Annotated in this window: 61 protein-coding genes and 1 tRNA gene (1 of these 62 running past the window's edge); 11 read left to right on the forward strand and 51 right to left on the reverse strand. The window is 68.9% G+C overall.

What is annotated here, in order from left to right:
• Window positions 1-226: 226 nt before the first annotated feature.
• Complete coding sequence (locus tag ACIBNE_RS22050; protein ID WP_399274276.1) at window positions 227-598, reverse strand: holo-ACP synthase; 372 nt, start codon at window positions 596-598, stop codon at window positions 227-229.
• 179 nt (window positions 599-777) lie between these two features.
• Window positions 778-2,625 (reverse strand): glutamine--fructose-6-phosphate transaminase (isomerizing), encoded by a 1,848-nt coding sequence (glmS, locus tag ACIBNE_RS22055; RefSeq protein ID WP_399273996.1) that lies wholly within the window; start codon window positions 2,623-2,625, stop codon window positions 778-780.
• A 207-nt stretch (window positions 2,626-2,832) separates the two neighbouring features.
• Here glmS and coaA point away from each other — a divergent pair, with 207 nt between their 5' ends.
• Window positions 2,833-3,837 carry a type I pantothenate kinase gene (coaA, locus tag ACIBNE_RS22060; RefSeq protein WP_399273998.1) on the forward strand — a complete coding sequence of 335 codons (1,005 nt, stop codon included), beginning with the start codon at window positions 2,833-2,835 and terminating at the stop codon, window positions 3,835-3,837.
• A gap of 11 nt (window positions 3,838-3,848) precedes the next feature.
• Complete coding sequence (locus ACIBNE_RS22065; protein WP_399274000.1) at window positions 3,849-4,811, forward strand: DUF389 domain-containing protein; 963 nt, start codon at window positions 3,849-3,851, stop codon at window positions 4,809-4,811.
• A gap of 13 nt (window positions 4,812-4,824) precedes the next feature.
• On the opposite strand, the gene glmM is transcribed toward ACIBNE_RS22065, so the two are convergent.
• The 4 genes from glmM to ACIBNE_RS22085 all read right to left on the reverse strand — a co-directional run bounded on the left by glmM (window position 4,825) and on the right by ACIBNE_RS22085 (window position 9,160).
• Entirely contained in the window at window positions 4,825-6,183 is a 1,359-nt protein-coding gene (gene glmM, locus ACIBNE_RS22070; RefSeq protein ID WP_399274002.1) for a phosphoglucosamine mutase, read from the reverse strand.
• 100 nt (window positions 6,184-6,283) lie between these two features.
• Complete coding sequence (gene rpsI / locus ACIBNE_RS22075) at window positions 6,284-6,811, reverse strand: 30S ribosomal protein S9 (RefSeq protein WP_399274004.1); 528 nt, start codon at window positions 6,809-6,811, stop codon at window positions 6,284-6,286.
• A gap of 46 nt (window positions 6,812-6,857) precedes the next feature.
• The gene (rplM, locus tag ACIBNE_RS22080; RefSeq protein ID WP_399274006.1) at window positions 6,858-7,301 is read right to left on the reverse strand and encodes a 50S ribosomal protein L13; all 444 of its coding nucleotides are present in this window, start codon (window positions 7,299-7,301) and stop codon (window positions 6,858-6,860) included.
• Window positions 7,302-7,540: 239 nt separating this feature from the next.
• Window positions 7,541-9,160 (reverse strand): ATP-binding cassette domain-containing protein, encoded by a 1,620-nt coding sequence (locus tag ACIBNE_RS22085; RefSeq protein ID WP_399274008.1) that lies wholly within the window; start codon window positions 9,158-9,160, stop codon window positions 7,541-7,543.
• A 69-nt stretch (window positions 9,161-9,229) separates the two neighbouring features.
• Between ACIBNE_RS22085 and ACIBNE_RS22090 the strand changes: the two genes are divergently transcribed.
• Window positions 9,230-10,117, forward strand: coding sequence for a hypothetical protein (locus ACIBNE_RS22090; RefSeq protein ID WP_399274010.1), 888 nt, complete (start codon window positions 9,230-9,232; stop codon window positions 10,115-10,117).
• Here ACIBNE_RS22090 and truA read toward each other — a convergent pair.
• The 31 genes from truA to rpsJ all read right to left on the reverse strand — a co-directional run bounded on the left by truA (window position 10,082) and on the right by rpsJ (window position 27,439).
• On the reverse strand, window positions 10,082-10,948 hold the full coding sequence (gene truA, locus ACIBNE_RS22095) for a tRNA pseudouridine(38-40) synthase TruA (RefSeq protein ID WP_399274011.1): 867 nt from the start codon (window positions 10,946-10,948) through the stop codon (window positions 10,082-10,084). The two genes, ACIBNE_RS22090 and truA, sit on opposite strands and share 36 nt — an antisense overlap.
• 73 nt (window positions 10,949-11,021) lie before the next feature.
• Window positions 11,022-11,507 (reverse strand): 50S ribosomal protein L17, encoded by a 486-nt coding sequence (gene rplQ / locus ACIBNE_RS22100; protein WP_399274013.1) that lies wholly within the window; start codon window positions 11,505-11,507, stop codon window positions 11,022-11,024.
• Window positions 11,508-11,587: 80 nt separating this feature from the next.
• Complete coding sequence (locus ACIBNE_RS22105; protein WP_003956430.1) at window positions 11,588-12,610, reverse strand: DNA-directed RNA polymerase subunit alpha; 1,023 nt, start codon at window positions 12,608-12,610, stop codon at window positions 11,588-11,590.
• A gap of 122 nt (window positions 12,611-12,732) precedes the next feature.
• Window positions 12,733-13,137 carry a 30S ribosomal protein S11 gene (gene rpsK / locus ACIBNE_RS22110; RefSeq protein ID WP_003948617.1) on the reverse strand — a complete coding sequence of 135 codons (405 nt, stop codon included), beginning with the start codon at window positions 13,135-13,137 and terminating at the stop codon, window positions 12,733-12,735.
• Window positions 13,138-13,203: 66 nt separating this feature from the next.
• On the reverse strand, window positions 13,204-13,584 hold the full coding sequence (rpsM, locus tag ACIBNE_RS22115; RefSeq protein WP_399274015.1) for a 30S ribosomal protein S13: 381 nt from the start codon (window positions 13,582-13,584) through the stop codon (window positions 13,204-13,206).
• A 181-nt stretch (window positions 13,585-13,765) separates the two neighbouring features.
• On the reverse strand, window positions 13,766-13,879 hold the full coding sequence (gene rpmJ, locus ACIBNE_RS22120) for a 50S ribosomal protein L36 (RefSeq protein WP_003956441.1): 114 nt from the start codon (window positions 13,877-13,879) through the stop codon (window positions 13,766-13,768).
• Between the two features lie 59 nt (window positions 13,880-13,938).
• Complete coding sequence (gene infA, locus ACIBNE_RS22125; RefSeq protein WP_003956442.1) at window positions 13,939-14,160, reverse strand: translation initiation factor IF-1; 222 nt, start codon at window positions 14,158-14,160, stop codon at window positions 13,939-13,941.
• Between the two features lie 410 nt (window positions 14,161-14,570).
• Window positions 14,571-15,407: a type I methionyl aminopeptidase gene (map, locus tag ACIBNE_RS22130; protein ID WP_399274017.1), complete on the reverse strand. Its 837-nt coding sequence runs from the start codon at window positions 15,405-15,407 to the stop codon at window positions 14,571-14,573.
• Between the two features lie 161 nt (window positions 15,408-15,568).
• Window positions 15,569-16,228 carry an adenylate kinase gene (locus ACIBNE_RS22135; protein WP_399274019.1) on the reverse strand — a complete coding sequence of 220 codons (660 nt, stop codon included), beginning with the start codon at window positions 16,226-16,228 and terminating at the stop codon, window positions 15,569-15,571.
• Window positions 16,228-17,547, reverse strand: a complete 1,320-nt coding sequence (secY, locus tag ACIBNE_RS22140) for a preprotein translocase subunit SecY (protein ID WP_399274020.1) — start codon at window positions 17,545-17,547, stop codon at window positions 16,228-16,230. The genes ACIBNE_RS22135 and secY overlap by 1 nt, the downstream gene beginning before the upstream one ends.
• A gap of 227 nt (window positions 17,548-17,774) precedes the next feature.
• Window positions 17,775-18,230 (reverse strand): 50S ribosomal protein L15, encoded by a 456-nt coding sequence (rplO, locus tag ACIBNE_RS22145; protein ID WP_399274022.1) that lies wholly within the window; start codon window positions 18,228-18,230, stop codon window positions 17,775-17,777.
• Between the two features lie 2 nt (window positions 18,231-18,232).
• Window positions 18,233-18,415, reverse strand: coding sequence for a 50S ribosomal protein L30 (gene rpmD, locus ACIBNE_RS22150; protein ID WP_010473936.1), 183 nt, complete (start codon window positions 18,413-18,415; stop codon window positions 18,233-18,235).
• Window positions 18,415-19,020 (reverse strand): 30S ribosomal protein S5, encoded by a 606-nt coding sequence (gene rpsE, locus ACIBNE_RS22155; protein WP_399274024.1) that lies wholly within the window; start codon window positions 19,018-19,020, stop codon window positions 18,415-18,417. Before rpsE ends, rpmD begins: the two co-directional genes overlap by 1 nt.
• A 46-nt stretch (window positions 19,021-19,066) precedes the next feature.
• Window positions 19,067-19,450, reverse strand: a complete 384-nt coding sequence (rplR, locus tag ACIBNE_RS22160) for a 50S ribosomal protein L18 (protein WP_384709983.1) — start codon at window positions 19,448-19,450, stop codon at window positions 19,067-19,069.
• 2 nt (window positions 19,451-19,452) lie between these two features.
• Window positions 19,453-19,992, reverse strand: coding sequence for a 50S ribosomal protein L6 (gene rplF / locus ACIBNE_RS22165; RefSeq protein ID WP_399274026.1), 540 nt, complete (start codon window positions 19,990-19,992; stop codon window positions 19,453-19,455).
• A gap of 20 nt (window positions 19,993-20,012) precedes the next feature.
• Window positions 20,013-20,411 (reverse strand): 30S ribosomal protein S8, encoded by a 399-nt coding sequence (gene rpsH / locus ACIBNE_RS22170; protein WP_306320973.1) that lies wholly within the window; start codon window positions 20,409-20,411, stop codon window positions 20,013-20,015.
• Window positions 20,412-20,624: 213 nt separating this feature from the next.
• Window positions 20,625-20,810: a type Z 30S ribosomal protein S14 gene (locus ACIBNE_RS22175; protein WP_003956452.1), complete on the reverse strand. Its 186-nt coding sequence runs from the start codon at window positions 20,808-20,810 to the stop codon at window positions 20,625-20,627.
• Window positions 20,811-20,812: 2 nt separating this feature from the next.
• Window positions 20,813-21,373 (reverse strand): 50S ribosomal protein L5, encoded by a 561-nt coding sequence (gene rplE, locus ACIBNE_RS22180; RefSeq protein ID WP_399274028.1) that lies wholly within the window; start codon window positions 21,371-21,373, stop codon window positions 20,813-20,815.
• Window positions 21,373-21,696: a 50S ribosomal protein L24 gene (gene rplX / locus ACIBNE_RS22185; RefSeq protein ID WP_399274030.1), complete on the reverse strand. Its 324-nt coding sequence runs from the start codon at window positions 21,694-21,696 to the stop codon at window positions 21,373-21,375. Before rplX ends, rplE begins: the two co-directional genes overlap by 1 nt.
• Window positions 21,697-21,698: 2 nt before the next feature.
• Complete coding sequence (gene rplN / locus ACIBNE_RS22190; protein WP_003966950.1) at window positions 21,699-22,067, reverse strand: 50S ribosomal protein L14; 369 nt, start codon at window positions 22,065-22,067, stop codon at window positions 21,699-21,701.
• Between the two features lie 98 nt (window positions 22,068-22,165).
• Complete coding sequence (gene rpsQ / locus ACIBNE_RS22195; RefSeq protein WP_165332359.1) at window positions 22,166-22,450, reverse strand: 30S ribosomal protein S17; 285 nt, start codon at window positions 22,448-22,450, stop codon at window positions 22,166-22,168.
• The gene (rpmC, locus tag ACIBNE_RS22200) at window positions 22,450-22,674 is read right to left on the reverse strand and encodes a 50S ribosomal protein L29 (RefSeq protein ID WP_031076670.1); all 225 of its coding nucleotides are present in this window, start codon (window positions 22,672-22,674) and stop codon (window positions 22,450-22,452) included. Before rpmC ends, rpsQ begins: the two co-directional genes overlap by 1 nt.
• The gene (gene rplP, locus ACIBNE_RS22205; RefSeq protein WP_399274033.1) at window positions 22,674-23,093 is read right to left on the reverse strand and encodes a 50S ribosomal protein L16; all 420 of its coding nucleotides are present in this window, start codon (window positions 23,091-23,093) and stop codon (window positions 22,674-22,676) included. Before rplP ends, rpmC begins: the two co-directional genes overlap by 1 nt.
• A 5-nt stretch (window positions 23,094-23,098) precedes the next feature.
• Window positions 23,099-23,935, reverse strand: a complete 837-nt coding sequence (rpsC, locus tag ACIBNE_RS22210; RefSeq protein ID WP_399274035.1) for a 30S ribosomal protein S3 — start codon at window positions 23,933-23,935, stop codon at window positions 23,099-23,101.
• Complete coding sequence (rplV, locus tag ACIBNE_RS22215; protein WP_041662774.1) at window positions 23,935-24,282, reverse strand: 50S ribosomal protein L22; 348 nt, start codon at window positions 24,280-24,282, stop codon at window positions 23,935-23,937. The genes rpsC and rplV overlap by 1 nt, the downstream gene beginning before the upstream one ends.
• A 41-nt stretch (window positions 24,283-24,323) precedes the next feature.
• A complete protein-coding gene (gene rpsS, locus ACIBNE_RS22220) occupies window positions 24,324-24,605 on the reverse strand; it encodes a 30S ribosomal protein S19 (RefSeq protein WP_399274037.1) in 282 nt (93 codons plus the stop codon).
• A gap of 12 nt (window positions 24,606-24,617) precedes the next feature.
• The gene (gene rplB / locus ACIBNE_RS22225; RefSeq protein WP_399274039.1) at window positions 24,618-25,454 is read right to left on the reverse strand and encodes a 50S ribosomal protein L2; all 837 of its coding nucleotides are present in this window, start codon (window positions 25,452-25,454) and stop codon (window positions 24,618-24,620) included.
• A 40-nt stretch (window positions 25,455-25,494) separates the two neighbouring features.
• Complete coding sequence (gene rplW, locus ACIBNE_RS22230; protein WP_266660492.1) at window positions 25,495-25,818, reverse strand: 50S ribosomal protein L23; 324 nt, start codon at window positions 25,816-25,818, stop codon at window positions 25,495-25,497.
• Window positions 25,815-26,465 (reverse strand): 50S ribosomal protein L4, encoded by a 651-nt coding sequence (gene rplD / locus ACIBNE_RS22235; protein ID WP_399274041.1) that lies wholly within the window; start codon window positions 26,463-26,465, stop codon window positions 25,815-25,817. Before rplD ends, rplW begins: the two co-directional genes overlap by 4 nt.
• 7 nt (window positions 26,466-26,472) lie before the next feature.
• Window positions 26,473-27,117, reverse strand: a complete 645-nt coding sequence (gene rplC / locus ACIBNE_RS22240; protein WP_399274043.1) for a 50S ribosomal protein L3 — start codon at window positions 27,115-27,117, stop codon at window positions 26,473-26,475.
• 13 nt (window positions 27,118-27,130) lie between these two features.
• Window positions 27,131-27,439: a 30S ribosomal protein S10 gene (rpsJ, locus tag ACIBNE_RS22245; RefSeq protein WP_003948644.1), complete on the reverse strand. Its 309-nt coding sequence runs from the start codon at window positions 27,437-27,439 to the stop codon at window positions 27,131-27,133.
• 633 nt (window positions 27,440-28,072) lie between these two features.
• Here rpsJ and ACIBNE_RS22250 point away from each other — a divergent pair.
• Window positions 28,073-30,118, forward strand: a complete 2,046-nt coding sequence (locus ACIBNE_RS22250; protein ID WP_399274045.1) for a PIG-L family deacetylase — start codon at window positions 28,073-28,075, stop codon at window positions 30,116-30,118.
• A 102-nt stretch (window positions 30,119-30,220) separates the two neighbouring features.
• Here ACIBNE_RS22250 and tuf read toward each other — a convergent pair whose 3' ends face one another.
• From tuf to rpsL, 4 genes are all read right to left on the reverse strand, one after another.
• Window positions 30,221-31,414, reverse strand: coding sequence for an elongation factor Tu (gene tuf / locus ACIBNE_RS22255; RefSeq protein ID WP_399274047.1), 1,194 nt, complete (start codon window positions 31,412-31,414; stop codon window positions 30,221-30,223).
• Between the two features lie 149 nt (window positions 31,415-31,563).
• Window positions 31,564-33,690 (reverse strand): elongation factor G, encoded by a 2,127-nt coding sequence (gene fusA, locus ACIBNE_RS22260; RefSeq protein WP_399274049.1) that lies wholly within the window; start codon window positions 33,688-33,690, stop codon window positions 31,564-31,566.
• A gap of 39 nt (window positions 33,691-33,729) precedes the next feature.
• On the reverse strand, window positions 33,730-34,200 hold the full coding sequence (gene rpsG / locus ACIBNE_RS22265) for a 30S ribosomal protein S7 (RefSeq protein ID WP_329118654.1): 471 nt from the start codon (window positions 34,198-34,200) through the stop codon (window positions 33,730-33,732).
• 2 nt (window positions 34,201-34,202) lie between these two features.
• Window positions 34,203-34,574 carry a 30S ribosomal protein S12 gene (rpsL, locus tag ACIBNE_RS22270; protein WP_003948652.1) on the reverse strand — a complete coding sequence of 124 codons (372 nt, stop codon included), beginning with the start codon at window positions 34,572-34,574 and terminating at the stop codon, window positions 34,203-34,205.
• Between the two features lie 393 nt (window positions 34,575-34,967).
• On the opposite strand from rpsL, the gene ACIBNE_RS22275 reads away from it, so the two are divergent.
• The 6 genes from ACIBNE_RS22275 to ACIBNE_RS22300 all read left to right on the forward strand — a co-directional run bounded on the left by ACIBNE_RS22275 (window position 34,968) and on the right by ACIBNE_RS22300 (window position 41,466).
• On the forward strand, window positions 34,968-35,690 hold the full coding sequence (locus tag ACIBNE_RS22275; protein WP_399274051.1) for a Crp/Fnr family transcriptional regulator: 723 nt from the start codon (window positions 34,968-34,970) through the stop codon (window positions 35,688-35,690).
• Window positions 35,691-35,805: 115 nt separating this feature from the next.
• Window positions 35,806-36,546, forward strand: coding sequence for a hypothetical protein (locus ACIBNE_RS22280; protein WP_399274053.1), 741 nt, complete (start codon window positions 35,806-35,808; stop codon window positions 36,544-36,546).
• Window positions 36,543-38,624, forward strand: coding sequence for a hypothetical protein (locus ACIBNE_RS22285; protein WP_399274055.1), 2,082 nt, complete (start codon window positions 36,543-36,545; stop codon window positions 38,622-38,624). Before ACIBNE_RS22280 ends, ACIBNE_RS22285 begins: the two co-directional genes overlap by 4 nt.
• Window positions 38,621-39,646, forward strand: coding sequence for a hypothetical protein (locus ACIBNE_RS22290; RefSeq protein WP_399274057.1), 1,026 nt, complete (start codon window positions 38,621-38,623; stop codon window positions 39,644-39,646). Before ACIBNE_RS22285 ends, ACIBNE_RS22290 begins: the two co-directional genes overlap by 4 nt.
• Window positions 39,643-40,140 (forward strand): Pycsar system effector family protein, encoded by a 498-nt coding sequence (locus ACIBNE_RS22295; RefSeq protein WP_399274059.1) that lies wholly within the window; start codon window positions 39,643-39,645, stop codon window positions 40,138-40,140. The genes ACIBNE_RS22290 and ACIBNE_RS22295 overlap by 4 nt, the downstream gene beginning before the upstream one ends.
• 30 nt (window positions 40,141-40,170) lie before the next feature.
• Window positions 40,171-41,466, forward strand: a complete 1,296-nt coding sequence (locus ACIBNE_RS22300) for a M48 family metalloprotease (RefSeq protein ID WP_399274061.1) — start codon at window positions 40,171-40,173, stop codon at window positions 41,464-41,466.
• A gap of 53 nt (window positions 41,467-41,519) precedes the next feature.
• On the opposite strand, the gene ACIBNE_RS22305 is transcribed toward ACIBNE_RS22300, so the two are convergent.
• From ACIBNE_RS22305 to ACIBNE_RS22350, 10 genes are all read right to left on the reverse strand, one after another.
• Window positions 41,520-45,419, reverse strand: coding sequence for a DNA-directed RNA polymerase subunit beta' (locus tag ACIBNE_RS22305; RefSeq protein WP_399274063.1), 3,900 nt, complete (start codon window positions 45,417-45,419; stop codon window positions 41,520-41,522).
• A gap of 101 nt (window positions 45,420-45,520) precedes the next feature.
• The gene (gene rpoB, locus ACIBNE_RS22310) at window positions 45,521-49,006 is read right to left on the reverse strand and encodes a DNA-directed RNA polymerase subunit beta (RefSeq protein WP_399274065.1); all 3,486 of its coding nucleotides are present in this window, start codon (window positions 49,004-49,006) and stop codon (window positions 45,521-45,523) included.
• Between the two features lie 538 nt (window positions 49,007-49,544).
• Window positions 49,545-49,928 carry a 50S ribosomal protein L7/L12 gene (gene rplL, locus ACIBNE_RS22315; RefSeq protein WP_399274067.1) on the reverse strand — a complete coding sequence of 128 codons (384 nt, stop codon included), beginning with the start codon at window positions 49,926-49,928 and terminating at the stop codon, window positions 49,545-49,547.
• A gap of 109 nt (window positions 49,929-50,037) precedes the next feature.
• Window positions 50,038-50,568, reverse strand: a complete 531-nt coding sequence (gene rplJ, locus ACIBNE_RS22320) for a 50S ribosomal protein L10 (protein WP_399274069.1) — start codon at window positions 50,566-50,568, stop codon at window positions 50,038-50,040.
• Window positions 50,569-50,869: 301 nt separating this feature from the next.
• Entirely contained in the window at window positions 50,870-51,781 is a 912-nt protein-coding gene (locus ACIBNE_RS22325) for a hypothetical protein (protein WP_399274071.1), read from the reverse strand.
• Between the two features lie 141 nt (window positions 51,782-51,922).
• The gene (gene rplA / locus ACIBNE_RS22330; RefSeq protein WP_399274073.1) at window positions 51,923-52,645 is read right to left on the reverse strand and encodes a 50S ribosomal protein L1; all 723 of its coding nucleotides are present in this window, start codon (window positions 52,643-52,645) and stop codon (window positions 51,923-51,925) included.
• An 81-nt stretch (window positions 52,646-52,726) separates the two neighbouring features.
• Window positions 52,727-53,161: a 50S ribosomal protein L11 gene (rplK, locus tag ACIBNE_RS22335; protein ID WP_399274075.1), complete on the reverse strand. Its 435-nt coding sequence runs from the start codon at window positions 53,159-53,161 to the stop codon at window positions 52,727-52,729.
• Window positions 53,162-53,320: 159 nt separating this feature from the next.
• Window positions 53,321-54,271: a transcription termination/antitermination protein NusG gene (gene nusG, locus ACIBNE_RS22340; protein ID WP_399274078.1), complete on the reverse strand. Its 951-nt coding sequence runs from the start codon at window positions 54,269-54,271 to the stop codon at window positions 53,321-53,323.
• 78 nt (window positions 54,272-54,349) lie between these two features.
• A complete protein-coding gene (gene secE, locus ACIBNE_RS22345; protein WP_399274080.1) occupies window positions 54,350-54,637 on the reverse strand; it encodes a preprotein translocase subunit SecE in 288 nt (95 codons plus the stop codon).
• A 105-nt stretch (window positions 54,638-54,742) separates the two neighbouring features.
• Window positions 54,743-54,815, reverse strand: a tRNA-Trp gene (locus tag ACIBNE_RS22350).
• Window positions 54,816-54,987: 172 nt separating this feature from the next.
• On the opposite strand from ACIBNE_RS22350, the gene ACIBNE_RS22355 reads away from it, so the two are divergent.
• A protein-coding gene (locus ACIBNE_RS22355) for a pyridoxal phosphate-dependent aminotransferase (protein ID WP_399274082.1) crosses the window boundary here: on the forward strand, window positions 54,988-55,903 show its 5' portion. The gene runs 311 nt beyond the window's last position; 916 of the gene's 1,227 nt are visible here — the first part of the coding sequence; it begins with the start codon at window positions 54,988-54,990; the stop codon falls past the right edge of the window.

Consider the following 55,903-nt stretch of genomic DNA (forward strand, 5'->3'; position numbering starts at 1 on the left):
CCCTCGCGCAGTTCCCCGCGCCCCTAAAGGGGCGCGGGGAACTGCGCGACCAGCCACGCACCGGCCCGCAGGGCACCACCCGCCCCCGGCGGGCCCGCCACCCCGCCCCGCAGGGCCCCCGGAGGGTTTCGGGAAGGGGCGGGGTGGGGATCGCCCGCCGCAGGCGAAAAGACGGCGCCCCCGTGCAACGGGAACCCGCCCCGCACAACGCCCCCCCGAGCGGCCGCTACCCCTCCGCGATCACCACCGCGGAAGCCACCCCCGCGTCATGGCTGAGCGACACGTGCCAGGACTTCACGCCCAGCACGGCGGCCCGCTCCGCCACGGTCCCCCGCACCCGCAGCCGGGGCTGCCCGCTCTCCTCGACGTACACCTCCGCGTCGGTCCACAGCAGCCCGCCCGGCGCGCCCAGCGCCTTCGCGAGCGCCTCCTTCGCGGCGAACCGCGCCGCGAGCGACGCGACGCCGCGCCGCTCCCCGCTCGGCAGCAGCAGCTCCGTCTCCACGAACAGCCGCTCGGCCATCGCGGGCGTACGCTCCAGCGCCGCCCCGAACCGCGAGATCTCCGCGACGTCGATCCCCACCCCGATGATCACCAACACACTCCACTAGTCACCCGCACCGAAGCACCCTCACACACCCGGGCCCACCACCCGCCCGCACCCGACCACGAACCCGCACCCCGACGCGCCCGCACCCCGGCACGCCCGTCCCCGAAAACCGACGCGCCCATCCCCGCCGCGCCCATCCCCAAAAGCTGGCGCGCCCCCGCGCCCCCTCACTCCACGGTCACCGACTTCGCCAGGTTCCTCGGCTGGTCCACCTCGTTGCCGCGCGCCGTCGCCAGCTCGCAGGCGAAGACCTGCAACGGCACCGTCGCGACCAGCGGCTGGAGGAGCGTCGGCGTGACGGGGATCCACACCAGGTGGTCCGCGTACGGCACCACCGCCTCGTCCCCCTCCTCCGCGATCACGATCGTCCGCGCCCCGCGCGCCCTGATCTCCTGGATGTTCGAGACGATCTTGTCGTGGAGCACCGACCGCCCCCGGGGCGACGGCACCACCACGACCACCGGCAGGTCCTCCTCGATCAGCGCGATCGGGCCGTGCTTCAGCTCGCCCGCCGCGAACCCCTCCGCGTGCATGTACGCGAGTTCCTTCAGCTTCAGCGCGCCCTCCAGGGCCACCGGGAACCCGACGTGCCGCCCCAGGAACAGCACCGTGTTCTTGTCGGCGAGCGAGCGCGCCAGCTCCCGCACGGGCCCCATCGTCTCCAGGACCCGCTCGACCTCCCCGCCGATCTCCGCGAGGTCCCGCACCACGGCCCGCACCTCGTCGCCCCACTTGGTGCCGCGCACCTGCCCCAGGTAGAGCGCGACCAGGTAGCAGGCGACCAACTGCGTCAGGAACGCCTTGGTCGACGCGACGGCGACCTCGGGGCCCGCGTGCGTGTAGAGGACCGCGTCCGACTCCCGCGGGATCGTCGAACCGTTCGTGTTGCAGATCGCGAGCACCTTCGCGCCCTGCTCCCGCGCGTGCCGCAGCGCCATCAGCGTGTCCATGGTCTCGCCGGACTGCGAGATCGCGACGACCAGCGTCCGCTGGTCCAGGATCGGGTCGCGGTAGCGGAACTCGCTCGCCAGCTCCGTCTCGCACGGGATCCGCGTCCAGTGCTCGATCGCCAGCTTCGCGATCATCCCCGCGTGGTACGCCGTCCCGCACGCGACGATCACCACCTTGTCGACCTCGCGCAGCACGGACGCGGGGATCCGCACCTCGTCCAGCGTCAGCGAGCCCGCCGCGTCGATCCGCCCCAGCAGCGTGTCCGCGACGGCCTTCGGCTGCTCGGCGATCTCCTTGAGCATGAAGTAGTCGTAGCCGCCCTTCTCGGCGGCCGACACGTCCCAGTCCACGTGGTACGCCCGTACGTCGGCGGGCGCCCCGTCGAAGTCGGTGACGTGCACCCCGTCGCGCCGCAGCTCCACGACCTGGTCCTGGCCCAGCTCGATCGCGGAGCGGGTGTGCGCGATGAACGCCGCCACGTCGGAGGCGAGGAACGCCTCGCCCTCGCCGACCCCGACCACCAGCGGCGAGTTCCGCCGGGCGCCGACCACCACGTCGGGCTCGTCCGCGTGCACGGCCACCAGCGTGAACGCGCCCTCCAGCCGGCGGCACACCTGCCGCATCGCCTCGGCGAGGTCCCCGCAGGAGGAGAACGCCTCGGCCAGCAGGTGCGCGACGACCTCGGTGTCGGTCTCCGACACGAGCTCGTGCCCGCGCTCCGCCAGCTCGGCCCGCAGCGCGGCGAAGTTCTCGATGATCCCGTTGTGCACGACGGCCACGCGCCCCGCGTTGTCCAGGTGGGGGTGCGCGTTGACGTCGTTGGGCGCGCCGTGCGTGGCCCACCGGGTGTGGCCCAGGCCCGTGGAGCCGCTCGGCAGGGGCCGGTCGACCAGTTCCTTCTCCAGGTTGGCCAGCTTCCCGGCCTTCTTCGCCGCGGCGAGCCCGCCGTCGGCCAGGACGGCGACACCGGCGGAGTCGTACCCCCGGTACTCCAGCCGCTTCAGGCCCGCGATCACGACATCAAGCGCCGACTGCCCGCCGACGTAACCCACGATTCCGCACATGGCCGCAGCCTACGACCGCACGCCCCCGGTTCCGGCGCGCCCCGCAGGCGCCACCCGCCCGAGGCCCGGCCCGCACCCCCGCACCCCCGTACCCCCGCAGCCCCTCACCCCCGTACCCCCGCCGGAACAGACCGCACGCCCCGCGCCGCGCCGCGCAGTGACCGAGCACACGACCCACAACGCCTCCGCACCCCCGACAATGGCGGTGTGATCACTTCGCCGCCACGAAGCTCCCACCGCCGGACCGAGCACGCACCGGCCGCGTCGTCGCCGTACCTGGACCTCTCCCGCGCGGAGTGGAGCGCCCTGCGCGACAAGACGCCGCTCCCCCTCACGGCCGAGGAGGTCGAGCAGCTGCGGGGCCTCGGCGACGTCATCGACCTCGACGAGGTGCGGGACATCTACCTCCCGCTCTCGCGCCTGCTCAACCTGTACGTGGGTGCGACGGGTCAACTGCGCGGCGCCCTCAACACCTTCCTGGGCGACACCGCGAACGGCCACGGCACGCAGAGCGGCACGCCCTTCGTCATAGGGGTCGCCGGCTCGGTGGCCGTCGGCAAGTCCACGGTCGCCCGCCTCCTCCAGGCCCTGCTGGCGCGCTGGCCCGAGCACCCGCGCGTGGAGCTGGTCACCACCGACGGGTTCCTGTACCCGATGGAGGAGTTGAAGCGCCGCGGCCTGATGTCCCGCAAGGGCTTCCCCGAGTCGTACGACCGGCGCGCCCTGACCCGGTTCGTCGCGGACATCAAGGCGGGCAAGGACGAGGTCACCGCACCGGTCTACTCGCACCTGATCTACGACATCGTCCCCGGCGAACGCCTGACGGTCCGTCGCCCCGACATCCTCATCGTCGAGGGCCTGAACGTCCTCCAGCCCGCGCTGCCCGGCCAGGACGGCCGCACGCGGGTCGGCCTCGCCGACTACTTCGACTTCTCGGTGTACGTGGACGCGCGCCCCGAGGACATCGAGCGCTGGTACCTCAACCGGTTCCGCAAGCTGCGCGACACCGCGTTCCAGAACCCGTTCTCCTTCTTCCGCAAGTACACCCAGGTCTCCGAGGAGGAGGCGCTGGACTACGCGCGGACGATGTGGCGGACCATCAACAAGCCCAACCTGCTGGAGAACGTGGCCCCCACCCGGGGCCGCGCCAACCTCGTCATCCGCAAGGGCCCCGACCACAAGGTCCAGCGGCTCTCCCTGCGCAAGCTCTGAGGAGACCGCGCGTGCTGCACCTGCGACTGATCGTCCCCGCGGACCGCACCGAGGAGGCCGTACGCCTGCTGGAGGCCACGACCGGCACCGCGCACCTGGCCGTCGTGCCGGGCGCGGCCCGCGACCCCGCGGGCGACCTGGTCCTGTGCGACGTGGCGCGCGAGGCGGCCGACGGCCTGCTGCGGGACCTGCGCGGCCTGGGCATCGACGAGACCGGCTCCATCGCGCTGGAGAACATAGACCTCTCGCTGTCGCGGCGCGCCGAGAAGGCCGAGGACGACGCACCGGGCGAGGGCGCGGACGCCGTCCTGTGGGAGCAGCTCACGGACGCCACGCACGAGGACTCCACGCTCACCGTCGCGTACGTCGCCCTGCTGGCCGTCGCGACGATGCTCGCCGCGTGCGGGGTGATGCTGGACAACGCGATCCTGATCGTGGGCGCGATGGCGGTGGGCCCGGAGTTCGGGCCGCTCGCGGGCATCTCCACGGCCCTGGTGCGGCGCGCGCCGCGCCTGGTCGGGCGCTCGCTCACCGCGCTGCTGGTCGGCTTCGCGGCGGCGATGCTGCTGACGTCGGCGTTCGCCTGGCTGCTGGACGGCCTGGGCCTCTTCACGTACGCGATGATCGAGGCGGACCGGCCGAACACCGCGTTCATCTACCAGCCGGACTGGATGTCCTTCGTGGTGGCGTTCCTGGCGGGCATCGCGGGCACCCTCTCGCTGACCTCGGCCAAGTCGGGGCTGCTGATCGGCGTGGCGATCTCGGTGACGACGGTCCCCGCGGCGGCCAACGCGGCGGTCGCGCTCAGCTACGGGGACTACGGGCAGACCTGGGGCTCGGTGCTCCAGCTGCTGGCGAACCTCGGCGGCATCGTGCTGGCGGGCACCCTGACGCTGCTGGTGGCGAAGGTCCTGTGGGCGCTGCAACGCAGGTACGGGGCCCCGGGCGCCGTACGCCCGAAGCCCCGCTCCTGAAGAACCGCCCGTCCTAGCCGAGCGCCGACTTCACGACGTCCGCCAGGCGCCCCGCGACCGCGCGGGCCTGCCCGGTGTCGGCGGCCTCGACCATGACGCGCACCAGCGGCTCGGTGCCGGACGGGCGCAGCAGTACGCGGCCGGTGCCGCCCAGCTCGCTCTCCGCGTCGGCGACGGCCGCCGCCAGCTCGACGGAGGTGCCGACCCGCGACTTGTCCACGTCCGGGACGTTGACCAGGACCTGCGGCAGCCGCCGCATGACGCCGGCCAGCTCCGCGAGCGAACGCCCGGTCGCCGCGACGCGCGCCGCGAGCATCAGGCCGGTCAGGGTGCCGTCGCCGGTCGTGGCGTGGTCCAGGACGATGACGTGCCCGGACTGCTCGCCGCCGAGCGCGTACCCCTCGGCCTTCATGGATTCCAGCACGTACCGGTCGCCGACCGCGGTCTGGACGAACTCGATGCCCTCGCGCTCCATGGCGATCTTGAAGCCCAGGTTGGACATCACGGTCGCGACGACGGTGTTCTTGCGCAGCGTCCCGGCCTCGCGCATGGCGAGCGAGAGCACGGCGAGGATCTGGTCGCCGTCGACCTCGTTGCCCTCGGCGTCCACGGCCAGGCAGCGGTCGGCGTCGCCGTCGTGGGCGATGCCCAGGTCGGCGCCGTGCTCGACGACGGCGGCCTTCAGCATGTCCAGGTGGGTGGAGCCGCACCCGTCGTTGATGTTGAGGCCGTCGGGCTCGGCGCCCACGGTGACGATCTCGGCCCCGGCGCGCGCGAACGCCTCGGGCGAGACGCGGGAGGCGGCGCCGTGCGCCTCGTCCAGGACGACCTTCAGCCCGTCGAGCCGGTTGGGCAGGACGCCGATCAGATGGGCGACGTACTTGTCGAAGCCCTCGTCGTAGTCCGTGACGCGGCCCACGCCCGCACCGGTCGGCCGCTCCCACGGCTCGCCGCTGCGGTGCTGCTCGTACACGGTCTCGATGCGGTCCTCCAGCTCGTCGGCCAGCTTGTGGCCGCCGCGCGCGAAGAACTTGATGCCGTTGTCCGGCATGGCGTTGTGGCTGGCGGAGAGCATCACGCCGAGGTCGGCGCCGAGCACACCGGTCAGGTAGGCCACGGCGGGCGTGGGCAGCACGCCGACGCGCAGCACGTCGACGCCCGCGCTCGCGAGGCCCGCCACCACGGCGGCTTCCAGGAACTCTCCCGACGCACGCGGATCGCGCCCGACCACCGCGGTCGGGCGATGGCCCTCGAAGGTGCCCGCCTCGGCGAGCACGTGCGCCGCAGCGACCGAGAGGCCGAGCGCAAGCTCGGCCGTCAGGTCCGCGTTGGCGACACCGCGCACACCGTCAGTGCCGAAGAGTCGTCCCACAGCTGTCCTCCGATAATGCTCGTACTGAAAAAGCGAACGCCCCGGCAGCACTGGAGCGTGCCGCCGGGGCGAACGAAAAGCCGTACAGGCCAGCAGGCGATTAGCGCTTGCTGTACTGCGGCGCCTTGCGGGCCTTCTTGAGACCGGCCTTCTTGCGCTCGACCGCACGGTCGTCGCGCGAGAGGAAGCCGGCCTTCTTCAGCGGGCCGCGGTTGTTGTCGACGTCGGCCTCGTTCAGCGCACGGGCGACACCGAGACGGAGCGCACCGGCCTGGCCGGAGACGCCGCCGCCGGAGATGCGGGCGATGACGTCGTAGCGGTCGTCGAGCTCGAGCACCTTGAAGGGCTCGTTGACTTCCTGCTGGTGGACCTTGTTCGGGAAGTAGTCCTCGAGCGTACGCCCGTTGATCTTCCACTTGCCGGTGCCCGGGACGATCCGGACGCGGGCGATGGCGTTCTTGCGACGGCCCAGGCCGGCAGCCGGCTGCGGGTCGCCGAAGCGCGAGGCGAGCGACTCGGTGGTGTACTCGCCCTCGACGGGAACCTCGGACTCGAAGGTGGTGACCTCCGCGTAGGTCTCCTCGCCCTCGACGCCCTCGATGGGGTTCTCAACAGTGGTCTCGGCCACGATGCTCCTCAGATCTTTCTTTACGTCTTAGGGGGTGTGGCCGGAACTACTGCGCGACCTGGGTGATCTCGAACGGCACGGGCTGCTGGGCCGCGTGCGGGTGCTCCGGGCCTGCGTAGACCTTGAGCTTCGAGAGGACCTGGCGGCCCAGGGTGTTCTTGGGGATCATGCCGCGGATGGCCTTCTCGACGGCCTTCTCCGGGTTCTTGGAGAGCAGCTCGTCGTAACGGACCGACCGCAGACCGCCCGGGAAGCCGGAGTGGCGGTACGCCATCTTCTGGGTCTTCTTGTTGCCGGACAGGTGCACCTTGTCCGCGTTGATGATGATGACGAAGTCACCAGCGTCGACGTGCGGCGCGTAGATCGGCTTGTGCTTGCCGCGGAGGAGGTTGGCGGCGGTGGTCGCCAGGCGGCCCAGGACGATGTCCTGCGCGTCGATGATGTGCCACTGGCGAGTGACATCGCCGGGCTTCGGGCTGTACGTACGCACTTCGTAGCCTTCGCTTCTTCAGTGGATGGGGTCACACGTTGCACCCTGAAGCGATCATGCAGCTGGGGCTCACACTGCCGGGGACGATGCCCGTATGCGAGCCACTGGTAACTGCTCCAGAGAACCTGCGCAAGGGCTCCGGGCCGCGTGAGAACGGCCAAGCCAATACGCATAACGAACCAGAACGATACCGCCACGCCCCCACCGGGGTCAAAACAACCCCGCCCCCCAGACGCCCCCTACCGCTTCCGCACCACCCGCTTCTCGTCCCACACCGGCTCGGGAACCTCCCGAACGACCCCGTCCGACCCGAACACCAGATACCGATCGAACGCACGGGCGAACCACCGGTCGTGGGTGACGGACAACACCGTCCCCTCGTACGACTCCAGCCCCTCCTGAAGCGCCTCCGCCGACTCCAGGTCGAGGTTGTCCGTGGGCTCGTCGAGCAGCAGCGCCGTCGTCCCCTCCAGCTCCATCAGCAGGATCTGGAACCGCGCCTGCTGCCCGCCCGAAAGCCGGTCGAACGCCTGGTCCCCCTGCCGCTCCAGCTCGTACCGCCGCAGGACGCTCATCGCCCCGCCCCGGTCCTTCGCGTGCTCCGTCCACAGGATGTCGACGAGCGTGCGCCCCTCCAGCTCCGGATGCGCGTGCGTCTGCGCGAAGTGTCCGGGCACGACCCGCGCCCCCAGCTTCCACGCGCCCGTGTGGGCCACGTCCTCCCCGGCCAGCAGCCGCAGGAAGTGCGACTTGCCGGACCCGTTGGAGCCGAGGACGGCGACCCGCTCCCCGTAGAAGACCTCCAGGTCGAACGGCTTCATCAGCCCGGTCAGCTCAAGCTTCTCGCAGGTCACCGCCCGCATCCCGGTCCGCCCGCCGCGCAGCCGCATGGTGATCTCCTGCTCGCGCGGCGGCTCCGGCGGCGGCCCCGCCTCCTCGAACTTCCGCAGCCGCGTCTGCGCCGCGTGGTAGCGCGAGGCCATCTCGTGGCTGACGGACGCCGCCTGCCGCAGGTTCAGCACCAGCTTCTTGAGCTGCGCGTGCTTCTCGTCCCAGCGCCGCCGCAGCTCCTCGAAGCGCGCGAACCGCTCCCGCCGCGCCTCGTGGAACGTGGCGAACCCGCCGCCGTGCACCCAGACGTCCGACCCCGTCGGCCCCGGCTCCACCGCGACGATCTTCTCGGCGGCCCGCGCCAGCAGCTCCCGGTCGTGGGAGACGAAGAGCACGGTCTTGCGGGTCTCCGCGAGCCGCTCCTCCAGCCACCGCTTGCCCGGCACGTCCAGGTAGTTGTCCGGCTCGTCGAGCAGCAGCACCTCCTCGGGCCCGCGCAGCAGCGCCTCGAGCACGAGCCGCTTCTGCTCGCCCCCGCTGAGCGTGCGCACCTCGCGGAACTGCGCCCGCTCGTACGGCACCCCCAGCGCCGCCATCGTGCACATGTCCCAGACGGTCTCGGCCTCGTACCCCTGCGCCTCGGCCCAGTCGCTGAGGGCCTGCGCGTACGCCATCTGCGCGGCCTCGTCGTCGACCGTCATGATCAGGTGCTCGGCCTTGTCCACGGCCGCCGCGGCCTCCTTGATGCGCGGCTGGGCCACGGAGACCAGCAGGTCGCGGACGGTCGTGTCGTCCCGTACGGACCCCACGAACTGGCCCATCACACCGAGCCCGCCGCTGACGCCCACCGAGCCGCCGTGCGGCTGGAGCTCCCCCGAGATCAGCTTCAGCAGTGTCGTCTTGCCCGCGCCGTTCGCCCCGACGAGCGCCGCGACGGCACCCTCCCCCACCCGGAACGAGACGTCGCCGAGCAGCACCCGCCCGTCGGGGAGGTAGTACTCAAGATGTGCGGCCTCTACGTGTCCCATGGAACGGATTGTCACCCGCCGCACCCGCCCCGGGGCAACTCAATAAGGGCAGGCTCTAAGATGCGCCGCATGAGCTTTGGGCAAGGGGGGCCCTCCTGGGGACCAGGGGGACAGGAACCACAGCAGAACCCGTACCAGTCGGCCACGCCCGACTGGTCGGCCATGGCGGACGCGTCCGCCGCGCGCGTCCGGCGCAAGCGCTGGCTGCTGATCGGCGGCGGCGCGCTCGCCACCGCCGCGGTCGCCGCGGCCGTCGCGGCGGCCGTCATCAGCACCAACGGCGACGACAGCACCTCCAACAAGAGCGCGAGCGAGCTGCCCACGCCCACGGACCTGCCCAGCGACACGAAGCGGCCCGAGCCGTCCTTCTCGGCCGTGGCGCCGCCGCCCCCGCCCTCCCCCAAGGAGTTCATCTCCAGCTCCAAGAAGGACAAGGCGCCGCTGAGCGTCGACACCCTCTTCCCGTACAAGAAGCTGACCTTCAACAAGAACCCGTACCTCAAGGCGGGCACGCACCGGGTCACCGACTGCGCGGCGGTCGCCCAGGGCGGCCTCGGCGGCATCCTCACGGGCAACGGCTGTACGCAGGTCATGCGCGTGACGTACACCAGGGGCCCGGTCGCGGTCACCGTCGGCGTCGCGGTCTTCGACACGGAGGCGCAGGCCACGAAGGCCAAGGAGCAGCGCCGCAACGGCGACAACATCGCGCCGCTGTACGGCGCGGGCGCGGGCACCTTCTGCAAGGGCGGCCCGGTCTGCCGCTTCACCACCAACGCCCACGGCAGGTACGCGTACTTCACCGCCACCGGCTACACCAACGGCACGTCCGTCACGAAGGGCGACAAGGCGGCCTTCGCCGCGGGCGACGACCTGGCCGAATTCACCTTCCGCCAGATCGTCCGCCGCGGCGAGCTGCAGGCCTCAGCAGCAGCCACCGCTCCCGCCGACGGGCAGTGAGCGCATGTTGCGGGCCTCGGCGCTGCGCGCGGCCAGCAGCTCGTCGGCCGGGTAGCCGACCTCTTCGAGGGTGAGCCCGTGCGGCCGCACGACGTGCACGGACGAGTCCCGCACGCCCGCGGCCAGCACCTTCGCCGGCCAGTCCGGCGGCCGGTGCCCGTCGCCGACGTACAGCGAGGCGCCGACCAGCGAGCGCACCATGTTGTGGCAGAAGGCGTCGGCCCGCACGGTCGCGGTGACGATCCCGTCCCCGCCCCTGACCCACGCGAAGGTCTGGAGCGTGCGGATCGTCGTGGCGCCCTCGCGCTTCTTGCAGTACGCGGCGAAGTCGTGCTCCCCGAGCAGGCTCGCCGCCGCCTCGTTCATCGCCTCGACGTCCAGCGGCCAGTCGTGCCACAGCACGTGCCCGCGCAGCAGCGGGTCGACGCCGCCCGGGTCGTCGGTGACCCGGTAGGCGTACCGCCGCCAGATCGCCGAGAAGCGCGCGTTGAACCCGGCGGGCGCCTCGGCGACCCGCCACACCCGCACGTCGTGCGGCAGCCGCCCGGCGAGCCGCCGGTGCAGCTTCTCCCGGTGCTCGGCCCAGACGTCTTCGGGCAGGTCGGCCGTGGCGACCTGCCCCCTGGCGTGCACCCCGGCGTCGGTGCGGCCCGCGACGGTCAGCTCGTACGTCACGGGGGACCGCGTCACGGTCCGCAGCGCGTCCTCGAACTCCCCCTGCACCGTGCGGCGCCCGCCGGGCTGCTTGGCCCAGCCGGAGAAGTCCTTGCCGTCGTACGAAAGATCGAACCGCACCCGCACGTAGCCGGGCGCCACCTCGTCGCTGCTCACGGAAACATCCTCTCAACGCGGAACGGGCCCGCTCCCCGAAGGGAACGGGCCCGTCCACCAGCCTTCAGAACGCTCAGGCGTCCTTCGACTCCTCGGCCGGGGCGTCCTCGACCTTGGTCTCCTCGACCTTGGCCTCGTCCGCTTCCTTGACCGCGCGCTTGGCGGCGGCCTCGGCCTCGGCGACGGTGGCCTTCTTGGCGATCTCGCCCTCGACGAGCTCGATCACGGCCATCGGCGCGTTGTCACCACGGCGGTTGCCGACCTTGGTGATGCGGGTGTAGCCACCCGGGCGCTCCGAGTAGCGCGGCGCGATCTCGGTGAAGAGGGTGTGGACGATGCCCTTGTCGGTGATCGTCTGCAGCACCAGGCGACGGTTGTGGATGTCGCCCTTCTTCGCCTTGGTGATCAGGCGCTCGGCGACCGGACGCAGGCGGCGGGCCTTGGCCTCGGTCGTCGTGATGCGGCCGTGCTCGAAGAGCGACTTCGCGAGGTTCGCGAGGAGCAGCTTCTCGTGCGCGGCGCTGCCGCCCAGACGGGCACCCTTGGCAGGCTTCGGCATGGTGTTTCTCCTTGAGATCTGCACCGGCCGTGTCAGGTACCGGTGTCAGGGCCCCGTGGGCGGACGCCCACGGGCAGCTATCAGTACTGCTCGGTCTCCACGAAACCGGCGTCCGCGTCGTCGTCGGCGCCGAAGGCGTCGGCGGCGGCGGTCGGGTCGAAGCCGGGAGGCGAGTCCTTCAGCGCGAGGCCCATACCGGCCAGCTTCGCCTTGACCTCGTCGATCGACTTCGCACCGAAGTTGCGGATGTCGAGCAGGTCCGCCTCGGAACGGGCCACGAGCTCACCCACGGAGTGGATGCCCTCGCGCTTGAGGCAGTTGTACGAGCGAACGGTGAGTTCGAGCTCCTCGATCGGCAGCGCCAGGTCGGCGGCCAGGGCGGCGTCCGTGGGGGACGGGCCCATGTCGATGCCCTCGGCGTCGATGTTCAGCTCGCGGGCGAGACCGAACAGCTCGACGAGCGTCTTGCCCGCGGAGGCCATGGCGTCACGGGGACGCATCGCCTGCTTGGTCTCGACGTCGACGATGAGCTTGTCGAAGTCGGTGCGCTGCTCGACTCGGGTCGCCTCGACCTTGTAGGTGACCTTCAGCACGGGGCTGTAGATGGAGTCGACCGGGATGCGGCCGATCTCCTGGCCGACCTGCTTGTTCTGCACGGCGGAGACGTAGCCGCGACCGCGCTCGACGGTCAGCTCCATCTCCAGCTTGCCCTTGCCGTTCAGCGTGGCGAGGACCAGGTCGGGGTTGTGCACCTCGACACCGGCCGGGGGCGCGATGTCGGCGGCGGTCACCAGGCCGGGGCCCTGCTTGCGCAGGTACATCACGACCGGCTCGTCGTGCTCCGAGGAGACGACCAGCTGCTTGATGTTGAGGATGAGGTCGGTGACGTCCTCCTTGACGCCCGGCACGGTGGTGAACTCGTGCAGGACACCGTCGATGCGGATGGACGTGACCGCCGCACCCGGGATCGAGGAGAGGAGCGTACGGCGCAGGGAGTTGCCGAGCGTGTAGCCGAAGCCCGGCTCCAGGGGCTCGATGACGAACCGCGAGCGGTACTCGTCGACGACCTCTTCGGTCAGCGAGGGACGCTGAGCGATCAGCATGCTGTGAATCCTTCAGTCATGGACACCCACTATTTGATGTCCTGAGTCACTACAAGGGTACGGGCGGTACGCCCCCGAAGAGCCGTACCGCCCGAAAACCTCAGTCCAGCAACGCGGCAGCGTCAGACGCGGCGGCGCTTGGGCGGACGGCAGCCGTTGTGCGGCGTGGGCGTCACGTCCTGGATCGAGCCGACCTCAAGACCGGTCGCCTGGAGCGAACGGATGGCGGTCTCGCGACCCGAACCCGGGCCCTTCACGAAGACGTCGACCTTGCGCATGCCGTGCTCCTGCGCGCGACGGGCAGCCGACTCGGCGGCCATCTGCGCGGCGAACGGCGTGGACTTCCGGGAGCCCTTGAAGCCGACGTGGCCGGCGGAGGCCCAGGAGATCACGTTGCCGGTCGGGTCCGTGATGGACACGATCGTGTTGTTGAACGTGCTCTTGATGTGCGCGTGGCCGTGAGCGACGTTCTTCTTTTCCTTGCGGCGCACCTTCTTGGCAGCGCCCTGACGACCCTTGGGGGGCATGTCTTAACTCCTACAGGGAGGTGGTCGGTCCTACAGCGAAGACCGCTGAAAAGCGTCCGCTGCGGACTACTTCTTGCCCGGCTTCTTCTTACCGGCGATGGCGCGACGCGGGCCCTTGCGGGTACGGGCGTTCGTGCTGGTGCGCTGACCGTGGACGGGCAGGCCACGACGGTGGCGCAGACCCTGGTAGCAGCCGATCTCGACCTTGCGGCGGATGTCGGCCTGGATCTCGCGACGGAGGTCACCCTCGGTCTTGAGGTTGTTGTCCACGTACTCGCGGATCTTGACCAGCTCTTCCTCGGCCAGGTCACGAACGCGGGTGTTCGGGTTGACGCCGGTCTCAGCCAGGCACTTCTGCGACTGGGTGCGGCCGATGCCGAAGACGTAGGTGAGGGCGACCTCCACACGCTTGTCGCGCGGGATGTCAACACCTGAAACGCGTGCCACTTAATGGCTCCTGTGTTGATTCGGGGGTCTTCCGCAGAACCGACCCCGGCCGCCGTATGAGGTACGACCAGGTCCCCGGCCCCCGCCGGAGGTGCCGCCAGCCCTTACGGACCGGGCGGGCTCTGCGTATGAACGTATTACTCGCGTCGCTCTAGAACTGCGAAGTGCAGGTCGGCGTGCGTCAGCCCTGGCGCTGCTTGTGGCGCAGGTTGTCGCAGATGACCATGACCCGGCCGTGACGGCGGATCACCTTGCACTTGTCGCAGATCTTCTTGACGCTCGGCTTGACCTTCATGGGATGTGAGGTTCTCCGGGTCAGTGCCACCACCCCGCGGGAACGGGGTCGGGCAAGATCTACTTGTACCGGTAGACGATCCGGCCACGCGTCAGGTCGTACGGAGAAAGCTCCACGACGACCCGGTCATCCGGGAGGATGCGGATGTAGTGCATACGCATCTTGCCGCTGATGTGCGCGAGGACCTTGTGACCGTTCTGAAGTTCCACCTTGAACATGGCGTTCGGGAGGGACTCGATCACGGTGCCCTCGATTTCGATGGCACCTTGCTTCTTGGCCACGCTTCGCCCTTCGAATCGGCTACCTTGATCGACTCTCGCTCCGCATGCGGACATACGGGTACACGCGAGCCGACGAGTCAGTCTACGTCAGGCCACCCGAAAAGACGAATCCAAGGATTCTGCCCACCCGAAGAGATCCCTACGCAGTGGGGTCTCCCCTGGTCCTCAAGACCTTGGGGAAGGGTCCGGCGCCGCCCGTAACTACGCCAGCGGGTCCGGCGCCGCCGTCACGCCCAGCTCCGCGAGCTTCGCCTTGCCGCCGACCCCACCCCCGACGCCCCACTCGCGGGCTCGGCGCCAGGGCGCCTCACAAGCTTCGCGCGGCTGCGACGGCCTCCGACCGCCGACCCGGGCACCGACCCAGCAACCCGAGCCCCGGCCCAGCCGGACCCAGCACCGCTCGCCCGTAACTACGCCAGCGGGTCCGGCGCCGCCGTCACGCCCAGCTCCGCGAGCTTCGCCTTGCCGCCGTCGACCGCCGTCAGGACCAGCGGGCCCTGTTCCGTGAGCGCCACGCTGTGCTCCCAGTGCGAGGACCAGGTCCCGTCCGTCGTGATGACGGTCCAGTCGTCCTCCAGCACCTCGGTGCGGGGCGTCCCCAGCGAGACCATCGGCTCGATCGCCAGGCACACGCCGGGCACCAGCTTGATCCCCTTGCCGCGCTTGCGCGAGACGTAGTTCAGCAGGTGCGGGTCCATGTGCATCTCGGTGCCGATGCCGTGGCCCCCGTAGTCCTCGACGATCCCGTACTTGCCGCCGCCCGGCTTGGGCTGCCTGCGGATGTACGTCTCGATGGCGCGCGACAGGTCCACGAGCCGGTTGCCGTTCTTCATCGCGGCGATGCCGGCCCACATCGACTCCTCGGTCACCCGGGAGAGCTCGATCAGCTCCGGAGCGTGCCCGGAGCCCACGAACGCGGTGTACGCCGCGTCCCCGTGCCAGCCGTCCACGATCGCGCCCGCGTCGATGGAGATGATGTCGCCGTCCTTCAGGACGGTCTTGTCGTCCGGGATGCCGTGCACGACGACCTCGTTCACCGAGGTGCAGATCGTCGCGGGGAACCCGCCGTACCCGAGGAAGTTCGACTTCGCGCCGTGGTCGGCGATGACCTTGCGGGCGACCTCGTCCAGGTCCTTGGTCGTCGCGCCCGGCACCGCGGCCTCGCGGGTGGCCGCGTGGATGGCCGCTACGACCAGCCCGGCCTCACGCATCTTCGCGATCTGCTCGGGGGTCTTCATCTGAACCATGGGGACGGACGCCTTTCTGCGGCCTCGGAAGGCCTGGGGGACCTGGAGGGGCGGGCCGCCGCGCGCCGGCGGGACCCGGGAACAACGATACGGCCGCGGCGCCCAGGGGACACCACGGCCGTATCGGAAGGTGGAGCGTCAGGCTCCGGACGGAACCGGGCTCAGCCCCGGTCCTCCGTCTGGAGCGCGGCCATCGCGCGCTCGGTCACGTCGGTGACCTTGCCGAGCGCGGAGATGGTGACCAGCAGGCCCTGGGCCCGGTAGTGGTCGATGATCGGCTCGGTCTGCGTGTGGTAGACCTCCAGCCGCTTGCGCACCGTCTCCTCGGAGTCGTCGTCGCGCTGGTACAGCTCGCCGCCGCAGACGTCGCAGACGCCCTCGGTCCCGGCCGGGCTGTACGTGACGTGGAAGACGTGCGCGCTGTCGTTGCGGCAGATCCGGCGACCGGCGATCCGCTTGACGACCTCGTCCTCGGGGACCTCCAGGTCGAGCACGGCGTCCAGCTTCATCCCGTCGGCCTTCAGCGCGTCGTCCAGGGCCTGGGCCTGCGAGACGTTGCGCGGGAAGCCGTCGAGCAGGAAGCCGTTCACGGCGTCCGGCTTGGCCATGCGGTCCTGGGCCATCCCGATGGTGACCTCGTCCGGCACCAGGTTGCCGGCGTCCATGTACGCCTTGGCCTGCTTGCCGAGCTCCGTGCCCTGACTGATGTTGGCGCGGAAGAGGTCGCCCGTGGAGATGTGCGGGATCGACAGGTTCTTGGCAAGGAACGCGGCCTGCGTCCCCTTGCCTGCACCGGGCGGTCCGACGAGGACGATTCGCATCAGCGGAGGAACCCTTCGTAATTGCGCTGCTGGAGCTGGCTCTCGATCTGCTTCACGGTCTCCAGACCCACACCCACGATGATGAGGATGCTCGTCCCGCCGAACGGGAAGTTCTGGTTGGCTCCGCCGAAGCCCGCCAACGCCATCGTCGGCACAAGAGCGATCAGACCCAGATACAGCGAGCCCGGCCAGGTGATCCGGTTGAGTACGTAGCTGAGGTACTCAGCGGTCGGTCGGCCAGCCCGGATGCCCGGGATGAAGCCACCATACTTCTTCATGTTGTCCGCGACTTCCTCGGGGTTGAACGAGATGGCCACGTAGAAGAACGCGAAGAAGACGATGAGGACAAAGTAGGCGGCGATGTAGTACGGGTGGTCGCCCTTGACGAAGTGGTCCCTGATCCAGACGGCCCAGCCCGCTTGGGAGTTGGAGAACTGGACGATCAGCGCCGGGATGTAGAGCAGCGACGAGGCGAAGATGACCGGGATCACACCCGCCTGATTGACCTTCAGGGGGATGTACGTGGACGTACCGCCGTAGGACCGGCGGCCGATCATGCGCTTCGCGTACTGGACGGGGATGCGGCGCTGGGCCTGCTCGACGAAGACGACGAGCGCCACCATGACGAAGCCGATGGCGATGACGGTCGCGAACTCGACCCAGCCGTCGGCGATCTCGCCGCTCTCCTTGATCGCCCAGAGGGCGCCGGGGAAGCTGGCCGCGATCGAGATGAACATCAGGATGGACATGCCGTTGCCGACGCCGCGGTCGGTGATGAGCTCACCGAGCCACATGACCATGGCGGTACCGGCGGTCATGGTGATCACCATGGTGGCGGTCACGAAGATGGACTTGTCCGGAACGATCTTGTCGGCGAGCGCGCAGCCCTGGAAGAGCGTGCCGCTGTTGGCGGTGGCCACCAGGCCGGTGCCCTGGAGCACGGCGAGGGCCACGGTCAGGTAACGCGTGTACTGCGTGATCTTCGCCTGACCGGACTGCCCCTCCTTCTTCAGGGCTTCCAGCCGCGGAATGACCACGGTCAGCAGCTGGAGGATGATGCTCGCCGTGATGTACGGCATGATGCCGAGCGCGAAGATCGTGACCTGCAGCAGCGCTCCACCGCTGAACATGTTGACGAGGCTGAACAGGCTGTTGTTGCCGTCCTTCGCCTGGTCCACACAGAACTGGACGTTCTCGTAGCTGACGCCCGGCACCGGGATGTGTGCGCCGAAGCGGTACAGCACGATGATGCCGAGCGTGAAGAGGAGCTTCTTGCGCAGGTCGGGCGTCTTGAACGCCCGGGCGAACGCGGTGAGCACGGTGCCTCCTGCGACCCCCGCGCGTCTGCGTCAGAGGTGACGGTCTTGAGGTTCGACGAATACGTATCAGTCAGTCAAAAGCCGCCCGCCGTGCCCATGGGCACACCGCGCGGAAGTTAACAGTGCACGCCACCTTACCGGCGACCATGCCCCCCTAGGAACGACCAACCGGGGATGCCCCTTTTGGGAGGCATCCCCGGTCGGATGTTCAGGCCATCGAGGTCGTCTTAGACGAGCTCGGTGACGGTGCCGCCGGCGGCGGCGATCTTCTCCTTGGCGGAGCCGGAGACGGCGTCAACCGAAACCTGCAGCGCCACGGAGATCTCGCCCTGGCCCAGGACCTTGACGAGGCTGTTCTTGCGCACGGCACCCTTGGCGACCAGGTCGGCCACGGTGACCTCGCCACCCTCGGGGTAGAGGGCGGCGAGCTTGTCCAGGTTCACGACCTGGTACTCGGTGCGGAACGGGTTCTTGAAGCCCTTCAGCTTCGGAAGACGCATGTGGAGGGGCATCTGGCCACCCTCGAAGCGCTCCGGAACCTGGTAGCGGGCCTTCGTGCCCTTGGTACCACGACCGGCCGTCTTACCCTTCGACGCCTCACCGCGACCCACACGGGTCTTCGCGGTCTTGGCGCCCGGGGCGGGACGGAGGTTGTGGATCTTGAGCGGGTTGTTCTCCGCCATGATCAGTCGACCTCCTCGACCGTCACGAGGTGGCGGACGGTGTGCACCATTCCGCGGAACTCGGGGCGGTCCTCCTTGACGACCTGCGTGTTGATGCCCTTGAGACCAAGGGAACGCAGGGTGTCGCGGTGGTTCTGCTTGCTACCGATGTACGACTTCGTCTGCGTGATCTTCAGGCGGGCCATTACGCAGCACCAGCCTGGGCACGCGCACGAAGCAGGGCCGCGGGGGCGACGTCCTCGAGGGGCAGACCGCGGCGGGCCGCGATCTCCTCGGGACGCTGCAGGCCCTTGAGGGCCTCCACGGTCGCGTGCACGATGTTGATCGCGTTGTCGGAGCCGAGCGACTTCGACAGGATGTCGTGAACGCCGGCGCACTCCAGAACGGCGCGCACCGGGCCACCGGCGATAACACCGGTACCGGGGGAAGCAGGCTTCAGCAGGACAACGCCGGCCGCCTTCTCGCCCTGGATCGGGTGCGGGATGGTGCCCTGGATGCGGGGAACCTTGAAGAAGTTCTTCTTGGCTTCCTCGACGCCCTTGGCGATGGCCGCGGGAACTTCCTTGGCCTTGCCGTAACCGACACCTACCGTGCCGTCACCGTCGCCCACCACGACCAGCGCGGTGAAGCTGAAGCGGCGACCACCCTTGACAACCTTGGCGACACGGTTGATCGCGACGACGCGCTCAACGTAAGCGGTCTTCTCGGCGGCAGCGCCACCGTCGCGACCCTTCCGGTCCCGCCGCTCGCCGCCACCGGCACCGCTGCCGCGGCGCTGGGGTCCAGCCATTGGATTTACCTCTCTCTGTTACGTCCGTTAGTCCCGGAACCGGGGCTTAGAACTTCAGCCCGGCTTCGCGGGCGGCGTCAGCCAGAGCGGCAATGCGCCCGGCGTACCTGTTGCCACCACGGTCGAACACGACGGCCTCGACACCGGCGGCCTTGGCGCGCTCGGCGACCAGGGCGCCGACCTGCTTGGCCTGCGCGGACTTGTCGCCCTCGCCACCGCGGATCGAGGTGTCAAGCGTCGACGCCGACGCGAGCGTGTGGCCCGCGATGTCGTCGATGACCTGGGCCACGATGTTGCGGTTGGAGCGCGTCACGACCAGGCGAGGACGCTCCGGCGTGCCGGAGACGTTCTTGCGGACGCGGATGTGGCGACGCTTGATGGCAGCGCGCTTGTACGCGTCGCCCTTGGCGATCTTCACGCCGTATGCCATGGCTACTTACCAGCCTTTCCGACCTTGCGGCGGATGACCTCGCCGGCGTACTTGACGCCCTTGGCCTTGTACGGGTCGGGCTTCCGCAGCTTGCGGATGTTCGCCGCGACCTCGCCGACCTTCTGCTTGTCGATGCCCTCGACCGAGAACTTCGTGGGCGACTCGACCTTGAAGGTGATGCCTTCGGGAGCCTCGATCAGGATCGGGTGGCTGTAGCCCAGGGCGAACTCCAGGTTGGAGCCCTTCGCCTGGACGCGGTAACCGACACCGCTGATCTCAAGAGCCTTGCTGTAACCCGCGGTCACGCCGGTGATCATGTTCGCCACCAGCGTGCGGGACAGGCCGTGCAGGGCCTTGTTCTGACGCTCGTCGTTGGGGCGGGTGACGTTCAGAACGCCGTCCTCGCCCTTAGCGATCTCGATGGGAGCGGCAACGGTGTGGGTCAGGGTGCCCTTAGAGCCCTTGACCGTGACCGTGCGGCCCTCGATGGTGACGTCCACACCGGCGGGAACCTGGATGGGGAGCTTGCCGATACGAGACATAGCTTTTCCTCCGTTCCCGACTACCAGACGTAGGCGAGGACTTCCCCACCTACGCCCTTCTTGCCTGCCTGCTGGCCGGTCAGGAGACCGTGGGACGTGGAGATGATCGCCACGCCCAGGCCGCCGAGGACCTTCGGCAGGTTGGTGGACTTCGCGTACACGCGCAGACCCGGCTTCGAGATCCGCTTGATGCCCGCGATGGAGCGCTCACGGTTCGGGCCGAACTTCAGCTCGAGGACGAGGTTCTTGCCGACCTCGGCGTCCTCGACCTTCCAGCCGGTGATGAAGCCCTCCTGCTGGAGGATCTCCGCGATGTGCGACTTGATCTTGCTGTGCGGCATCGACACGGTGTCGTGGTACGCCGAGTTCGCGTTACGCAGACGCGTCAGCATGTCCGCGATCGGATCAGTCATGGTCATGAATTGGCCTTCGGCCTCTCTCGCCGGGGTTTCCTGTATGCGCCATCCCTCTCCCCACTCAGTGGCGGGACGGGTGCGGTGCGGGGACCTACGGCGTAGTAAGTCGGTCAGGGCGGCAGGCGCCCAACCCTTCAAGCCTACGGCATCGAAGGGTGGGCTCCTGCCGACCAGATACTTACCGAGAGCGTCCGGTAATTCCCGAAATTACGGGGATTACCAGGAGCTCTTGGTGACGCCCGGCAGCTCGCCACGGTGAGCCATCTCACGGAGGCACACGCGGCACAGGCCGAACTTGCGGTACACGGAGTGGGGCCGGCCACAGCGCTGGCAGCGCGTGTAGGCACGCACGCCGAACTTCGGCTTGCGGGCGGCCTTAGCGATCAGAGCCTTCTTCGCCACGGTCAGTTCTCCTTGAACGGGAAGCCGAGGTGACGGAGGAGGGCGCGACCCTCGTCGTCGTTGGTCGCCGTGGTGACCACGGTGATGTCCATGCCCCGCGTACGGTCGATCTTGTCCTGGTCGATCTCGTGGAACATGACCTGCTCCGTGAGACCGAAGGTGTAGTTGCCGCGGCCGTCGAACTGCTTCGGCGACAGACCACGGAAGTCGCGGATGCGCGGAAGCGCGAGCGACAGCGTACGGTCCAGGAACTCCCACATGCGGTCACCGCGGAGGGTGACGTGGCAACCGATCGGCTGGCCCTCGCGCAGCTTGAACTGCGCGATGGACTTGCGAGCCTTGGTGACGGCGGGCTTCTGGCCGGTGATCGTGGTGAGGTCCTTGATGGCACCGTCGATCAGCTTGGAGTCGCGGGCGGCGTCGCCCACACCCATGTTGACCACGATCTTGACGAGGCCGGGGACCTGCATGACGTTCTCGTACGAGAACTCCTCACGCAGCTTGCCGGCGATCTCCTCGCGGTAGCGCAGCTTCAGACGCGGCGCGTTGGTGGTGGCAGTCATCAGATGTCCTCACCGGTCCGCTTGGCAACGCGGATCTTGTTGCCCTCGTCGTCAAAGCGGTAGCCGACGCGAGTGACGACCTTCTTGCCGTCCTTCTCAACAACCAGCTGCACGTTGCTGACGTGGACCGGAGCCTCGACCGTCACGATGCCGCCGGCCTGCGAAGCGCGGCCGGGCTGGTTCGCCTTGGTGTGCTTCTTGACCCGGTTGACACCCTCGACCAGGACGCGGTCCTCGCGGGGGAAGGCCGCGATGACCTTGCCCTGCTTGCCCTTGTCCTTACCGGTGATGACCTGGACCAGGTCGCCCTTCTTGATCTTCATGCTTACAGCACCTCCGGCGCGAGCGAGATGATCTTCATGAACTTCTTCTCGCGCAGCTCCCGGCCCACCGGGCCGAAGATGCGGGTGCCGCGGGGGTCGCCGTCGTTCTTGAGAATGACAGCGGCGTTCTCGTCGAACCGGATGTACGAGCCATCCTGGCGACGGCGCTCCTTGACGGTGCGAACGATGACCGCCTTGACGACGTCACCCTTCTTCACGTTGCCACCGGGGATCGCGTCCTTGACGGTGGCGACGATGACGTCACCGATGCCCGCGTAGCGGCGGCCCGAGCCACCGAGAACACGGATGGTGAGGATTTCCTTCGCACCCGTGTTGTCGGCGACACGAAGCCGCGACTCCTGCTGGATCACGTCTATCTCCTGATTTGTCTGCCGGTTCCCGGCCGGGGCGGCGTGAGCCGCCCCGACCGAGCCTGGCGGAACGAACCTGAGGGAAACCCCTCAGGTAATTACTTGGCCTTCTCGAGGATCTCGACGATGCGCCAGCGCTTGCTCGCCGACAGCGGACGCGTCTCCATGATGAGGACGCGGTCGCCGACGCCGGCAGCGTTCTGCTCGTCGTGCGCCTTGAGCTTGTTCGTACGGCGGATGACCTTGCCGTACAGGGCGTGCTTGACGCGGTCCTCGACGGCGACGACGACGGTCTTGTCCATCTTGTCGCTGACGACAAGACCCTCGCGGGTCTTGCGGAAGCCGCGGGCGGCAGTCTCTTCAGTCACAGTCTTCTCGCTCATCAGGCGCTCTCCACCGTCTCGATGCCCAGCTCGCGCTCGCGCATCAGGGTGTAGATCCGGGCGATGTCCTTACGGACGGACTTGAGCCGACCGTGGTTCTCGAGCTGCCCGGTCGCCGCCTGGAAGCGGAGGTTGAACAGCTCTTCCTTGGCCTCGCGGAGCTTGGCCACAAGCTCCTCGTTGCCCAGCTCGCGGAGCTCGGACGCCTTGGTACCGGCCGACATCACGCTTCACCTGCCTCGCGCTTGACGATCCGGCACTTCATCGGCAGCTTGTGGGCCGCGCGAGTCAGAGCCTCACGTGCGATCTTCTCGTTCGGGTAGGACAGCTCGAACATGACCCGGCCCGGGTGCACGTTCGCGACCCACCACTCCGGGGAACCCTTACCGGAACCCATGCGGGTCTCGGCAGGCTTCTTCGTCAGCGGACGGTCCGGGTAGATGTTGATCCAGACCTTGCCGCCACGCTTGATGTGGCGGGTCATGGCGATACGAGCCGCTTCGATCTGACGGTTCGTGACGTACGCCGGAGTGATGGCCTGGATGCCGTACTCGCCGAACGCAACCGTCGTACCGCCCTTGGCCATACCGCGGCGCTTCGGGTGGTGCTGCTTGCGGTGCTTGACCCTACGGGGGATCAGCATTTCGGTCAGGCCTCCGTTCCGGTGCTCTCAGCCGGAGCAGCGGCTGCGGCCTCGGCCTTGGGGGCCTCGGCGGCGGGAGCCGACTGCTGCGGCTTGCGGCCACGGCCGCCACGCTCGCCACCACGGCCACCACGGGCCGGGCGGTCGCCAGCGCCGCCACCACGGGCCGGGCGGTTACCCGCACGGGCCGCGGCGTTCTCGGCGCGGACCTCGGCGATGTTCTTGACGTCGCCCTTGTAGATCCAGACCTTCACGCCGATGCGGCCGAAGGTGGTCTTGGCCTCGAAGAAGCCGTAGTCGATGTTCGCGCGCAGCGTGTGCAGCGGCACACGACCCTCGCGGTAGAACTCCGAGCGGGACATCTCGGCGCCGCCGAGACGGCCACCACACTGGATCTTGATGCCCTTGGCGCCAGCCTTCATGGTGCCCTGCATGCTCTTGCGCATGGCACGGCGGAAGGAGACGCGGGAGGAGAGCTGCTCGGCAACGGCCTGAGCAACCAGCTGGGCGTCGAGCTCGGGGTTCTTGACCTCGAGGATGTTCAGCTGGACCTGCTTGCCCGTGAGCTTCTCGAGGTCGCCGCGGATGCGGTCGGCCTCGGCGCCACGGCGGCCGATGACGATGCCCGGACGAGCGGTGTGGATGTCCACCCGCACGCGGTCACGGGTGCGCTCGATCTCAACCTTCGAGATGCCGGCGCGCTCCATGCCGGACGTCATCATCCTGCGGATGGCGACGTCTTCCTTGACGTAGTCCTTGTACAGCTTGTCGGCGTACCAACGCGACTTGAAGTCGGTCGTGACACCGAGCCGGAACCCGTGCGGGTTTACCTTCTGGCCCATTACCGGGTTCCTTCCTTGCTGCTGACGACCACGGTGATGTGGCTGGTCCGCTTACGGATCCGGTAGGCACGACCCTGCGCACGCGGACGGAACCGCTTCAGGGTCGGGCCCTCGTCCACAAACGCCTCGCTGATGTACAGCGAAGAGGCGTCCGAGTGGTCGTAGTTGTGCGCGGCGTTGGCAATGGCGCTGTCCAGCACCTTGCCGACCGGCACGCTCGCGGCCTGCGGGGCGAAACGCAGGACCGCCTGAGCCTCCGTGGCATCCATGCCACGGATGAGGTCCACCACGCGGCGGGCCTTCATGGGCGTGACGCGGATGTACCGCGCCTGGGCCCTGGCTTCCATGGTTGTCCCTTCGATCTGAGTCATAGTCGTTCCACCCCGCGTTAGCGGCGCTTCGACTTCCGGTCGTCCTTGACGTGGCCGCGGAAGGTGCGAGTCGGCGAGAATTCACCGAGCTTGTGGCCGACCATCGACTCGGTGACGAACACCGGGACGTGGATCTTGCCGTTGTGCACCGCGATCGTGTGGCCCAGCATGGCCGGGACGATCATCGAGCGACGGGACCAGGTCTTGATGACGTTCTTGGTACCAGCTTCGTTCTGCACGTCCACCTTCTTCATGAGGTGGCCGTCAACGAAGGGTCCCTTCTTGAGACTGCGCGGCATCTAAACCCGCTCCTAGCGCTTCTTGTTCGTCTTGCGGCGGCGGACGATGTACTTGTTGCTCGCCTTGTTGCGATCCCGAGTACGCATTTCCTTCTTGCCCCAGGGCGAGACCGGGTGGCGACCACCGGACGTCTTGCCCTCACCACCACCGTGCGGGTGGTCAACCGGGTTCATGACGACACCACGCACGGTCGGGCGGACGCCCTTCCAGCGCATGCGGCCGGCCTTGCCCCAGTTGATGTTCGACTGCTCGGCGTTGCCGACCTCGCCGACGGTGGCGCGGCAGCGCACGTCGACCAGGCGGATCTCACCGGACGGCATACGAAGGTGGGCCATCGAGCCCTCCTTCGCGAGCAGCTGCACGGAGGCACCCGCGGAGCGGGCGAACTTCGCGCCGCCACCGGGACGCAGCTCGATGGCGTGGATGGTGGTACCAACCGGGATGTTGCGCAGCGCGAGGTTGTTGCCCGGCTTGATGTCGGCCGTGGGGCCGTTCTCGATCCGGTCACCCTGCGACAGGCCGCGGGGGGCGATGATGTAGCGCTTCTCGCCGTCCGCGTAGTGCAGCAGCGCGATGCGCGCGGTGCGGTTGGGGTCGTACTCGATGTGCGCGACCTTGGCGGGCACGCCGTCCTTGTCGTGACGACGGAAGTCGATCACTCGGTAGGCGCGCTTGTGTCCACCACCCTGGTGGCGAACGGTGATCCGACCGGCGTTGTTACGGCCGCCCTTGCTGTGCAGCGGGCGGACCAGCGACTTCTCCGGCGTGGACCGCGTGATCTCGACAAAGTCGGCTACGGAGGAGCCACGGCGGCCCGGCGTAGTCGGCTTGTACTTGCGGATTCCCATTTCTCAGTCCTCGTCCGATTCCGGACGATCCGGACCGCCCTTAGGCGGTCGGACCGCCGAAGATGTCGATACGGTCGCCCTCGGCGAGGGTCACGATGGCGCGCTTGGTGTCGGCGCGCTTGCCGAAGCCGGTCTTGGTCCGCTTGCGCTTACCCTGCCGGTTGATCGTGTTGACCCCCGTGACCTTGACCGAGAAGACCGCTTCCACGGCCTGCTTGATCTGGGTCTTGTTGGAGCCGGGCGCGACGATGAACGTGTACTTGTTCTCGTCGAGCAGCGCGTAGCTCTTCTCGGAGACAACCGGCTTGACAAGAATGTCGCGGTGGTCCGTGAAGGTCTTGCTGGTAACGATCGCGGTCATCAGGCGTCGCTCCCTTCGGTCTCGTCGGCCTTGGGGCCAGACACGAAGGACTCGAAGGCGGCCTTGGTGAAGACCAGGTCGTCCGAGACGAGAACGTCGTACGTGTTCAGCTGGCCCGGCTCCAGGATGTGCACCTGGGGCAGGTTGCGGGCGGACAGCCACGCGGCCTCGTCCGAGCGCTCGGCGACCAGGAGCACGTGCTTGCGCTCGCTGATCTTGCCCAGCAGGGACTTCGCGGCCTTCGTGGAGACGGCACCCTCGACCACGCCGGAGACGACGTGGATGCGGGAGTGACGGGCCCGGTCGGTGAGGGCGCCACGCAGGGCGGCGGCCTTCATCTTCTTCGGGGTCCGCTGCGAGTAGTCACGCGGCTGCGGGCCGTGGACGACGCCACCGCCGGCGAACTGCGGAGCGCGGGTCGAACCCTGGCGGGCGCGGCCGGTGCCCTTCTGGCGGTAAGGCTTCTTGCCACCACCACGGACTTCGCCGCGGGTCTTGGTCTTGTGCGTGCCCTGGCGGGCAGCGGCCAGCTGCGCGACAACGACCTGGTGGATCAGCGGGATGCTGACCTTGGCGTCGAAGATCTCCGCGGGGAGCTCGACGGTCCCGGCCTTGTCGCCTGCCGGCGAAAGGATGTCAATGGTGCTCATCGGTTCCTCAAACCCCCTTGGCCGCGGTGCGGACCAGGACGAGGCCACCGTTCGGGCCGGGGACGGCGCCCTTGATGAGCAGCAGACCCTTCTCGGCGTCAACGGCGTGGACGGTCAGGTTCTGGGTGGTGACCCGCTCGTTGCCCATGCGACCCGCCATGCGCATGCCCTTGAAGACACGGCCGGGGGTGGCACAACCACCGATGGAACCGGGCTTGCGGTGCACGCGGTGGGCACCGTGCGAAGCCTTGCCACCGGCGAAGTTGTGGCGCTTCATGACACCGGCGAAGCCCTTGCCCTTGCTCTTGCCCGTGACGTCGACCTTGACGCCGGACTCGAACACCTCGGCAGTGATCTCCTGGCCCAGCGTGTACTCGCTGGCGTCCGGGGTGCGAAGCTCCACCAGGTGGCGGCGGGGGGTCACGTCGGCCTTGGCGAAGTGGCCCTTGAGGGGCTTGTTCACCTTGCGCGGGTCGATCTCGCCGAAGGCGATCTGGACCGACTCGTAGCCGTCGACGTCGTTCGTACGGACCTGCGTCACGACGCACGGCCCGGCCTTGACGACGGTCACCGGGACGACCCGGTTGTTCTCGTCCCAGACCTGGGTCATGCCGAGCTTCTCGCCCAGGACGCCCTTGATGTTCTTGGTCATCTTGGTCGTCACCTCAGAGCTTGATCTCGATGTCGACGCCCGCCGGGAGGTCGAGGCGCATCAGCGAGTCAACCGTCTTCGGCGTGGGGTCGAGGATGTCGATGAGGCGCTTGTGCGTGCGCATCTCGAAGTGCTCGCGCGAGTCCTTGTACTTGTGCGGCGACTTGATGACGCAGTACACGTTCTTCTCAGTGGGCAGCGGCACCGGGCCCGCGACCGACGCACCAGTGCGGGTCACCGTCTCGACGATCTTCTTCGCCGAGGAGTCGATGACCTCGTGGTCGTAGGCCTTGAGCCGGATGCGGATCTTCTGTCCCGCCATGGCTACTTGGTAGTCCTGTCTCTCGTAACGCTCTGGAACCCGGGAGGTTCGCGTCCTGCTCCGACCCACGCGGTCGGGCGTGTCGCACTCCCTCTACGAAGAAGTCCCGAAGGATTTCCCAACCAAGGGGGTACGGTCCCGAGACCGCGAGCCGGGGGCAGAACACCCACCGGGCGCCTGGCCGGTACCCCGCTGACACTTCCCGGAAGATTCCCGTACGTCCGACCCGTGTGGGTCGACGAGTACTGTGGGACTCGCTTCCGGTCCTCCCGGCGGGAGGCGCGCAGCATCGGCACTCAACCGAGCAACCCCGATAGTCTGCCATACGGGACCTGGACCTGGCCAATCGTGACCGGGCAGCGTACCCCTCGGGTGACCCATGTCAAACCGCGGGCCCCGCATGTCGCACGGCCCGTCACCCCCAAATCGCCGGGAATCACCCCATAACGGGCATCACTCCCCCGGCCTCCGATGGCACTCCGATCGGGCGCATCTCACACCCGCGACCGCTGCGAGCGGCGCAACCCGGGGCACCGATGATCCGTCTAGTCAGTCGCGGCCGGGTTCCTGACCTGCTGGTTCCTGCTCGTCCGTGCCCCGAAGACCGTCGGTACGCAGCCCCGGAGCCCGCACGTGACGCAACGCCAAGCCCTGCCCCGCCGCCGCACCGTGCTGGCGGCCTCCACCGCCGCCGTCGCCGCGCTCGCCGCCGCCGGGTGCTCCGTCCCCGATCCGCGCCGCACGGGCCCGCGGGCCGACCCGGCCCCCGGGATGCCCATCGCCCACGGCGGCCGCGCCCGGCTGCTCCAGATCGTGGCGCACCCGGACGACGACCTGTACTTCATGAACCCGGACGCCCGGCGCATGCTCACCGCGGGCGTCCCGGTCGTCTGCGTGTACGTCACCGCGGGCGAGCACCGCGGCGTCAACCGCGTCCCCGGCAGGCCGGGCGCCACCCCGCCCGCCGACAAGGCGGCCTACTCGTCCGCCCGCCACCAGGGCCTGCGCCAGGCGTACGCCGAACTCCTCGGCCTGCCGAGGTTCACCCCGTGGAACAAGGGCGTCACCGACCTGCGCGGCGGCCACCGCGCCGAGCTCAACACGCTCGCCCACGACGGCCGCAGCGTCGAACTGGTATTCCTCAACCTCGCGATGCACACCACCCGCGACCGCCAGGGCCCGCCCACCCTCTGGTCCGCCCGCGAGCTGCACCTGCGCCAGGTGGTCTCCGCCGACTCCCCGCTGACCGACGCCAGGAGCTCGTACGACTACGACGGGCTGGTCGACGTCCTGGCCGGGCTCCTCGACCGCTACCGGCCCACCGTCGTGCACACGCTCGACCCCGACCCGGACATACAGCTCAGCGACGAGGCGACCCGAAGACGCGACAGCGAACAGCGCGGCTACTCCGACCACGGCGACCACACCGCCGTCGCCTCCTTCAGCTGGGCCGCGCTGATCCGCTGGGTCGCCGAGTCGACCCGCGACGGCGGCGCGGTGCCCGCGTTCGCCGCGACCGCGTTCCGCGGCTACTACAACCGCCACTGGCCCAAGAACCTGCCGCCAGCGGTGCTCGCCGAGAAGGCCTCGCACCTGGTGCCCTACGGCGGCGACCCCGACTGGGACTGCGGCAACCCCTCGGGCTGCGGCGACTACAGCGTCGGCGGGAAGGCCCCGCTCACCAACAAGAAGGGCTGGGTCCGCGCGACCCACCACCGCTACCCGGGCGCGCGCCTGGCGCTGGCCGACGAGGGCGGCAGGACCGTGGCGTACGGCGTGCTGGGGCTGCGCGCGGTGCGCTGGGCCGAGGCCTCCCCCGGTGTCTGGGGCGCGCCGCGGGACCTGGGCGGCGGGCCGCTCGCGCCCGTGCTGGGCTCGGCCGCGACGCGGGACGGGCGGCGGCTGCTCTTCGGGCTGCGGTTCGCCGCGCTGGCCGGGCACGACGGCGCGAACAGGCGCGAGGTGGTGCTCCTGGAGCAGGGCTCGCCCGGCGGGCCGTTCCGCGCCTGGCAGGGGCTCGGCAACCCGGAGCGGCAGCCGGACAGGGGGCGCAGGATCGGCGTCCCGGTGGCGGTGACGGCCCCCGACGGGCGGGTGCACCTGTTCGTGCGCAACGCGGACCGGGGGCTCAGCGGCCGGGTACGGGAGACCGACGGCACCTGGGGCGACTGGCGCGACCTCGGCGGCGCGGGGATCCAGGACGGGCTGAGCGCGGTCGTGGACGGCGAAGGACTGGTGCACGTGTTCGGCGCGGGCCTGAGGACGGTCCACCACTGGGCGCAGGCGCGGCCCGGCGCCGCCGTGGAGTTCCGGCCCGGCGGGCGGCTGCCGGTGCCCGGTGACGCGCCCGCGGGGCTGGCGACGGCGGACGGCTCGGTGGAGGTCCTCTACCGGTCCCCGGCGAAGGCCGGGCTGAAGGACCTGCGCCCGGACGGCACGCCAGGCTCGGGGCTGGAACTGCGCGGGTACGGCCCGGTGGCGGCCGCGCGCGGGGCCCGGGGACCGGTGCTGCTGGGGCTGGACGAGCAGGGCGCCGTACAGCTCCTGGAACAGGGCCGCCGCAGGGTGCGTACGGCTCCGCTGCCCACGCTCGACGGGCCCGCGCTGTTCCTCGGGGCGGACGGCCGCCCGGTGGCGGCGGGCCTGGGGCCGGACGCGGCGCCGTGGAGCTGGCGCTGACGCCGGGCCGCACGGGAGGACCGGGTACGCGAAAGGGCCCCGCACCAATTGGTACGGGGCCCTTCGCTTGCAGCTCAGCGAGCTACCAGGTCACACCACGAATTACTTCGTGATCTTGATGACCTGGCCGGCGCCCACGGTCCGGCCACCCTCACGGATGGCGAACTTGAGGCCCTCCTCCATGGCGACCGGCTGGATCAGCGCGACCGACATGGTGGTGTTGTCGCCCGGCATGACCATCTCGGTGCCCTCGGGGAGGGTCACGACGCCGGTCACGTCCGTGGTACGGAAGTAGAACTGCGGGCGGTAGTTGTTGAAGAACGGGGTGTGACGGCCACCCTCGTCCTTCGACAGGATGTAGGCCTGGGCCTCGAACTCGGTGTGCGGCGTGACCGAACCGGGCTTGATGATGACCTGGCCGCGCTCGACGTCCTCGCGCTTGATGCCACGGAGGAGCAGACCGACGTTCTCACCGGCCTGGCCCTCGTCGAGCAGCTTGCGGAACATCTCGATGCCGGTGACCGTGGTGGTGGTCTTCTCGGTCTTGATGCCGACGATGTCGACGGTCTCGTTGACCTTGAGGACACCACGCTCGATGCGGCCGGTGACGACGGTGCCACGACCGGTGATCGTGAAGACGTCCTCGATCGGCATCAGGAACGGCTTGTCGACGTCACGCTCGGGCTGCGGGATGGACTCGTCGACGGCCTTCATCAGGTCGAGGACGGTGTTGCCCCACTCCTTGTCGCCCTCGAGCGCCTTGAGCGCCGAGACCTTGACGACCGGCAGGTCGTCGCCCGGGAACTCGTACTCGGAGAGGAGCTCACGGACCTCGAGCTCGACGAGCTCCAGGATCTCCTCGTCGTCCACCATGTCGGCCTTGTTCAGGGCGACGACGATGTACGGAACGCCGACCTGGCGGGCCAGGAGCACGTGCTCCTTGGTCTGCGGCATCGGGCCGTCGGTGGCGGCGACCACGAGGATGGCGCCGTCCATCTGCGCGGCACCCGTGATCATGTTCTTGATGTAGTCCGCGTGACCCGGGCAGTCGACGTGCGCGTAGTGACGCGACTCCGTCTGGTACTCGACGTGCGCGATCGAGATCGTGATACCGCGCTGGCGCTCCTCGGGAGCCTTGTCGATCTGGTCGAAGGCCGAGGCCTCGTTCAGGTCCGGGTACGCGTCGTGCAGCACCTTGGTAATGGCGGCCGTGAGGGTCGTCTTACCGTGGTCAATGTGACCGATGGTGCCGATGTTGACGTGCGGCTTAGTCCGCTCGAACTTCGCCTTCGCCACTGGGTCCTCCTGTGGAGTGGTTCTGTACGCCTTGCTTCATCGGCGCCAGGGTGATCTTTGCTGGGAAGCCAGCCGCCGGGGCACGGGGCCCGGTCCGGGACCGTGACCCCGGCGGATGGTGTCAAGCCTAAAGCGTGAACTCGGAAGAGTTACTCGCCCTTGGCCTTCGCGATGATCTCCTCGGCGACGTTCCGCGGAACCTCGGCGTAGGAGTCGAACTGCATCGAGTAGCTTGCGCGACCCGAGGTCTTGCTGCGGAGGTCTCCGACGTAGCCGAACATCTCCGAGAGGGGCACGAGGCCCTTCACGACGCGAGCGCCGCTGCGCTCCTCCATGGCCTGGATCTGGCCACGGCGGGAGTTGATGTCACCGATGACGTCGCCCATGTAGTCCTCGGGCGTGGTGACCTCGACGGCCATCATCGGCTCGAGGAGCACGGGGGACGCCTTGCGCGCGGCCTCCTTGAAGGCCTGCGAACCGGCGATCTTGAAGGCGAGCTCGGAGGAGTCGACCTCGTGGTAGCCACCGTCGATGAGGATGACGCGGACGCCGGTCATCTCGTAGCCGGCCAGGATGCCGAACTGCATGGCCTCCTGCGCACCCGCGTCGACCGAAGGGATGTACTCCTTCGGGATGCGGCCACCGGTGACCTTGTTCACGAACTCGTACGAGGCGTCGCCGCCCTCGATCGGCTCGATCGCGATCTGCACCTTGGCGAACTGACCGGTACCACCGGTCTGCTTCTTGTGCGTGTAGTCGACGCGCTCGACGGCCTTGCGGATCGTCTCGCGGTACGCCACCTGCGGCTTGCCGACGTTCGCCTCGACGCGGAACTCGCGCTTCATGCGGTCGACGAGCACCTCGAGGTGCAGCTCGCCCATACCACCGATGATGGTCTGGCCGGTCTCCTCGTCCGAGTGGACCTGGAAGGAGGGGTCCTCCTCCGAGAGGCGCTGGATGGCGACACCCAGCTTCTCCTGGTCGCCCTTGGACTTGGGCTCGATCGCGACCTGGATCACCGGCGCCGGGAAGTCCATGGACTCCAGGATGACCGGCGACTTCTCGTCGCACAGCGTCTCACCGGTGGTGGTCTGCTTCAGACCCATGACGGCGACGATGTCACCGGCGCCCACCGACTCGATCTCCTCACGCTTGTTCGCGTGCATGCGGTAGATCTTGCCGATGCGCTCCTTGCGGCCCTTCACCGAGTTCAGGACGGCGGAGCCGGACTCCAGGCGACCCGAGTACACGCGGACGAAGGTGAGCTTGCCGAGGTGCGGGTCGCTCATGATCTTGAACGCCAGCGCCGACAGCGGCTCGTCGTCGGACGGCTTGCGCTTGACGACCAGCTCCGGGTCCTTGACGTCGTGGCCCTCGATGGCCTCGACGTCCAGGGGGGAGGGGAGGTAGCGCACGACGGCGTCGAGCAGGGGCTGAACGCCCTTGTTCTTGAACGCGGTGCCACAGAAGACCGGGGTCACCGTGGTGTCCCCGCCCTTGCCGGAGGCGATGGTGATGCGGCGGATGGCCGCGTACAGCTGCTCCACGGTGGGCTCCTGGCCCTCCAGGTACAGCTCCATCATGGCCTCGTCGTTCTCGGCGACGACCTCGAGCAGCTTGCCGCGGTACTCCTCGGCAGCCTCGGTGTGCGTGGCCGGGATGTCGACGATGTCGTACGCCTCGCCCTTGGCCGCCTCGGCGGACCAGACGAACGCCTTCATCGTGACGAGGTCGACGACACCCTGGAAGTCGGCCTCGGCACCGATCGGCAGCTGCATCACGATCGGGGTGGCGCCGAGGCGGTCCACGATCATGTCGACGCAGCGGTGGAACTCGGCGCCGGTGCGGTCGAGCTTGTTGACGAAGCAGATGCGGGGCACGCCGTAACGGTCGGCCTGACGCCACACCGTCTCGGACTGCGGCTCGACGCCGGCCACGCCGTCGAACACCGTCACGGCACCGTCGAGCACACGCAGGGAGCGCTCCACCTCGACGGTGAAGTCGACGTGACCCGGGGTGTCGATGATGTTGATGGTGTGATCGACGTCTTCGAGCGGCCAGTGGCAGGTCGTCGCGGCAGACGTGATCGTGATGCCGCGCTCCTGCTCCTGCTCCATCCAGTCCATCGTGGCTGCGCCGTCGTGGACCTCACCGATCTTGTAAGACACACCGGTGTAGAACAGGATCCGCTCAGTGGTGGTCGTCTTACCCGCGTCGATGTGGGCCATGATGCCGATGTTGCGCACCTTGGCCAGGTCAAGCGAAGTGGTAGCCATAAGGCTTCAGTCTTCTCTCGGTCTCGATGTGGGCTGCGACTACCAGCGGTAGTGCGCGAAGGCCTTGTTGGACTCGGCCATCTTGTGCGTGTCCTCGCGCTTCTTCACAGCGGCACCCAGGCCGTTGGAGGCGTCGAGGAGCTCGTTCATCAGGCGCTCGGTCATGGTCTTCTCGCGACGCGCGCGGGAGTACCCGACCAGCCAGCGCAGCGCCAGCGTGGAGGCGCGGCCCGGCTTGACCTCGATCGGCACCTGGTAGGTGGCGCCACCGACACGGCGGGACTTGACCTCAAGGGCGGGCTTGACGTTCTCAAGCGCGCGCTTCAGCGTGATGACCGGGTCGTTGCCGGTCTTCTCGCGGAGGCCTTCCATGGCGCCGTAGACGATGCGCTCGGCGGTGGAGCGCTTGCCGTCCAGCAGGATCTTGTTGATGAGCGAGGTCACCAGAGGAGAACCGTAGACCGGGTCGATGATGACCGGGCGCTTCGGGGCGGGGCCCTTACGAGGCATTCTTACTTCTCCTTCTTGGCGCCGTAGCGGCTGCGGGCCTGCTTGCGGTTCTTGACACCCTGGGTGTCGAGCGAACCGCGGATGATCTTGTAGCGAACACCCGGCAGGTCCTTCACACGGCCACCACGCACGAGCACGATGGAGTGCTCCTGCAGGTTGTGTCCCTCACCCGGGATGTAGGCCGTGACCTCGATGCCCGAGGTCAGACGCACACGCGCGACCTTACGGAGTGCCGAGTTCGGCTTCTTCGGGGTGGTCGTGAACACACGCGTGCAGACGCCGCGGCGCTGGGGCGAACCCTCGAGCGCGGGCGTCTTGTTCTTCTCGACCTTGTCCTGCCGGCCCTTACGGACCAGCTGCTGGATCGTAGGCACTACGTCTCCGGTTTCTGTGTGCCGTCAGTGAAACTAACCTGGAACATCGCCGACCCACGCGGTCGGGTGTGTCGAATACTGCGGAGTCCTGCCGAAGGCAGGGGACGCGCAGATCACGGTGGCCGTTCGTGGACTCGCCGTGCGGCTGAAGACACGCACAGGAGCCCAGGCACACCCCAGGCACAAGGTCTGAGCGTACCTATCGCATCCAGTTCGGTCAAAACAAATGCCGTCCACCCCGACGCGCCGGGCGTCAGCGCGCCGACACCCCCGACGGCCCTGCGGGAAAGGTCACGAAGCTGATCGTTCCGCGCCTCCCGGAAAGGACCCTCCAGTACTTTGGCGGGTCACGGAGTCGTGATAGGGGCACCACCGACACGAGGGCGGCGGGACATGGCCGGGATCCAGGTGCGTACGTACGACGGGGGCGGCCTGGACGACCAGGTTCCCTTTCTGGCCAGGCTCGAACCCGCCGACCGCAGCGGACTGCTCGCCCTCGGCCGGGGGCTCAGCTATCCCCCGCGCTGCGTGGTCATGCACCAGGACGAGCCCTCCACGCACGTCCTGCTCATCCTGCGGGGCTGGACCAAGGTGACGGCGGCGGCCGTCAACGGCTACGAGGCCCTGCTGGCCCTGCGCGGCCCGGGTGACATCGTCGGCGAGGGCGCCGCGCTGAGCGGCCGGCCCCGCGCCGCCACCGTCACGTCCCTGCAGCACGTCGATGCCGTGGCCATCGAGCAGTCCCGGTTCACCGGGTTCCTCCAGGGCACGCCCCACGTGGCGCTCAAGCTGCTGAGCCTGGCCACCGACCGACTCCGCTCCGGCGACCAGCGGAGGCTGGAGACCGCGGCGCTCACGGTCAAGGAGCGCCTCGCCGCGTTCCTGCTCGAACTCGCCCGCACCCACGGACGGCGCACCGGGGCGGGCATCGAACTCACCGTGCCCCTGGGCCAGCACGAGATCGCCGGTTCCATCGGAGCCTCCAGGGAAGCCGTCGCGCGCCTGCTGAAGGAGTTGCGCGACCGCCAGGCCGTGGTGACGAGCCGACGACGCCTCGTGATCGTGCGGCCCGACGTACTGCACCGGATCTCGCGCGGCGCCGCTCCCGGCTCCTGACGCCGCCCGGCGTCTGTGCACGCCGTCACAGTTCGTCCGCGTCATCCGCCCTCGTGGCTCGGGGCCCGGCACGGGAGCGTGCTCGGGACACGAACGCCCCGAGCGAGAGGCAGACATGGCCGAGCCCCTGCACCGCACGATCCTGCTCTTCGACATCGAGAAGTTCGGCGCGCGCGACGACGTCGAGCAGGCCTTCCTGCAACGGATGCTCCACGACATCGCCGACGCCACCCTCGCGGCGGCCGGAGTCGGCGCGTCGGCGCGGCTGCGTGCCGACCGCGGCGACGCGGTCGTCGAACTCATCGACGCCCACGTCCCGGTCTCCGTCCTGGTGAAGTCGCTGCTCACCGAGACCCCGATGCTGCTGCACGACAAGAACCGGCTGATGGCGGCCAGCGCCCGCATGCGTCTGCGCATCGTGCTCGCCGCGGGATACGTCGCCGTACAGGGCGACCGCTGGGTCGGCACCGACCTCAACCACGCCTTCCGCCTCCTGGACGCGGAGCCCCTGCGCGAGGCGCTGAAGGCCACCGAGGACGGCAGCGTCCTGTGCGTCTCGGACGGCGTCTACCAGGGCGTGGTGCGCCACGGCCACCACGGCGTGCGCCCCGAGCTGTTCCAGCGGTTGACCACGGAGACCAAGGAGGGCCAGGCGACGGCCTGGTTGTACCGGGTGGCTCCACCCCCGGCCTCGTCCCCGTCGCCCGGCACGCCCGCCGCTGGTGCGGCAGCCGACGCCCCGCCCGGCGGCGCGGCGCAGACCGGCGGAGTCCAGATCGGCGGCGACCAGTACGGCGTCGCGGGCGGAGAGGTGCGCGGCGACCTCAACTTCGACTTCCGGGGCGGTGGCCGGTGAGCGAGGCGCCGCAGGAGGAGGAGCGGGCGCAGCAGGGGCCCGACGCGGCGGACCAGGACTCCGGGGACGCCAAGGAGACCGTCCAGCGGCAGCCCGCCTGGGCGGCCCGCCGCGACCTGATCGACCACGCCCCCGACTTCATGGGCGGGCTCGTCGAGGGCAACCAGTACGGCGTGGCAGGCGGCGTCGTCCACGGCGACCTCAACTTCCATCTCGGGGGCACCGGCGCCCCGGCCGTGGTGGCCGGGCCGGTCGACCCCGGGACCGTCGACGAACTCGCCGAGGTGTTCAGCGAGTGCCCCAGCTTCGCGGAAGCCCTGGCGAAGCTCCGCGAGGACCGGGTCGTCATCCTGGTCGGCGGGCACGGCAGCGGTCGCCGCGCCGCCGCCCTGATGCTGCTGCGGCGGCTCGGCGCGAACGCCGTCCGGCAGCTCGACGACGGCATCACCCCCGCCTCCCTGCCCGAGGCGCTCGACGCCTCTCCCGGGACCGTGGCCTGCAACCTCGCCATCAGCCGCAGCAGGCCGCTGCGGCAGGCGCACCTGCTGGACGTCCGCGAGCGCCTGCGGCGCCACCGGGGCCTCCTGGTGATCACCGTCGAGCCTTCGGCGCTCCTGGCCGAACTCCCGTCCGTACGGTGGGAGCCGCCGCCCGCAGAGGTGGTGCTCGCCTCCCACACGCGGCACCTCGTTGGCGAGGCGGCCTGGGAAGCGCTGCGCCCGCTCGCGCCGGTCGCCGAGTTCCTCTCCCGTACGCGCCTCCCGGACGAGACCCGAAGGTTCGCCAAGCAGCTCGCGGCCCACCACCGGGGCGAGATCAACGAGGCCAGGCTCGGGGAGTTCGTCGGCTCCGCGCTCGCGGACCAGGTGGAGCACTGGCTGACGTCTGCGGCCATCGAGCTGCGCGACAAGGCGTTCCTGATCTCCCTGGCGGTCTTCAACCGTGCCCCGTACGCGATCACGGCGGAGCTGGGGGACAGCCTCTTCGTCGAACTCCAGAAGACCGCCAACCCCCACGAGCCGCCCCGCATCCCGATCTTCGGAAGCTCGCTGACCAGTCGGCTCTCCCTCGCCCGCGCCGAGGGCTTCGTACGGGACGAGATGACCGAGTGGGGTCCGGTCCCCCTCCACGCCGCGTCGTTCGAGGAGGAGCGGGCGGCCGAGGCCCTGCTCCAGAACGTCTGGAACGTCCATCCCTCGGCGCGGACGGCCCTGGTGCGGTGGCTGCGCCAACTCGCAGTGGACCGGCGTCCGCTGGTGCGCACCCGGGCGGCGGCCGCGGCGGCCGTGCTCGTGGACGCCGATCTGCCGTCCGCGATGGCCCACCTGATCGAGCCCTGGGCGACGGACGGAAGCCACGGGAACTGGCTCGCGGCGGCCAACGCCCTGGCCCTCTCGACCCTGCTCAAAGTGCCCGCCGTACGCCGCATCCTGCACGACTGGTGCACCAGCTCCCACTCCGCCCGCCGCTTGACCGCCGTCCGGGTCTTCGGTCTGCTCGGCGCCACCGAACCGGAGAAGTCCCTGGACACGCTCCTGGAAGCCGTCCGCCAGGACCGCGACGGCCCCGAAGAGACCGAACTGCTCGCCGAAGCCACCCAGTTGCTGCTGCTCTCGGCGCGGAGTCCGGTGCTGAGCAGGCTCGTCCCGCTTCTCGGCGACGGTTGGGTCATGTGCAACCACGCGCTGCGCGCCTTCGCGCTGGCGTGCGGGGAGTACGAGGAGGGCACCGGGCGGCCCCTCGTGCTCCAGTGGTTCACCGAGGCCCTGCACGACCCGGAGGCACCGGAGGACGGGTTCGTCGTCGCGCTCTGGCGAGCGGCCCTCAGCGGCCGCACCCACACCGACCGGGCCCTCGGAACCCTCCTGGACTGGATCCGCGTCGCGGAGCGGGACGAGCAGACCGCGTCGGCGCTCGTCGTCTTCCTCCCGGCCCTCGTCACCGGCCCCACGGATCTGCTGCGCCTGGATCACCTGCTGCGCACGGCCAGGGAGGCGGACAGCGGCCTGCTGACCGTCACCCAGCGGCTGCGCGCCGCCCTCGCACCCGTCGAAGAGCCCGAGAGGAGCCGAGCATGACGAACCGCCCCGGACCCGCCTCCCACGAGCAGGCCCCGCCGTTCCCCGGTCACGAGGACGCCCTTCCCGAGGGCCCGGCCCCCGCGCGCGAAGCGGTCCGCCGCGCCACCGGCCTCACCGACCCCGTGCTGACCGTCCGCCGCGTCTCTCGCCTGGAGCTGCTGGGCCGCAGGTACCTCGGCCGCGAGGACTGCGCGCTGGTCCTCAGCAGTCCGGAGGGCTCGTACGAGACGTACCTGCCGCCCCGTCGCCCGCTCGGCCTGCACGCCCGCGCCACCGCGTACGAGGTGGACCTCGGCAGCCATCCCTGGCGGCTGGACCTCGCACTGCCCAGCGAGAACGCCAGCTTCGAGTTCGAGGCGTCCCTCGACCTCAGTTGGCAGGTCGTCGACGCGGAGCGCTGCGTCGTCAGCCAGGTGCGGGACGTGCCCGCACTGCTCGGGCAGACGGTCCTGCGCCTGCTGCGCCCGGTGACCCGCGCATTCGCGATCTCCGAGTGCGCCGGCGCCGAGGCCCGCGTGCAGGAGGTGGTCGACGGCTCCGCCGACCTGCTGGCCGGGCGGGGGCTGCGCTGGGAGGGTGCCGTCTCGCTGCGCCCTGACGCCGGGGTACGGACCCATCAGGAGCGGCTGCGGACCGCCGGGCACGACGCCGTCGCGGCCGGTCCCGAGCACGAGGTGGCGGTGCTGCGCGCGGCCCAGGAACAGGCGATCAAGGAACAGAAGATCGCCTTCTACCACCACTACCTGGCCGAGGGCGGCCTGGGCGCCCTTCTCGTCCACCTGTCCGAGCACTCGGAGGACACCAAGCTGGTCGTGGAGAGCCTGCGCCAGGACCAGATACGCAAGGTCGACTACCAGCTCCGGCTCATGGACCAGGTGCTCGCGGGCGGAGGTCTGGAGAAGTACCAGCTCGAAGAGCCGAAGAAGCTCGTCCTGGAACTGTTCCGCAAGATGCTGGCCCAAGCCCCTGCCGCGCCTCCCGCACCCGACAAGTCGCTCGAACGGGCAGCCGCGTCGTGAACGGCGCGGAGACGTCGTCCGCGACGCGCCTGCTCTCCGAGGTCCGCACCGAGATAGGCCGCGCCGACAGCAAGGCCGCCGTGCTGGTCGGGGCCATCACCATGCTCGTGGGGCTGCTCGGCGGGCTCCTCGTCGGCCAGGGCTGGACGCCCGCGCGACTGTCGCCCCTCGCGGCGCTGCTGTGGTGGGGCGGGATCGGCGCGCTCGCCGTGTCCCTCCTCGCCCTGCTCCTCACCGTCGTGCCCCAGCACCGGCGCAGTGCCTGGGAGCCGGGCATGCCGCTCGGCTACTTCGAGGACATCCGGCGCGCGGCGGACAGCGGCTCGCTCGCCTCCGCCCTCACCGAGGCCGATCGCGACCCCTTCCCGCCCCTGGTGGCCGCGCTCGCCGGCACCAGTCGCATCGCGGCGCGCAAGCACCGGTCGATCCGCGTGGCGCTCGTCGCCTTCGGCACGGCATCGGCTCTGCTGCCGTCCGCCCTCCTCATCGGCTAGCGCACGTCGACCGTTCAGGGAAGGAACACCATGTCCAAGCCCGAAGGACCGGCCCGCACCGAACCCGCACAGGACCCGCAGGAACCGCCCCGCTATCCCGAGCCTCCCGATCCCGAGCCTCCCGCCCACCGCCGGATTCCCCGCATCCCGGCCCAGCGCGGCCCCGGCCCCGGCCCCGGCCCCGGCGAGACCGGGATCCCCGGGATCGACCTGAGCGACCTGCCACAGCGCTCCTTCCCGCACGAGTCTCCGCCCGCGGCGGCCCGCGCCTCCGATCCCGATCCGGTACTGCGGTGGACCGTGCCCGCCACCTTCACCGCGCCGGAGCCGCCCCCGGCACGGAACCCCGCCGAGAGCGACGACATGCCCCTGCCCAGCGGCCGGGTGCACCTCACCGAGCGGCGCCGCGGGGCCGACCTCACCGCCCTCGGCTCCCTCGTGCTCCAACTGCCGCTCGCCGCCGCGAGCCTGCTGGTGGTCATCGGGCTCGCGTACGCCGTGGGGGCCCAGACCCGCCTGCCGGTGTGGGGCCTCGCGGGCGCCTGGCTGCTCAGTGGCGTCCTGGTCTTCCACCGCAGGACCGAATCGCTGCTGGCCCAGCACGTCTTCGGCCACCGCCCGCCCTCCCTGGTGGAGGACGAGTTGCTCCGCCGGGTGTGGGGGGACGTGGCCGCCCGCTTCGGCACCGAGGCCGACGCCTACGAGCTGTGGGTCAAGGAGAGCGAGGAGCTCAACGTCCAGGCCACCGCCGGCCATCTGGTGTCCGTGACATCGGCAGCGCTGCGCCTGCCGCCCGGCCAGCTCGCCGCCGTGCTCGCCCACGAGCTGGGCCGCCACATGGCGGGCCACAGCTGGGCGGCCCTGCTCAACTTCTGGTACGGCCTGCCCGCCCGGCTCGCCTGGTACGCACTGCGCTGGAGCTACCGCCGCGCGGCCCGCCGCAGCACCGGAGTCGAGCGGACCGGCCGCCATCTGATCGCGGCCGCGGTGGTGGCCGCCGTACTGACCGTCCTCCTGCTGCCGTGGCTCCTGCTGTTGCTGCCGCTCCCCTGGCTCAGCGCCGCGCTGGGACGCCGCGCCGACCTCAGGGCCGACCGTGCCGCGGCGGTGCACGGCTTCGGCCCGCACCTGGCGGCCGTGCTCCAGCGGTTCATCACGGAACGGGAGAACGAGAAGCAGAGGGAGGTGAAGGGGCCGAGGTGGTGGGAGCCGGAACCGGAGAACCGCACCCGCCGGTGGCCGGGAGCCTCCCTGCTCTCCCCCAAGGCGGACCTGCACACCCGGCTCCACCGGCTGCGCCCCCACCTCCCCGACGCGCCCCGTTGAAACGCCGAAGGGCGGCCACCCCCATCGGGGTGACCGCCCTTCGTACCGCCTGCCTACTGGTTGTACGGACCGTAGTCGTAGTCCTCCAGCGGAACGGCCTGGCCGGAGCCCGTGCCGAACGGCGAGTAGTCGATGTCGTCGTAGCCGACGGCCGAGTACATCGCGGCCTTGGCCTCCTCGGTCGGCTCGACCCGGATGTTGCGGTAGCGGGCGAGGCCCGTACCGGCCGGGATGAGCTTACCGATGATGACGTTCTCCTTGAGGCCGATCAGGGAGTCGGACTTGGCGTTGATCGCCGCGTCCGTCAGGACCCTGGTCGTCTCCTGGAAGGAGGCCGCGGACAGCCACGACTCCGTCGCCAGCGACGCCTTGGTGATACCCATCAGCTGCGGACGGCCGGAGGCCGGGTGGCCACCCTCCGTCACGACCCGACGGTTCTCGGTCTCGAACTTCGAGCGCTCGACGAGCTCGCCCGGCAGCAGCTCCGCGTCGCCGGACTCGATGATCGTCACGCGGCGCAGCATCTGCCGGATGATGATCTCGATGTGCTTGTCGTGGATCGACACGCCCTGCGAGTTGTAGACCTTCTGGACTTCGCCGACCAGGTGGACCTGGACCGCGCGCTGGCCGAGGATGCGCAGCACGTCGTGCGGGTTGGTCGCACCGAAGGTGAGCTTCTGACCGACCTCGACGTGGTCGCCCTCGGTGACCAGGACCTTGGCGCGCTTCGAGATCGGGAACGCCGTCTCGTCGCTGCCGTCGTCCGGGGTGACGACGATCTTCTTGGTCTTCTCGGTCTCCTCGATGCGGACGCGGCCCGCGGCCTCGGAGATCGGGGCGACACCCTTCGGGGTACGGGCCTCGAAGAGCTCGACGACACGCGGCAGACCCTGGGTGATGTCGTCACCGGCCACACCACCGGTGTGGAAGGTACGCATCGTCAGCTGGGTGCCGGGCTCACCGATGGACTGGGCGGCGATGATGCCGACCGCCTCACCGATGTCGACCAGCTTGCCGGTGGCCAGCGAGCGGCCGTAGCAGAAGGCACAGGTGCCGACGGCGGACTCACAGGTCAGGACCGAGCGGGTCTTGACCTCCTCGACACCGGCGCCGACCAGCGCGTCGATGAGCACGTCGCCGAGGTCGACGTTGGCAGGCGCGATGACCTTGCCGTCGACGACGACGTCCTCCGCGAGCATGCGGGCGTAGACCGAGGTCTCGACGTCCTCCGTCTTGCGGAGCGAACCGTCCTCGCCGCGCACCGCGATCTTCAGCTTGAGGCCGCGCTCGGTGCCGCAGTCCTCCTCGCGGATGATCACGTCCTGCGAGACGTCCACCAGACGACGGGTCAGGTAACCCGAGTCGGCGGTACGCAGGGCGGTGTCCGCCAGACCCTTACGGGCACCGTGCGTGGAGATGAAGTACTCCAGCACGGACAGGCCCTCACGGAACGAGGCCTTGATGGGACGCGGGATGGTCTCGTTCTTGGCGTTGGACACCAGACCACGCATACCGGCGATCTGACGCATCTGCATCATGTTTCCGCGCGCGCCGGAGTTGACCATCATCGAGACCGGGTTGGTCTTCGGGAAGTTCGCGTTCATCGCCTCGGCAACCTCGTTGGTCGCCTTGGTCCAGATCGCGATGAGCTCCTGGGTGCGCTCTTCCTTGGTGATCAGACCGCGCTCGTACTGCTTCTGGACCTTCTCGTCCTGGTCCTCGTAGCCCTTGACGATCCCCTTCTTCGCGTCGGGGACGACGATGTCGGAGATGGCCACGGTGACGCCGGAACGGGTCGCCCAGTAGAAGCCCGCCGCCTTCAGGTTGTCGAGCGTCGCCGCCACGATGACCTTGGGGTAGCGCTCGGCGAGGTCGTTGACGATCTCGGAGAGCTGCTTCTTGCCGACGGTGTAGTCGACGAACGGGTAGTCCTCGGGCAGCAGCTCGTTGAAGAGCGCGCGGCCCAGGGTCGTGCGCAGCCGGAAGCTGTCACCCGTCTGGTACTCGGGCTCGCCCTCCTCGACGACCGGCGGGGTCCAGCCGCGCGGCGGGATGGTGCCCACCGGGAAGCGGATGTCGACCTTCGCCTGGAGCGACAGCTCGCGGGCGTCGAACGCCATGATCGCCTCGGCCGTGGAGCCGAAGGACCGGCCCTCGCCCTTGACCTCGCGCTCCTCCTCGTCCGTGGTGAGGAAGAACAGACCCAGGACCATGTCCTGCGTCGGCATCGTCACCGGACGGCCGTCGGCGGGCTTGAGGATGTTGTTCGAGGACAGCATCAGGATGCGGGCCTCGGCCTGCGCCTCCGCGGAGAGCGGCAGGTGGACGGCCATCTGGTCACCGTCGAAGTCCGCGTTGAACGCGGTGCAGACGAGCGGGTGGATCTGGATGGCCTTGCCCTCGACCAGCTGCGGCTCGAAGGCCTGGATGCCGAGGCGGTGCAGCGTGGGCGCACGGTTCAGCAGGACCGGGTGCTCGGCGATGACCTCTTCGAGGACGTCGTACACGACCGTGCGGCCGCGCTCGACCATCCGCTTGGCGCTCTTGATGTTCTGCGCGTGGTTCAGGTCGACCAGGCGCTTCATCACGAACGGCTTGAAGAGCTCCAGCGCCATGGCCTTGGGCAGACCGCACTGGTGCAGCTTCAGCTGCGGACCGACGACGATGACGGAACGCGCGGAGTAGTCCACGCGCTTGCCGAGCAGGTTCTGACGGAATCGACCCTGCTTGCCCTTCAGCATGTCGCTGAGGGACTTCAGCGGACGGTTGCCGGGGCCCGTGACCGGGCGACCGCGACGGCCGTTGTCGAAGAGGGCGTCGACCGCCTCCTGGAGCATCCGCTTCTCGTTGTTCACGATGATCTCGGGGGCACCGAGGTCGAGCAGGCGCTTCAGGCGGTTGTTGCGGTTGATCACGCGGCGGTACAGGTCGTTCAGGTCGGAGGTCGCGAAGCGGCCACCGTCCAGCTGCACCATCGGACGCAGGTCCGGCGGGATGACCGGGACGCAGTCCAGCACCATGCCCTTGGGGCTGTTGCTGGTCTGCAGGAACGCGGAGACGACCTTGAGGCGCTTGAGCGCACGGGTCTTCTTCTGGCCCTTGCCGGTGCGGATGATCTCGCGGAGGCGCTCGGCCTCCTCCTCCAGGTCGAAGGACTCCAGGCGCTTCTGCAGCGCCGCGGCACCCATCGAACCGTCGAAGTACGTGCCGAAGCGGTCACGCAGCTCGCGGTAGAGGAGCTCGTCGCCCTCCAGGTCCTGGACCTTGAGGTTCTTGAAGCGCGACCAGACCTCGTCCAGACGGTCGATCTCGCGCTGCGCACGGTCGCGCAGCTGCTTCATCTCGCGCTCGGCACCCTCGCGCACCTTGCGGCGCACGTCGGCCTTGGCGCCCTCGGCCTCGAGCTCGGCCAGGTCGGTCTCGAGCTTCTTGGCGCGGGCTTCGAGGTCCGCGTCGCGGCGGTTCTCGATCTGCTGGCGCTCGACGGCGACGTGCGTCTCCAGCGAGGGCAGGTCGCGGGTGCGGCGCTCCTCGTCGACGAACGTGATCATGTACGCCGCGAAGTAGATGACCTTCTCCAGGTCCTTCGGGGCGAGGTCGAGCAGGTACCCGAGGCGCGACGGGACGCCCTTGAAGTACCAGATGTGGGTGACCGGAGCGGCGAGCTCGATGTGGCCCATCCGCTCGCGGCGCACCTTGGCGCGCGTGACCTCGACGCCACAGCGCTCACAGATGATGCCCTTGAAGCGGACACGCTTGTACTTGCCGCAGTAGCACTCCCAGTCCCGGGTCGGACCGAAGATCTTCTCGCAGAAGAGTCCGTCCTTCTCGGGCTTCAGGGTGCGGTAGTTGATGGTCTCCGGCTTCTTGACCTCGCCGTGCGACCACTGTCGGATGTCGTCCGCGGTGGCAAGGCCGATCCGCAGCTCGTCGAAGAAGTTGACGTCGAGCACTTGTCGTCAATCCCTCTTTCGGGGTCGTGTCTCAATCATGGTCTGAACGGGTCCGGGGAGAGCCGGCCGCCGCCGCTGTGCGGCGGCGGCCGACCAACCCGTCAGACCTCTTCGACGCTGCTCGGCTCGCGCCGGGACAGGTCGATACCGAGCTCCTCCGCCGCGCGGAAGACGTCCTCGTCGGTGTCGCGCATCTCGATGGACATGCCGTCCGAGGACAGCACCTCCACGTTGAGGCAGAGCGACTGCATTTCCTTGATGAGCACCTTGAAGGACTCAGGGATGCCCGGCTCAGGGATGTTCTCGCCCTTGACGATGGCCTCGTAGACCTTCACGCGGCCGGTGACGTCGTCGGACTTGATCGTCAGGAGCTCCTGGAGGGCGTAGGCGGCGCCGTAAGCCTCCAGCGCCCACACCTCCATCTCACCGAATCGCTGGCCACCGAACTGGGCCTTACCACCGAGCGGCTGCTGGGTGATCATCGAGTACGGGCCGGTCGAGCGCGCGTGGAGCTTGTCGTCGACCAGGTGGTGGAGCTTGAGGATGTACATGTACCCGACGGAGATCGGGTCCGGGAACGGCTCGCCGGAGCGGCCGTCGAACAGCTGCGCCTTGCCCGAGGGCTGGACGAGCCGCTGGCCGTCGCGGTTGGGGATCGTGGCCTCGAAGAGACCGGCGATCTCGTCCTCGCGGGCGCCGTCGAAGACCGGGGTCGCGACGTTGGTGCCGGGGGCGACCTGGTCGGCGCCGATGGCCTGGAGGCGCTCGGCCCACTCGTCGGCGAGGCCGGAGACGTCCCAGCCGCGGCTGGCGAGCCAGCCGAGGTGGATCTCCAGGACCTGTCCCGGGTTCATTCGGGACGGCACGCCGAGCGGGTTGAGGATGATGTCGACCGGGGTGCCGTCCTCCAGGAACGGCATGTCCTCGATCGGCAGGATCTTCGAGATGACGCCCTTGTTGCCGTGACGGCCGGCGAGCTTGTCACCGTCGGTGATCTTGCGCTTCTGCGCGACGTAGACGCGGACCAGCTGGTTCACGCCCGGCGGCAGCTCGTCGCCCTCTTCGCGGTCGAAGACGCGGACGCCGATGACCTTGCCGATCTCGCCGTGCGGGACCTTCAGCGAGGTGTCGCGGACCTCACGGGCCTTCTCACCGAAGATCGCGCGGAGCAGGCGCTCCTCGGGCGTCAGCTCGGTCTCGCCCTTGGGCGTGACCTTGCCGACGAGGATGTCGCCGGCGACGACCTCGGCACCGATCCGGATGATGCCGCGCTCGTCGAGGTCCGCGAGGACCTCCTCGGAGACGTTCGGGATGTCCCGGGTGATCTCCTCGGGGCCGAGCTTGGTGTCACGGGCGTCGACCTCGTGCTCCTCGATGTGGATCGAGGAGAGGACGTCGTCCTGCACGAGGCGCTGCGACAGGATGATCGCGTCCTCGTAGTTGTGGCCCTCCCACGGCATGAACGCGACGAGCAGGTTCTTGCCGAGCGCCATCTCGCCCATCTCGGTGGCGGGACCGTCGGCCAGCACCTGGCCCTCGATCACGCGGTCGCCCTCGTGGACGACGACCTTCTGGTTGACCGAGGTGCCCTGGTTCGAGCGGGAGAACTTGGCGATGCGGTACGTGGTGTACGTGCCGTCGTCGTTGGTCACGGTGACGTAGTCGGCCGAGACCTCCTGGACGACACCGTCCTTCTCGGCCTTGACGACGTCACCGGCGTCGACGGCGCAGCGGTACTCCATGCCCGTACCGACGAGGGGGGCCTCGGCGGTGATGAGCGGCACGGCCTGGCGCATCATGTTCGCGCCCATGAGGGCGCGGTTGGCGTCGTCGTGCTCCAGGAAGGGGATCATCGCGGTCGCGACGGACACCATCTGGCGCGGGGAGACGTCCATGTAGTCGACGTCGTCGCCGGGGACGTAGTCGACCTCGCCGCCGCGGCGGCGGACCAGCACGCGGTTCTCGACGAAGCGGAGGTCGTCGTTGAGCGGCGCGTTGGCCTGGGCGATGACGAAGCGGTCCTCTTCGTCGGCGGTCAGGTAGTCGACCTCGTCGGTGACGACGCCCTCGACGACCTTGCGGTACGGCGTCTCGACGAAGCCGAACGCGTTGACGCGGCCGTACGAGGCGAGCGAACCGATCAGACCGATGTTCGGGCCTTCGGGCGTCTCGATCGGACACATGCGGCCGTAGTGCGACGGGTGCACGTCTCGCACCTCGAAGCCGGCCCGCTCACGGGAGAGACCACCCGGGCCGAGCGCGGACAGACGACGCTTGTGCGTCAGCCCGGACAGCGGGTTGTTCTGGTCCATGAACTGCGACAGCTGGCTGGTGCCGAAGAACTCCTTGATGGAGGCGACGACCGGCCGGATGTTGATCAGGGTCTGCGGCGTGATCGCCTCGACGTCCTGGGTGGTCATGCGCTCGCGCACGACGCGCTCCATGCGAGCCAGACCCGTGCGGACCTGGTTCTGGATGAGCTCGCCGACGTTGCGCAGACGACGGTTGCCGAAGTGGTCGATGTCGTCGGTCTCGACGACGATCTGGGTGCCCGACTCGCCGACCGTCTCGGTCTCCCCGGCGTGCAGCTTGACCAGGTACTTGATGGTCGCGATGACGTCGTCGGTGGTGAGCACGCCGGCGTTCAGCGGCTCGTCGGCGCCGAGCTTCTTGTTCACCTTGTAGCGGCCGACCTTCGCGAGGTCGTAGCGCTTCGGGTTGAAGTAGAGGTTCTCCAGCAGCGTCTGAGCGGCCTCGCGCGTGGGGGGCTCGCCCGGACGGAGCTTGCGGTAGATGTCGAGCAGCGCGTCGTCCTGGCCCTGGGTGTGGTCCTTCTCCAGGGTGGCGCGCATGGACTCGTACTCGCCGAACTCCTCCAGGATCTGCTCGGTGGTCCAGCCGAGTGCCTTGAGGAGGACGGTGACGGACTGCTTGCGCTTGCGGTCGATGCGGACGCCGACCATGTCGCGCTTGTCGATCTCCATCTCCAGCCAGGCACCCCGGGACGGGATGATCTTGGCCGTGAAGATGTCCTTGTCGGACGTCTTGTCGATGTTGGAGTCGAAGTAGACGCCCGGCGAACGGACCAGCTGCGACACCACGACACGCTCGGTGCCGTTGATGACGAACGTGCCCTTGTTCGTCATGAGCGGGAAGTCGCCCATGAAGACCGTCTGGGACTTGATCTCGCCGGTCTCGTTGTTGGTGAACTCGGCGGTGACGAAGAGCGGGGCGCCGAACGTGAAGTCGCGCTCCTTGCACTCGTCGATGGAGTTCTTCGGGGGCTCGAAGCGGTGGTCGCGGAAGGTCAGCGACATCGACCCGGAGAAGTCCTCGATCGGGGAGATCTCCTCGAAGATCTCCTCCAGACCGGACTTGGTGGGGACGTCCTGTCCACTGTCCAGAGCCGCCTCGACACGAGCCTTCCACGCGGCGTTGCCGAGCAGCCAGTCAAAGCTCTCGGTCTGCAGCGCGAGGAGGTTCGGAACCTCGAGGGGCTCCTTGATCTTTGCAAAGGAGATGCGCAGCGGGGCGGTGCTTGCGCCGTTGTTCGTATTCGCGGTCGAGGCGTTGCGCGAGGCGGCCAAGAGGGGGTCCTTCCGAGGGCTCGGACTCACTACGCGCGTACCGGTCCCAAGTCGGCAGCCGAGACAGAAATCCCCAGGTCAGGGTGGCTTCAGTCAACGATGCTCAAGCATGGGCATGCCCCTGGTGACGGGCAGGAGGCAGCTAACAGGCAGCGCAAAGGGACAGTGTAGCCACTCGGCACACTGATGTCCAGGCCGGGTTCTCAGAGACCCTCTTTGCTCTCATCACCTGCGGCAAGCCACCCCGCTCAAACGCATATCGATACTGCCCTCTTCGCCACCGATCCATGCCTCGGATCCGGATCGATGTGGCGACGCGTCCTGAGAATTGCGCGCCGCGTGCGGTTCGTCAAGGCCCCCCTGCCCGAAGCGGGGGCGCACGGCGATGATCACCATACTCGCCCGGAGCCGAAGAGCAAGGCAGGCGTCACGGGAACGCCGAAGGGCGACCACCCATACAGGTGATCGCCCTTGGCGCGCGCCCGAGGGGCGCGGAGCAGGTCCAGGACCTGCGGAAAGAGTCAGACGACTCGTGAGGTCACTTGACCTCGACGGAGGCGCCGGCGCCCTTGAGGGCCTCGGCGGCCTTCTCCGCGGCGTCCTTGGCGACCTTCTCGAGGACCGGCTTCGGGGTGCCGTCGACGAGGTCCTTGGCCTCCTTCAGACCCAGGGAGGTCAGCTCGCGCACGACCTTGATGACCTGGATCTTCTTCTCGCCGGCACCGGTGAGGATGACGTCGAACTCGTCCTGCTCCTCAGCGGCCTCGGCAACCGGGCCGGCGCCGGTCGGGCCGGCAACGGCGACGGCCGCGGCGGCGGTGACGTCGAACTTCTCCTCGAAGGCCTTCACGAACTCGGAGAGCTCGATGAGGGTCATCTCCTCGAACTGCGCGAGCAGGTCTTCCTGGCTGAGCTTCGCCATGATGGCGTCCTTCCACTAATTCGGCTGGTGCCGGATGTACATGTGAGGCGGGCGTACGGGCCCGCTACGACTGCCGCCCTGACGGGCAGCGGTCAATGCGCGAGCCGAATTACTCGGCACCGCCCTGCTCGGCCTGCTTGGCGCGCAGCGCGTCCACGGTGCGGACGAGCTTCGACGGCAGAGCCTGGAAGAGCTGAGCAGTCTGGGACTGCTTGCCCTTGAAGGCACCGGCCAGCTTGCTGAGCAGAACCTCGCGGGACTCGAGGTCCGCAAGCTTCTTGATCTCATCGGCGGTCAGCGCCTTGCCGTCAAGGACACCGCCCTTGATGATGAGGTTCGGGTTGTCCTTGGCGAAGTCACGAAGACCCTTCGCCGACTCCACCGGGTCACCGGTGATGAAGGCAACCGCCGTCGGACCGGTGAACTGGTCGTCGAGCGAGGTGATCCCGGCCTCGTTGGCCGCAATCTTGGTCAGCGTGTTCTTCACCACGGCGTACTGGGCGTTCTCACCGAGCGAACGGCGCAGCGTCTTGAGCTGCGCCACGGTGAGACCCCGGTACTCGGTCAGCACAGCGGCGTTCGAGCTGCGGAACTGGTCCGCGAGCTCGGCTACCGCGGCAGCCTTGTCGGGCCTTGCCATGAGCGTCGGCCTCCTTCCGGGTGATGAGGACCGCTCAGAAGGGGCTGGACAAAACGAAACGCCCCGGCACAGGTGCACGGGGCGCAGCTCGACCGAATGCAGAACATCCGGGAGCTATCCACAGTCACCTGCGCGGGTCGTCCGCATCCAGCGGATCCTTCGGCCACCGCGCCCTCAGGAGGACACGGCAACGACCAGCGGTCTTTGGCTTCTGTGGAAGAGTACGCGAAGGGTTCAGCGTCAAGCAAATCGGTGGTTTGAAACACCGCCCGCCCGGTTCGCCGCCCACCGGGTCCGCGGCCTACCGCTTCCCGAGGAGGTCGGCGAAGTCGGCGGACTGGGACGCCGGCGGCGCCTGGACCGACGCGTCGGTGCCGTAGTCGGAGTAGTAGACCGTCGAGTTGAAGGTGCCGGTCTTCATCTGTCCGCTCTCGACCTTCTTCACCAGCAGGTCGTTCCCGTCGACCCAGATGTCGATCTTCTGGGTCGTGATGCCCGCCTTGGTGAGCTGCTCCTGGAGTTCCTCGAGCCGGGCCGCGTCGAGTCCGGTGTTCTTCTTCGCGAGGTCGGCGACGTCGACGGTGCCCGAGTAGTGGGTGGCGCTGACGCCCCGTACCTCCTCCTCGCCGACCTTCTTCACGTCGCCGGAGGCCAGGAGGGACTTCACCCCCTTGTCGGGCGTGTTGTTCTGCATCTGGTCCTTCACGGCGTCGCCCGCCGCGCCCATGATCTTGGCCATGTCCGCGTAGGCGTAGCGGATCCAGGGCCTGCCGCCGGTCTGCCGGGTCACCGCGTCGCCCATGTTCACGTAGTACGCGTCGCGCAGGTACCGGGTCTCGAAGGCGCCCTCGACCCCCGCCTTGCGCATGTTCTCGGCCATCGTGCCGCCGGTGTACCGCATCCGCACGGTCCCGGTGACGCCGCCGTCGGCCCAGCCGATGGCGCCTTCCATGGACAGCGCCACGGCCGTGCCCATGGCCGAGGTGCCCTCGACCTTCGCGGTCTTCTGCTCGCCGGTCTTCCGCGCGATGCCGCGCAGCGCCGAGATCGGGCTGACGGCGGCCGTTCCCCGCTCGCCCGCCCCCTTCTCGCCGCTCCCCCGGTCCGAGCCGCCGGAGCCGCCCTCCGAGCCGCTCTGACAGGCCGCCGCGGCCACCATCACGGTCATGGCCGCCAGCGTCGTGCCGGTGCGCCTGATGACGTGCTTCTGCATGAACCCCACCCCTTGGAAGTCGTACGAAGCCTGGGAAATCCCCAGCACCGTAACGCAGTTCGGCCCCCGCACCTCGATGAGGTGCGGGGGCCGAACTGTCAGTGCGCGCGCGTTCCGCGGCTACCGGTGAGTCCCGAGGGCTCAGACGGCGGCCGGGTCCTCCTCGACGAGGAGGTTGCGGGTGCGGTTGGAGTCCAGCGGGATGCCGGGGCCCATCGTCGTCGTCAGGGTCGCCTTCTTGATGTAGCGGCCCTTGGCGGCGGACGGCTTCAGACGGAGGATCTCCTCCAGCGCCGCGCCGTAGTTCTCGACCAGCTTCGTCTCGTCGAAGGAGACCTTGCCGATGATGAAGTGCAGGTTCGAGTGCTTGTCGACGCGGAACTCGATCTTGCCGCCCTTGATGTCGGTGACAGCCTTGGCGACATCGGGGGTGACGGTGCCGGTCTTCGGGTTCGGCATCAGACCACGCGGACCGAGCACGCGGCCGAGGCGGCCGACCTTGCCCATGAGGTCCGGGGTGGCGACGACGGCGTCGAAGTCCAGGCGGCCCTTCGCAACCTCGTCGATGAGCTCGTCGGAGCCGACGATGTCGGCGCCAGCGGCTTCCGCGGCCGCAGCACGGTCACCGGTCGCGAAGACCAGGACCCGGGCGGTCTTGCCGGTGCCGTGCGGGAGGTTCACGGTGCCACGGACCATCTGGTCGGCCTTGCGCGGGTCGACGCCCAGGCGGAAGGCGACCTCGACGGTGCCGTCGAACTTGGTGGCTGCGGTCTCCTTGGCGAGACGGACGGCCTCGAGCGGGGCGTAGTTGCGCTCCCGGTCGATCTTGGCGTCCGCAGCGCGGAGAGTCTTGCTGCGCTTCACTTCTGCTCCTGTGTGTTCAGGTGTGGAGTCGTGGTGCGGACCAGCGCTTGGCCCTACCACTGGGGACTACGGGGCTGGAACTCAGCCCTCGACCGTGATGCCCATGGAACGGGCGGTGCCAGCGATGATCTTGGACGCGGCGTCCAGGTCGTTGGCGTTCAGGTCGGGGAGCTTGGTCGTGGCGATCTCGCGGACCTGGGCAGCCGTCAGCTTGGCGACCTTGGTCTTGTGCGGCTCGCCGGAGCCCTTCTCCACGCCCGCGGCCTTGAGGATCATGCGCGACGCCGGCGGAGTCTTGGTGATGAAGGTGAAGGAGCGGTCTTCGTAGACCGTGATCTCCACCGGGATCACCCAGCCACGCTGCGACTCGGTCGCGGCGTTGTAGGCCTTGCAGAACTCCATGATGTTGACGCCGTGCTGACCCAGCGCGGGGCCGACCGGCGGAGCCGGGTTGGCGGCACCGGCCTGGATCTGGAGCTTGATAAGCCCCGTGACCTTCTTCTTCTTGGGAGGCATTGCTCTCTCCGGGTCCTAGTGAGAGTGAACTGCCCTCATCCGACCATCCGGATGGAGGCATACCGCACAACGATAACGGGTATAGCTGCGCAGCTAAAAACCGAGCAGGTCAGAGCGGCTGTAGCAGCCGCTCTGACCTGCTCGGAAGCGTGTGCGAGATCAGTTCTTCTGGATCTGGTCGAAGCTCAGCTCGACCGGGGTCTCGCGACCGAAGATCTCGACGAGGCCCTTGACCTTCTTCGAGTCGGCGTTGATCTCGTTGATGGTCGCCTGGAGCGTGGCGAACGGGCCGTCGGTGACGGTGACCGAGTCGCCCACCTCGAAGTCCAGGACCTCGACGGTGACCTTGCGGGCCGGAGCCGGCTTGCCCTCGGCCTCGGCGGCCTCGCGGGCGGCCTTCTCCTCGGCCTCCGGGGCGAGCATCTTGACGATCTCGTCCAGGGTCAGCGGGTACGGGTCGTAGGCGTTGCCCACGAAGCCGGTGACGCCGGGCGTGTTGCGGACGACGCCCCAGGACTCGTTCGTCAGGTCCATGCGGACCAGGACGTAGCCGGGGAGCTTGTTCTGCCGGACGTTCTTGCGCTCGCCGTTCTTGATCTGGACGATCTCTTCTTCAGGCACCTCGGCCTGGTAGATGAAGTCCTCGACGTTGAGCGAGACGGCGCGCTGCTCCAGGTTGGCCTTCACGCGCTTCTCGTAGCCCGCGTAGGTGTGGATGACGTACCACTCGCCCGGCAGGCCGCGGAGCTCGTCGCGGAGCGCGGCGATGGGGTCGACCGGCTCGGCGGGCTCGGCCTCGGCCTCCTCCTCGGACTCCTCGTCCTCGGCAGCCTCGTCCTCGTCGTCGGACTCGTCCTCTTCCTCGGACTCGTCGTCGTCCTCGTCGGAAACCTCGACGTCGTCCTCGTCCTCGTCGGACTCGGTCTCGTCGTCGGCGTCCTCGACGTGCAGCGCGGCCTCTTCGGCAGCCTCACCGGCGGCGATGTCCGCGGCTTCGGCCTCGTCCGGCTCCACAGCGTCCGCCGCCTCGACGATGTCGAGCTCGTCCTCGACGGACTCGATGTCGTCCACCGTCGGCTCGACGGCGTCGTTCAGGTTCGGGTCAGACACGGTGGCTGCTTCTTCCTGGATACAGATTGGGGTGGAACATGCGGAAAGGGGCGCCCTATGGGGACGCCCTCCGCAGCATCAGCCGAAGATGTACTTGACGGCCTGCTGGAAGCCGTAGTCAATCACGGTAACGAGACCGATCATCACCACGACGAAGATGATCACCACTGTGGTGTACGTCGAGAGCTGACCCCGCGTGGGCCAGACGACCTTGCGCAGCTCCGCGACGATCTGGCGGTAGAAGAGCGCGAGACGGCCCAGCGGGCCCTTCTTTCCGCGCTTGCCGCCCTTGCGGCCCTTCTTCTTTGAATCCTGCGCTTCGTCCTCGGCATCAGGCATGTCGATGGAGCCTACGGCGTCCGTCACGCTTTCTCACCTGATTCCGGGTCGTGGCCGTGCCGCGCCCGGGAGAAGCCGCACGGCGATCCATTGAAGTACGTACATGCGCACACATCCTGGCGGTGTGTGTAGCAGGGCCGGAGGGACTTGAACCCCCAACCGCTGGTTTTGGAGACCAGTGCTCTACCAATTGAGCTACGACCCTTTGTGCTGCTCCCCCAAACCTACCGCATCCGCAGAGGTGGTCGGTGAGGGCCAACGAGCTGAGAGTGTACGTGGTCCTGGGCCCCGCGTCGAACGCATACCTCCGGCCACCTCGCGCTCTGTCCCCGAAACCCGCGTACGGACGGGGTTCGGGTGATGGGACGATGGGCCGTATGAGCGCCTCTACTTCTCCCACCGAGCGCCGGGTCTCCGCCCGCATCGGCGCTATCTCCGAGTCCGCGACCCTCGCCGTCGACGCCAAGGCCAAGGCCCTCAAGGCCGCGGGCCGTCCGGTGATCGGCTTCGGCGCGGGCGAGCCCGACTTCCCGACGCCCGACTACATCGTCGACGCCGCGATCGAGGCCTGCCGCAACCCGAAGTACCACCGCTACACCCCGGCCGGCGGCCTGCCCGAGCTCAAGGCCGCCATCGCCGCGAAGACCCTGCGCGACTCCGGCTACGAGGTCGACCCGGCCCAGGTCCTGGTGACCAACGGCGGCAAGCAGGCCATCTACGAGGCGTTCGCCGCGATCCTCGACCCGGGCGACGAGGTCATCGTCCCGGCGCCGTACTGGACGACGTACCCCGAGTCGATCCGCCTCGCGGGCGGCGTGCCGGTGGAGGTCGTCGCCGACGAGACCACCGGGTACCGCGTCTCCGTCGAGCAGCTGGAGGCCGCGCGCACCGAGCGCACGAAGGTCGTGCTGTTCGTGTCGCCGTCCAACCCGACCGGCGCCGTCTACAGCGAGGCCGACGCCGAGGCGATCGGCCGCTGGGCCCACGAGCACGGCCTGTGGGTGCTGACGGACGAGATCTACGAGCACCTGGTGTACGGCGACGCGAAGTTCACCTCGCTGCCCGCGCTGGTGCCCGAGCTGCGCGACAAGTGCATCGTGGTCAACGGCGTCGCCAAGACGTACGCGATGACGGGCTGGCGCGTCGGGTGGATCGTCGGCCCGAAGGACGTCGTGAAGGCCGCGACGAACCTCCAGTCGCACGCCACGTCCAACGTCTCCAACGTGGCGCAGGTCGCCGCGCTGGCCGCCGTCTCCGGCGACCTGGACGCCGTGGCCGCGATGCGCGAGGCCT

Source organism: Streptomyces sp. NPDC050504 (genome assembly GCF_044458065.1).
Lineage (GTDB): Bacteria > Actinomycetota > Actinomycetes > Streptomycetales > Streptomycetaceae > Streptomyces.

Coding starts and splice junctions, on each gene's coding strand:
- glmS (WP_399273996.1), bottom strand. CDS start 2,625: ATGTGCGGAATCGTGGGTTACGTCGGCGGGCAGTCGGCGCTTGATGTC.
- ACIBNE_RS22085 (WP_399274008.1), bottom strand. CDS start 9,160: ATGGGACACGTAGAGGCCGCACATCTTGAGTACTACCTCCCCGACGGG.
- ACIBNE_RS22090 (WP_399274010.1), top strand. CDS start 9,230: ATGAGCTTTGGGCAAGGGGGGCCCTCCTGGGGACCAGGGGGACAGGAA.
- rplQ (WP_399274013.1), bottom strand. CDS start 11,507: ATGCCGAAGCCTGCCAAGGGTGCCCGTCTGGGCGGCAGCGCCGCGCAC.
- ACIBNE_RS22105 (WP_003956430.1), bottom strand. CDS start 12,610: ATGCTGATCGCTCAGCGTCCCTCGCTGACCGAAGAGGTCGTCGACGAG.
- rpsK (WP_003948617.1), bottom strand. CDS start 13,137: ATGCCCCCCAAGGGTCGTCAGGGCGCTGCCAAGAAGGTGCGCCGCAAG.
- rpmJ (WP_003956441.1), bottom strand. CDS start 13,879: ATGAAGGTCAAGCCGAGCGTCAAGAAGATCTGCGACAAGTGCAAGGTG.
- map (WP_399274017.1), bottom strand. CDS start 15,407: ATGGTTCAGATGAAGACCCCCGAGCAGATCGCGAAGATGCGTGAGGCC.
- ACIBNE_RS22135 (WP_399274019.1), bottom strand. CDS start 16,228: ATGCGAATCGTCCTCGTCGGACCGCCCGGTGCAGGCAAGGGGACGCAG.
- rplO (WP_399274022.1), bottom strand. CDS start 18,230: ATGGCGGAGAACAACCCGCTCAAGATCCACAACCTCCGTCCCGCCCCG.
- rpmD (WP_010473936.1), bottom strand. CDS start 18,415: ATGGCCCGCCTGAAGATCACGCAGACGAAGTCGTACATCGGTAGCAAG.
- rpsE (WP_399274024.1), bottom strand. CDS start 19,020: ATGGCTGGACCCCAGCGCCGCGGCAGCGGTGCCGGTGGCGGCGAGCGG.
- rplR (WP_384709983.1), bottom strand. CDS start 19,450: ATGGCATACGGCGTGAAGATCGCCAAGGGCGACGCGTACAAGCGCGCT.
- rplF (WP_399274026.1), bottom strand. CDS start 19,992: ATGTCTCGTATCGGCAAGCTCCCCATCCAGGTTCCCGCCGGTGTGGAC.
- rpsH (WP_306320973.1), bottom strand. CDS start 20,411: ATGACCATGACTGATCCGATCGCGGACATGCTGACGCGTCTGCGTAAC.
- rplE (WP_399274028.1), bottom strand. CDS start 21,373: ATGACTGCCACCACCAACGCGCCGCGTCTGAAGCTGCGCTACCGCGAG.
- rplX (WP_399274030.1), bottom strand. CDS start 21,696: ATGAAGATCAAGAAGGGCGACCTGGTCCAGGTCATCACCGGTAAGGAC.
- rpsQ (WP_165332359.1), bottom strand. CDS start 22,450: ATGAGCGAGAAGACTGTGACTGAAGAGACTGCCGCCCGCGGCTTCCGC.
- rpmC (WP_031076670.1), bottom strand. CDS start 22,674: ATGTCGGCCGGTACCAAGGCGTCCGAGCTCCGCGAGCTGGGCAACGAG.
- rplP (WP_399274033.1), bottom strand. CDS start 23,093: ATGCTGATCCCCCGTAGGGTCAAGCACCGCAAGCAGCACCACCCGAAG.
- rpsC (WP_399274035.1), bottom strand. CDS start 23,935: ATGGGCCAGAAGGTAAACCCGCACGGGTTCCGGCTCGGTGTCACGACC.
- rplV (WP_041662774.1), bottom strand. CDS start 24,282: ATGGAAGCCAGGGCCCAGGCGCGGTACATCCGCGTCACGCCCATGAAG.
- rpsS (WP_399274037.1), bottom strand. CDS start 24,605: ATGCCGCGCAGTCTCAAGAAGGGACCCTTCGTTGACGGCCACCTCATG.
- rplB (WP_399274039.1), bottom strand. CDS start 25,454: ATGGGAATCCGCAAGTACAAGCCGACTACGCCGGGCCGCCGTGGCTCC.
- rplD (WP_399274041.1), bottom strand. CDS start 26,465: ATGAGCACCATTGACATCCTTTCGCCGGCAGGCGACAAGGCCGGGACC.
- rplC (WP_399274043.1), bottom strand. CDS start 27,117: ATGACCAAGAACATCAAGGGCGTCCTGGGCGAGAAGCTCGGCATGACC.
- rpsJ (WP_003948644.1), bottom strand. CDS start 27,439: ATGGCGGGACAGAAGATCCGCATCCGGCTCAAGGCCTACGACCACGAG.
- fusA (WP_399274049.1), bottom strand. CDS start 33,690: ATGGCTACCACTTCGCTTGACCTGGCCAAGGTGCGCAACATCGGCATC.
- rpsG (WP_329118654.1), bottom strand. CDS start 34,200: ATGCCTCGTAAGGGCCCCGCCCCGAAGCGCCCGGTCATCATCGACCCG.
- ACIBNE_RS22275 (WP_399274051.1), top strand. CDS start 34,968: ATGGCCGGGATCCAGGTGCGTACGTACGACGGGGGCGGCCTGGACGAC.
- ACIBNE_RS22280 (WP_399274053.1), top strand. CDS start 35,806: ATGGCCGAGCCCCTGCACCGCACGATCCTGCTCTTCGACATCGAGAAG.
- ACIBNE_RS22290 (WP_399274057.1), top strand. CDS start 38,621: ATGACGAACCGCCCCGGACCCGCCTCCCACGAGCAGGCCCCGCCGTTC.
- ACIBNE_RS22300 (WP_399274061.1), top strand. CDS start 40,171: ATGTCCAAGCCCGAAGGACCGGCCCGCACCGAACCCGCACAGGACCCG.
- rplL (WP_399274067.1), bottom strand. CDS start 49,928: ATGGCGAAGCTCAGCCAGGAAGACCTGCTCGCGCAGTTCGAGGAGATG.
- rplJ (WP_399274069.1), bottom strand. CDS start 50,568: ATGGCAAGGCCCGACAAGGCTGCCGCGGTAGCCGAGCTCGCGGACCAG.
- ACIBNE_RS22325 (WP_399274071.1), bottom strand. CDS start 51,781: ATGCAGAAGCACGTCATCAGGCGCACCGGCACGACGCTGGCGGCCATG.
- rplK (WP_399274075.1), bottom strand. CDS start 53,161: ATGCCTCCCAAGAAGAAGAAGGTCACGGGGCTTATCAAGCTCCAGATC.